The organism is Micromonospora sp. M42 (assembly GCF_000568915.1).
Taxonomy (GTDB): domain Bacteria; phylum Actinomycetota; class Actinomycetes; order Mycobacteriales; family Micromonosporaceae; genus Micromonospora; species Micromonospora chalcea.
Window position 1 is genome coordinate 3113994 of record NZ_KK037233.1, and the last position, 55777, is coordinate 3169770.

At 72.3% G+C, this 55777-nt stretch carries 55 protein-coding genes and 4 tRNA genes; 27 read left to right on the plus strand and 32 right to left on the minus strand.

The features are described 5' to 3' along the window. Positions 1-30: 30 nt before the first annotated feature. Positions 31-768, minus strand: a complete 738-nt coding sequence (locus MCBG_RS14000; RefSeq protein ID WP_043326103.1) for a Clp protease N-terminal domain-containing protein — start codon at positions 766-768, stop codon at positions 31-33. A 67-nt stretch (positions 769-835) separates the two neighbouring features. On the opposite strand from MCBG_RS14000, the gene MCBG_RS14005 reads away from it, so the two are divergent. Continuing rightward, entirely contained in the window at positions 836-2545 is a 1710-nt protein-coding gene (locus tag MCBG_RS14005; RefSeq protein WP_043326105.1) for a Na+/H+ antiporter, read from the plus strand. Between the two features lie 27 nt (positions 2546-2572). Here the strand turns inward: MCBG_RS14005 and MCBG_RS14010 are convergent, their stop codons facing one another. After that, positions 2573-5227, minus strand: coding sequence for a DUF4132 domain-containing protein (locus tag MCBG_RS14010; RefSeq protein WP_043326107.1), 2655 nt, complete (start codon positions 5225-5227; stop codon positions 2573-2575). Beyond that, complete coding sequence (locus tag MCBG_RS14015; RefSeq protein ID WP_051611207.1) at positions 5228-5536, minus strand: hypothetical protein; 309 nt, start codon at positions 5534-5536, stop codon at positions 5228-5230. Between the two features lie 106 nt (positions 5537-5642). On the opposite strand from MCBG_RS14015, the gene MCBG_RS14020 reads away from it, so the two are divergent. Both MCBG_RS14020 and MCBG_RS14025 read left to right on the plus strand, forming a co-directional pair. Continuing rightward, positions 5643-7118 carry a sigma-70 family RNA polymerase sigma factor gene (locus MCBG_RS14020; RefSeq protein ID WP_051611209.1) on the plus strand — a complete coding sequence of 492 codons (1476 nt, stop codon included), beginning with the start codon at positions 5643-5645 and terminating at the stop codon, positions 7116-7118. A gap of 21 nt (positions 7119-7139) precedes the next feature. Further along, a complete protein-coding gene (locus tag MCBG_RS14025) occupies positions 7140-8120 on the plus strand; it encodes a DUF2804 domain-containing protein (RefSeq protein WP_043326111.1) in 981 nt (326 codons plus the stop codon). Here MCBG_RS14025 and MCBG_RS14030 read toward each other — a convergent pair. From MCBG_RS14030 to amcA (MCBG_RS33025), 7 genes are all read right to left on the minus strand, one after another. Beyond that, on the minus strand, positions 8105-9862 hold the full coding sequence (locus tag MCBG_RS14030) for a glycoside hydrolase family 2 protein (protein ID WP_043326113.1): 1758 nt from the start codon (positions 9860-9862) through the stop codon (positions 8105-8107). The genes MCBG_RS14025 and MCBG_RS14030 overlap by 16 nt on opposite strands. Continuing rightward, a complete protein-coding gene (locus MCBG_RS14035) occupies positions 9859-11187 on the minus strand; it encodes an MFS transporter (protein WP_043326115.1) in 1329 nt (442 codons plus the stop codon). Before MCBG_RS14035 ends, MCBG_RS14030 begins: the two co-directional genes overlap by 4 nt. A gap of 138 nt (positions 11188-11325) precedes the next feature. Beyond that, positions 11326-11988: a pentapeptide repeat-containing protein gene (locus MCBG_RS14040; protein ID WP_043326117.1), complete on the minus strand. Its 663-nt coding sequence runs from the start codon at positions 11986-11988 to the stop codon at positions 11326-11328. Positions 11989-12048: 60 nt separating this feature from the next. Next, positions 12049-12231: a multiple cyclophane-containing RiPP AmcA gene (gene amcA / locus MCBG_RS14045; protein WP_043326119.1), complete on the minus strand. Its 183-nt coding sequence runs from the start codon at positions 12229-12231 to the stop codon at positions 12049-12051. Next, on the minus strand, positions 12228-13364 hold the full coding sequence (gene amcB, locus MCBG_RS14050) for a cyclophane-forming radical SAM peptide maturase AmcB (protein WP_043326122.1): 1137 nt from the start codon (positions 13362-13364) through the stop codon (positions 12228-12230). Before amcB ends, amcA (MCBG_RS14045) begins: the two co-directional genes overlap by 4 nt. Beyond that, positions 13361-13708, minus strand: coding sequence for a hypothetical protein (locus tag MCBG_RS14055; RefSeq protein ID WP_043326124.1), 348 nt, complete (start codon positions 13706-13708; stop codon positions 13361-13363). Before MCBG_RS14055 ends, amcB begins: the two co-directional genes overlap by 4 nt. Then, the gene (gene amcA / locus MCBG_RS33025; RefSeq protein ID WP_181373747.1) at positions 13705-13869 is read right to left on the minus strand and encodes a multiple cyclophane-containing RiPP AmcA; all 165 of its coding nucleotides are present in this window, start codon (positions 13867-13869) and stop codon (positions 13705-13707) included. Before amcA (MCBG_RS33025) ends, MCBG_RS14055 begins: the two co-directional genes overlap by 4 nt. Positions 13870-14239: 370 nt before the next feature. Here amcA (MCBG_RS33025) and MCBG_RS14060 point away from each other — a divergent pair, with 370 nt between their 5' ends. Beyond that, a complete protein-coding gene (locus MCBG_RS14060) occupies positions 14240-15466 on the plus strand; it encodes a helix-turn-helix domain-containing protein (protein ID WP_176722749.1) in 1227 nt (408 codons plus the stop codon). A 6-nt stretch (positions 15467-15472) separates the two neighbouring features. On the opposite strand, the gene MCBG_RS14065 is transcribed toward MCBG_RS14060, so the two are convergent. Continuing rightward, entirely contained in the window at positions 15473-16153 is a 681-nt protein-coding gene (locus MCBG_RS14065; protein ID WP_181373748.1) for a YdcF family protein, read from the minus strand. Positions 16154-16846: 693 nt separating this feature from the next. On the opposite strand from MCBG_RS14065, the gene MCBG_RS14070 reads away from it, so the two are divergent. Then, complete coding sequence (locus tag MCBG_RS14070; RefSeq protein ID WP_043330585.1) at positions 16847-17734, plus strand: hypothetical protein; 888 nt, start codon at positions 16847-16849, stop codon at positions 17732-17734. Here the strand turns inward: MCBG_RS14070 and MCBG_RS35210 are convergent. The 3 genes from MCBG_RS35210 to MCBG_RS14085 all read right to left on the minus strand — a co-directional run bounded on the left by MCBG_RS35210 (position 17727) and on the right by MCBG_RS14085 (position 21504). Continuing rightward, entirely contained in the window at positions 17727-18152 is a 426-nt protein-coding gene (locus MCBG_RS35210; protein WP_084789521.1) for a DUF4326 domain-containing protein, read from the minus strand. The genes MCBG_RS14070 and MCBG_RS35210 overlap by 8 nt on opposite strands. Positions 18153-18301: 149 nt before the next feature. Continuing rightward, positions 18302-18377: transfer RNA gene (locus MCBG_RS14080), tRNA-Lys, on the minus strand. A 598-nt stretch (positions 18378-18975) separates the two neighbouring features. Then, positions 18976-21504 carry a VWD domain-containing protein gene (locus MCBG_RS14085; protein WP_223201217.1) on the minus strand — a complete coding sequence of 843 codons (2529 nt, stop codon included), beginning with the start codon at positions 21502-21504 and terminating at the stop codon, positions 18976-18978. A 77-nt stretch (positions 21505-21581) separates the two neighbouring features. Here MCBG_RS14085 and MCBG_RS31190 point away from each other — a divergent pair, with 77 nt between their 5' ends. Continuing rightward, complete coding sequence (locus MCBG_RS31190) at positions 21582-22316, plus strand: class I SAM-dependent methyltransferase (protein ID WP_064446950.1); 735 nt, start codon at positions 21582-21584, stop codon at positions 22314-22316. Positions 22317-22380: 64 nt separating this feature from the next. Here the strand turns inward: MCBG_RS31190 and MCBG_RS14095 are convergent, their stop codons facing one another. The 4 genes from MCBG_RS14095 to MCBG_RS14110 form a co-directional block, all read right to left on the minus strand. Continuing rightward, positions 22381-23214, minus strand: a complete 834-nt coding sequence (locus MCBG_RS14095) for a MerR family transcriptional regulator (RefSeq protein ID WP_043326126.1) — start codon at positions 23212-23214, stop codon at positions 22381-22383. A 47-nt stretch (positions 23215-23261) separates the two neighbouring features. After that, positions 23262-23645: an AAA family ATPase gene (locus MCBG_RS14100; protein WP_043326128.1), complete on the minus strand. Its 384-nt coding sequence runs from the start codon at positions 23643-23645 to the stop codon at positions 23262-23264. A gap of 109 nt (positions 23646-23754) precedes the next feature. Then, positions 23755-24009 carry a hypothetical protein gene (locus MCBG_RS14105; RefSeq protein ID WP_043326130.1) on the minus strand — a complete coding sequence of 85 codons (255 nt, stop codon included), beginning with the start codon at positions 24007-24009 and terminating at the stop codon, positions 23755-23757. 269 nt (positions 24010-24278) lie between these two features. Then, positions 24279-24354, minus strand: a tRNA-Lys gene (locus MCBG_RS14110). A gap of 187 nt (positions 24355-24541) precedes the next feature. On the opposite strand from MCBG_RS14110, the gene MCBG_RS14115 reads away from it, so the two are divergent. Then, positions 24542-25819 (plus strand): L,D-transpeptidase, encoded by a 1278-nt coding sequence (locus tag MCBG_RS14115; RefSeq protein ID WP_043326132.1) that lies wholly within the window; start codon positions 24542-24544, stop codon positions 25817-25819. Between the two features lie 161 nt (positions 25820-25980). Further along, complete coding sequence (locus MCBG_RS14120) at positions 25981-27294, plus strand: L,D-transpeptidase (protein ID WP_043326134.1); 1314 nt, start codon at positions 25981-25983, stop codon at positions 27292-27294. Between the two features lie 48 nt (positions 27295-27342). Here MCBG_RS14120 and MCBG_RS14125 read toward each other — a convergent pair. Further along, positions 27343-27418, minus strand: a tRNA-His gene (locus MCBG_RS14125). Positions 27419-27508: 90 nt separating this feature from the next. Next, positions 27509-28099 (minus strand): oligoribonuclease, encoded by a 591-nt coding sequence (orn, locus tag MCBG_RS14130; protein WP_082931010.1) that lies wholly within the window; start codon positions 28097-28099, stop codon positions 27509-27511. 74 nt (positions 28100-28173) lie between these two features. Here orn and MCBG_RS14135 point away from each other — a divergent pair, with 74 nt between their 5' ends. After that, positions 28174-29469: a glycosyltransferase 87 family protein gene (locus tag MCBG_RS14135; protein WP_043326137.1), complete on the plus strand. Its 1296-nt coding sequence runs from the start codon at positions 28174-28176 to the stop codon at positions 29467-29469. A gap of 100 nt (positions 29470-29569) precedes the next feature. Here MCBG_RS14135 and MCBG_RS14140 read toward each other — a convergent pair whose 3' ends face one another. From MCBG_RS14140 to MCBG_RS14150, 3 genes are all read right to left on the minus strand, one after another. Further along, positions 29570-30421 (minus strand): hypothetical protein, encoded by an 852-nt coding sequence (locus MCBG_RS14140; RefSeq protein ID WP_043326139.1) that lies wholly within the window; start codon positions 30419-30421, stop codon positions 29570-29572. A gap of 140 nt (positions 30422-30561) precedes the next feature. Then, positions 30562-31296: a YcnI family copper-binding membrane protein gene (locus tag MCBG_RS14145; protein ID WP_043326141.1), complete on the minus strand. Its 735-nt coding sequence runs from the start codon at positions 31294-31296 to the stop codon at positions 30562-30564. A 16-nt stretch (positions 31297-31312) separates the two neighbouring features. Beyond that, entirely contained in the window at positions 31313-32980 is a 1668-nt protein-coding gene (locus MCBG_RS14150; protein ID WP_043330589.1) for a copper resistance CopC/CopD family protein, read from the minus strand. Positions 32981-33218: 238 nt separating this feature from the next. On the opposite strand from MCBG_RS14150, the gene MCBG_RS14155 reads away from it, so the two are divergent. The 4 genes from MCBG_RS14155 to MCBG_RS14170 are packed head-to-tail and all read left to right on the plus strand — an operon-like array spanning position 33219 to position 36143. Further along, entirely contained in the window at positions 33219-33791 is a 573-nt protein-coding gene (locus tag MCBG_RS14155; RefSeq protein WP_198033300.1) for a sigma-70 family RNA polymerase sigma factor, read from the plus strand. Positions 33792-33821: 30 nt separating this feature from the next. Further along, positions 33822-34346 carry a MauE/DoxX family redox-associated membrane protein gene (locus MCBG_RS14160; RefSeq protein WP_043326143.1) on the plus strand — a complete coding sequence of 175 codons (525 nt, stop codon included), beginning with the start codon at positions 33822-33824 and terminating at the stop codon, positions 34344-34346. Then, positions 34339-35055, plus strand: coding sequence for a DsbA family protein (locus tag MCBG_RS14165; RefSeq protein WP_043326145.1), 717 nt, complete (start codon positions 34339-34341; stop codon positions 35053-35055). The genes MCBG_RS14160 and MCBG_RS14165 overlap by 8 nt, the downstream gene beginning before the upstream one ends. Further along, positions 35052-36143, plus strand: a complete 1092-nt coding sequence (locus MCBG_RS14170) for a hypothetical protein (RefSeq protein WP_223201218.1) — start codon at positions 35052-35054, stop codon at positions 36141-36143. Before MCBG_RS14165 ends, MCBG_RS14170 begins: the two co-directional genes overlap by 4 nt. Before the next feature lie 215 nt (positions 36144-36358). Here MCBG_RS14170 and MCBG_RS14175 read toward each other — a convergent pair whose 3' ends face one another. Genes MCBG_RS14175 through MCBG_RS14190 form a run of 4 tightly spaced genes read right to left on the minus strand, consistent with a single transcriptional unit; the run spans position 36359 to position 39043 of the window. Then, on the minus strand, positions 36359-37120 hold the full coding sequence (locus MCBG_RS14175; RefSeq protein WP_043326148.1) for an energy-coupling factor ABC transporter ATP-binding protein: 762 nt from the start codon (positions 37118-37120) through the stop codon (positions 36359-36361). Beyond that, positions 37117-37887, minus strand: coding sequence for a cobalt ECF transporter T component CbiQ (gene cbiQ / locus MCBG_RS14180; RefSeq protein ID WP_043326150.1), 771 nt, complete (start codon positions 37885-37887; stop codon positions 37117-37119). The genes MCBG_RS14175 and cbiQ overlap by 4 nt, the downstream gene beginning before the upstream one ends. A 2-nt stretch (positions 37888-37889) precedes the next feature. After that, on the minus strand, positions 37890-38327 hold the full coding sequence (locus MCBG_RS14185) for a PDGLE domain-containing protein (RefSeq protein WP_043326152.1): 438 nt from the start codon (positions 38325-38327) through the stop codon (positions 37890-37892). Then, on the minus strand, positions 38324-39043 hold the full coding sequence (locus MCBG_RS14190) for an energy-coupling factor ABC transporter permease (protein ID WP_043326154.1): 720 nt from the start codon (positions 39041-39043) through the stop codon (positions 38324-38326). Before MCBG_RS14190 ends, MCBG_RS14185 begins: the two co-directional genes overlap by 4 nt. A 123-nt stretch (positions 39044-39166) precedes the next feature. On the opposite strand from MCBG_RS14190, the gene bcp reads away from it, so the two are divergent. The 3 genes from bcp (at position 39167) to MCBG_RS14205 (ending at position 40433) form a co-directional block, all read left to right on the plus strand. Continuing rightward, the gene (gene bcp, locus MCBG_RS14195) at positions 39167-39637 is read left to right on the plus strand and encodes a thioredoxin-dependent thiol peroxidase (RefSeq protein ID WP_043326156.1); all 471 of its coding nucleotides are present in this window, start codon (positions 39167-39169) and stop codon (positions 39635-39637) included. A 108-nt stretch (positions 39638-39745) separates the two neighbouring features. Continuing rightward, positions 39746-39821 (plus strand) — tRNA-Leu (locus MCBG_RS14200). Between the two features lie 84 nt (positions 39822-39905). After that, positions 39906-40433, plus strand: coding sequence for a GNAT family N-acetyltransferase (locus MCBG_RS14205; protein WP_043326157.1), 528 nt, complete (start codon positions 39906-39908; stop codon positions 40431-40433). A 146-nt stretch (positions 40434-40579) separates the two neighbouring features. On the opposite strand, the gene MCBG_RS34925 is transcribed toward MCBG_RS14205, so the two are convergent. Together MCBG_RS34925 and MCBG_RS14215 are read right to left on the minus strand one after the other, a co-directional pair. After that, positions 40580-41578, minus strand: a complete 999-nt coding sequence (locus tag MCBG_RS34925) for an expansin EXLX1 family cellulose-binding protein (protein WP_043326159.1) — start codon at positions 41576-41578, stop codon at positions 40580-40582. Positions 41579-41649: 71 nt separating this feature from the next. Continuing rightward, a complete protein-coding gene (locus MCBG_RS14215; protein WP_043326160.1) occupies positions 41650-41949 on the minus strand; it encodes a hypothetical protein in 300 nt (99 codons plus the stop codon). A 165-nt stretch (positions 41950-42114) separates the two neighbouring features. On the opposite strand from MCBG_RS14215, the gene MCBG_RS14220 reads away from it, so the two are divergent. Further along, positions 42115-43182 (plus strand): LCP family protein, encoded by a 1068-nt coding sequence (locus tag MCBG_RS14220; protein ID WP_043326162.1) that lies wholly within the window; start codon positions 42115-42117, stop codon positions 43180-43182. Between the two features lie 109 nt (positions 43183-43291). After that, complete coding sequence (locus MCBG_RS14225) at positions 43292-44734, plus strand: sugar transferase (protein ID WP_043326163.1); 1443 nt, start codon at positions 43292-43294, stop codon at positions 44732-44734. Here the strand turns inward: MCBG_RS14225 and rfbD are convergent. Together rfbD and rfbB are read right to left on the minus strand one after the other, a co-directional pair. After that, complete coding sequence (gene rfbD / locus MCBG_RS14230; RefSeq protein ID WP_043326165.1) at positions 44703-45581, minus strand: dTDP-4-dehydrorhamnose reductase; 879 nt, start codon at positions 45579-45581, stop codon at positions 44703-44705. The two genes, MCBG_RS14225 and rfbD, sit on opposite strands and share 32 nt — an antisense overlap. After that, on the minus strand, positions 45578-46579 hold the full coding sequence (gene rfbB, locus MCBG_RS14235; protein ID WP_043326167.1) for a dTDP-glucose 4,6-dehydratase: 1002 nt from the start codon (positions 46577-46579) through the stop codon (positions 45578-45580). The genes rfbD and rfbB overlap by 4 nt, the downstream gene beginning before the upstream one ends. Positions 46580-46665: 86 nt before the next feature. Between rfbB and rfbA the strand changes: the two genes are divergently transcribed. The 8 genes from rfbA to MCBG_RS14275 are packed head-to-tail and all read left to right on the plus strand — an operon-like array spanning position 46666 to position 54389. Then, complete coding sequence (gene rfbA / locus MCBG_RS14240; protein ID WP_043326169.1) at positions 46666-47547, plus strand: glucose-1-phosphate thymidylyltransferase RfbA; 882 nt, start codon at positions 46666-46668, stop codon at positions 47545-47547. Beyond that, complete coding sequence (locus tag MCBG_RS14245) at positions 47544-48146, plus strand: dTDP-4-dehydrorhamnose 3,5-epimerase family protein (protein ID WP_043326171.1); 603 nt, start codon at positions 47544-47546, stop codon at positions 48144-48146. Before rfbA ends, MCBG_RS14245 begins: the two co-directional genes overlap by 4 nt. Beyond that, positions 48143-49411, plus strand: coding sequence for a hypothetical protein (locus tag MCBG_RS14250; protein WP_223201219.1), 1269 nt, complete (start codon positions 48143-48145; stop codon positions 49409-49411). The genes MCBG_RS14245 and MCBG_RS14250 overlap by 4 nt, the downstream gene beginning before the upstream one ends. Before the next feature lies 1 nt (position 49412). Then, positions 49413-50264 carry a glycosyltransferase gene (locus MCBG_RS14255; RefSeq protein WP_043326173.1) on the plus strand — a complete coding sequence of 284 codons (852 nt, stop codon included), beginning with the start codon at positions 49413-49415 and terminating at the stop codon, positions 50262-50264. Next, positions 50261-51337 (plus strand): glycosyltransferase family 4 protein, encoded by a 1077-nt coding sequence (locus MCBG_RS14260; protein WP_043326175.1) that lies wholly within the window; start codon positions 50261-50263, stop codon positions 51335-51337. Before MCBG_RS14255 ends, MCBG_RS14260 begins: the two co-directional genes overlap by 4 nt. Next, positions 51334-52251, plus strand: coding sequence for a glycosyltransferase family 2 protein (locus MCBG_RS14265; protein ID WP_043326177.1), 918 nt, complete (start codon positions 51334-51336; stop codon positions 52249-52251). The genes MCBG_RS14260 and MCBG_RS14265 overlap by 4 nt, the downstream gene beginning before the upstream one ends. Next, positions 52251-53081 carry a glycosyltransferase family 2 protein gene (locus MCBG_RS14270; protein WP_043326179.1) on the plus strand — a complete coding sequence of 277 codons (831 nt, stop codon included), beginning with the start codon at positions 52251-52253 and terminating at the stop codon, positions 53079-53081. Before MCBG_RS14265 ends, MCBG_RS14270 begins: the two co-directional genes overlap by 1 nt. 15 nt (positions 53082-53096) lie before the next feature. Beyond that, a complete protein-coding gene (locus tag MCBG_RS14275; RefSeq protein ID WP_084789523.1) occupies positions 53097-54389 on the plus strand; it encodes an acyltransferase family protein in 1293 nt (430 codons plus the stop codon). Here the strand turns inward: MCBG_RS14275 and MCBG_RS14280 are convergent. Then, positions 54305-54856: a hypothetical protein gene (locus tag MCBG_RS14280; protein WP_198033301.1), complete on the minus strand. Its 552-nt coding sequence runs from the start codon at positions 54854-54856 to the stop codon at positions 54305-54307. The two genes, MCBG_RS14275 and MCBG_RS14280, sit on opposite strands and share 85 nt — an antisense overlap. Positions 54857-55050: 194 nt before the next feature. Here MCBG_RS14280 and MCBG_RS14285 point away from each other — a divergent pair, with 194 nt between their 5' ends. Next, positions 55051-55395, plus strand: a complete 345-nt coding sequence (locus MCBG_RS14285; RefSeq protein WP_157560784.1) for a hypothetical protein — start codon at positions 55051-55053, stop codon at positions 55393-55395. The last annotated feature ends 382 nt before the right edge of the window (positions 55396-55777 follow it).

A 55777-nucleotide genomic window follows, 5' to 3' on the forward strand; every position in this document is an offset into this window, starting at 1 on the left:
GCGCCCCCGTGGCGCGTGCACGGCCCGGTGTCAGGCCCCTTTTCGGGTGATCTCGGCCAGCGCCGCCTCGAACGCCGACTCCAGCGCGTCCTTGCGCAGCCCGAGTCCGGTCAGCACACCGTCGCCGCCCTCCTCCTCCAGCAGGGCGAGCAGGATGTGCTCCGTACCGATGTAGTTGTGTCCCATCCGCAGCGCCTCCCGGAACGTCAGCTCCAGGACCTTCTTGGCCCGCGCGTCGTAGGGGATCAGGTCCGGGACCTGGCCGGCCTTCGCCGGCAGCGTCGCGGTGACGACCTCCCGCAGCCGCTCCAGGGGTACGCCCTGCGCCACGATCGCGGCGGCGGCCAGCCCTTCCGGCTCGGCGAGCAGCCCGAGCGCGACGTGTCCCGGGGTGATCTCGGCGTTGCCGGCCGCCCGCGCCTCCTCCTGCGAGGCCAGCACGACGTTGCGGGCGCGCGGGGTGAACCGGCCGAACCCGGAGTTCGGGTCGAGCGCGGCGGCGGTCTCCGCCTTGGCCGCGGAACGCTTCTGGGCGGCCTGCTTGCTCACGCCCATACTGCGGCCGATCTCCGTCCACGACGCGCCGGAGCGGCGCGCCTGGTCGACGAAGTGCCCGATCAGGTGATCGGCGACGTCGCCCAGGTGGTCGGCGACGAGGACGGCGTCGGCCAGTTGGTCGAGCGCGTCGGTGTGTGCCTTCTTGATGCCGTCGATGAGGTCGTCGAGGCGTACCGGGTGGGTCATCTTGTGCGGTTCCGTCTCCTCCATGCGTCAACCATAGGTTGACGATGCGGATGCGTCAACCCTCGGTTGACGACCCCTTTCCCATCGCGCGATGATCTCGATCCCGGTAGTGTCGACCGGGGTGAGCACCCATTCGACACTGCTGTTCGTGCTCGCCGCCGTCGCGGTCGTCATCGCCGTACGGTGGGTGGCCTCCCGCACCGGCCTGCCCGCCGCCGCGCTCCTGCCGCTCATCGGCATCGCGTACGCGCTGCTCCCCGGCCCCAACATCGGCCTCGATCCCGACCTCGTGCTCATGGTCGTGCTGCCGCCGCTGCTCTACAGCGCCGCGCTCGACTCGTCCCTGCTGGACATCCGGCGCAACCTGCGGATCGTGGTCAGCCTCTCGGTGCTGCTGGTGCTCCTCACCGGACTGCTCGTCGGCGTCGGGTTCCACCTGTTCGTCGCCGGCGCGACCCTGGCCGCCGGCATCGCGGTCGGCGCCGCCGTCGCCCCGCCCGACCCGGTCGCCGCCCTGGCCGTGGGCCGCCGGGTCAACCTGCCGCCGAAGATGGTCACGATCATCCAGGGCGAAGGGCTGCTGAACGACGCCACCGCGCTGACCATGCTCAGCGTCGCGGTGGCCGCCGCCGTGGGCGGCGAGTTCTCGTTCCACGCAGCGGTCGGGCAGTTCGTGCTCGCGGCGGCCGGCGGAATCGCCGTGGGTGTCGTCGTCGCCCGGGCCAAACGGCTGGTCCGGCCGCTCACCGCGGACCCGCTGCTGTCCAACGCCATCTCGCTCGCGACACCGTTCGTGGCGTACCTGCTCGGCGAGGCGCTGCACGTCTCCGGCGTACTCGCAGTGGTGGTCGCCGGCCTGATCGTCGGCCACCAGACGCCGCAGTTCGGGTCCGGGGCGGCCCGCCTCCAGACCAACGCCGTGTGGCGGCTCGTCGACTTCCTGCTCGAAGGCTTCGTCTTCCTGCTCATCGGCCAGCAACTCCCCGCCGTCGTGCGGGGCCTGCGCCAGTACGAGACGTCCACCATCGTCGTCGCCGTCGCCGTGTCCGTCGGCGTGGTCCTGCTCCTGCGCCCGGCCTGGCTGATCCTGACCCAGTGGCTCCCCCGGTCGCTGCACACCCGGCTGGGCGGCGTCGCCGAACAGGACGACACCGACCCGCCCGGCGCGGCGCGGCGGGCCGGGCGAGCCGACCGCAACGCCCGCGGACTGACCGCACGCGAGGTGGTGGCGCTGAGCTGGTCCGGCACCCGGGGCGTGATCAGTCTGGCCGCCATCTTCACGCTGCCGCTCACCACCAACAGCGGAGACCCGTTCCCCGACCGCGACCTGCTGCTGTTCTGCACCTTCGTGGTGGTCCTGGTGACGCTGGTCGGGCAGGGCCTGACGTTCGCGCCGCTCGTGCGGATGCTCGGCCTGCGCGCCGACGAGGCAGACCAGGCCCGGGTACGCAACGAGGCCCGCTCCGCTGCCGCCGAGGCCGCCCTGGCCCGCCTCGACACCGTCGCCGCCGAGGAACCGGACACGCGGGTGGCGGTCGACACCACACGCGCCCAGTTGCTGACCCGGCTGGCCCGCTACCGGGGGCGGCTCGATCTGCTCCAGCAGAGCGGATCGTCGGAGCTGCCCACCTCACCCGAGTACGAGACGGCGCTGCGGGTCCACCGGACCGCGCTGGAGGCACAGCGCGAGGAGTTGCTGCGGTGGCGCGACTCCGGCCGGCTGCCGGACGAGGGACTGCGCGTGCTGGAACGCGAACTCGACCACGAGGAACTGCTGCTGCCGAAGCGGGCGCCGAGCTGACTCCGGGCCCGGCGCCCGCCGGCCGCCTCACAGCTGGCGCAGGATCACCGGATCCTTGATCTTCTTGTCGGCGGCCAGCAGCAACGCCTTGCTGATGATCTCGCCGAGCCGGCTGTCACCCTCGAACGGCAGGAACAACTCCGGCTCCTTCGCCTTCGCCGAGTCCGGGATGACGCACAGGTACCGCTCGTCCGGCGCGATCAGGATGTTGCCCGAGCCGCAGTGGATGCGGTACGTGTGCAGGTCGCCGCGTACCTCCAGGAACCTGTCGGTGAGCGTGCAGCGACCGGCGATCGCCAGCCGGGGGATCAGCTCCGCCAGCACGTCCCGGCGCGTCCGGCCGGTCGGGTTCAGCTCGCCGAAGCTGTTCTGCGCCCAGTAGTCGCGATACCGGCCCTCCGGCCCACCGTCGTACCAGTTCGGGTCGGCGCCCACCCCGGCCGCGGCCACGAACAGGTCGACGTCGCGCATCACCTCGCTCAGCACGACCGGCGGAACCTGCGCCAGCGGAACCGGCAGGCGCTCGCCCCGGATGAAGAACAGCTGGTCGGTTCCCATCGTGTCGAACACGAGGTCGTCGTCCCGGTGCTCGATCCCGGCGACACCCAGTTCGGCGCGCAGCCCCCAGTCCGGGAGGGCCAGCCAGGGCAGGTTGTAGGACGCCCCGTCGTTGCGGTGCTGGACGTACGACCAGCCACGCCGGGACAGCAGCGCGTTGAGCCGGTGCTGACGCACGATGTGCGCGGCGAACCGGTTGGAGTACACGCCAGTGGCCCGCTCCGCGTCGGTGAGCAGATACTGCTCCCGGTGCGCCTGCTTGAACGGCTGGGTGATCGCGTGCCGGGTGAGGAAGTCCCGCCACGGCCCCACCGCGTCGGGGTCGAGCACCGGATGCCACAACCGGACCGTCGCGTCGTCGGCCGGCTCGAACACGGTGTCGTCCGCTGTGCGCAGCGCCTCACCGGCCCAGCAGCAGGCGACGCCGTCGACCGTCCAGACGAGCCGCCGGGCCAGCGTACGGGCCAGCGGATGGTCCAGGAGCCGTTCGCGCCACTGCTCGACGGTCCACGAACGGTCGCGCCGCAGCAGCCCTTCCAGCCGGTCGCGGGTGGCGACGAGCGTCGCGGCGACGTCGGCGACAGTCGCCTTCAGCTCCTTCACCTCGTCGCCGTGCTCCCTGCGCACCTGCGCCGGAGGCGTCCTGACCACCTTGCCGTCCGCGTTGCGCCACATCACTACGGCGTCGACACCGCGCACCTCCAGCTCGTACGAGCAGTCGCCCAGCTTGTCCGCGAGCGGCAGCCCGAAGCCGGGCAGGGCCATCTCCTCGACGTCCTCCCGGCTGACACCGAGCGCCTCGGCGTGCCGGGTCAACCCCTTCTCCACCAGGCGCAGGGTGCTCTTGTAGGTCAGCCGCGAGGACAGTCGCGCCAGCTGGGCGAGCGCGGCCGGGTGATCGGTGTCGACGAGCGCCGCGACCGCGGCGTTCGCCAGCTTCGGGCTCGCCGGGCCGTGGCCGGAGATCTTGCGGGCGGCCCGTTCCGCGATCTGGCCGAGGCTGCGCAGGGTCTCTTCGGACGGCGGGCACATCGTCCGCATCCAGAGCAGGCCCCACAGCAGCCTGACGTTGTAGCGGTCGATCATCCGTGGTGGCATGTCCTTGATGTGGCCGGCGCAGCACGTGGTCATGCGCAGTGGCAGGCTGCGGGACTGCCCGACGAGCGGGAGCCAGTCGTCGAGCCGGGCGGTGAACTCGTCGACGCCCACCGCGTCGAGCAGCGACCGGGCCTGCTTGCGCCAGGCGGCCGTCGGCTTCGCCTTGTCCGCCTCGACCGGGCAGTGCGCCAGCAGCGCCTCCCACGCGGACCGGCGATCCGCCGGCATCGCCTCGATGTCCGCGACGGCGCGGTCGGCCCACTGCTCACCGACGTTGGGGATCGGCCACATCCGGTCGGCCTCGTCGCTGATGTAGCTCAGCGAGCGCTCGATCCCGGTCCGACGCCAGGTCGCCAGCGCCGCCGGGTTCACCCGCCCGGCCGCGGCCTCCGCCTGGATGGCCTCCCAGGTGAACCGCGTGAGATGGGAGCTCCAGTAGTTGAATCCCAGCCAGGCCTGAGTGCTCAGCCGGCCGAGCCAGGCCGAGCCGTCGAGGCCGCCGCCGGAACACACGGCACGGATCAGCTTGGCCCACCCGTCCTTGCCCGAGCCCGGCACGGCCAGCGCGTCGAACACCACCTGCCGTACCGGCGCCGGTTGTGCGGCCAGGAGTTCCTTCGTGCGGCGCCACGCCACGCCCCGGGCCCGGTCCCACGGCTCCTCGTGCTGGTACGGCAGGTTCGGCAGGCTGTCGATCAGGGTGGAGGCGGCGACGACACGCCTGTCGTGATCCGCGTCGTCGCCGGTCAGGTCGGCCACGGCGGCGGCGACCGACTCGACCTTCCGGGTGGCCTCCGGCAGCAGCTCGACCAACGGCGCAGCGAGATAGTAGGGCCCGTGCGAATCTTTGAGCGCGGCGAGCAGCGACGGAACCGCTCCCGCCGGTGCCCAGCCGCACACCGTCACCACCCGGTCGACGAATTCCTGCTTGCCGGTCTCGTTGAGGTTCTGGGCGCTCGGGCCCCACCACCTCTTGGCGGTGGCGGCCACATCGCGCAGGGCCGACTCGGGGTCGTACGTGTCCACTCAGCCACCCACCAGCGGGACGAGCTTGAGGAAGGTGACGCGCGATCCCGCGTGCAGGCGGACCTTCTCGTCCAGGTCGGTGACCTGGTGGTCGTCCACGAGCACCACGAAGGCGTTGCGGCCGAACGCGTCGAGTGTCATCCGCGTCCGCTCCTCGGGATCGGCGTCCGCGCCGGACTCGGCGATCTCGAGGGAAACCCGACGGCGGATCAACTCGGCGAGGGGCAGCGTCTCCTCGAAGACCTCAATGGTCCACGCGGGCCCGCCCGGAGCTCCGACCACCTCGTCGGTGACTGTGATCAATGGCATGGCGGAGAAGGTAACGCTTCCCTCCGACACCTCAGCATTTTGTGTGACCTGACCGCGTACCGGACAGTCTCCACGGTGTACGAGATCATTCCGTGAAGGCGAGGTCGTGAGCGTGTCCTATCCCGCGTACCCGAACAGGGCCGACATGTCGGCGGTGGTGGACGCGGCTCGCCGCGGCGACCGGGCGGCGACGGACGAGGTGGTCTCGCACTGTCTGCCGCTGGTCTACAACATCGTGGGCCGGGCGCTGAACCGGTCGGCCGACGTCGACGACGTGGTGCAGAACACGATGCTGAGCGTCGTACGCGGCCTGCCGGGCGTCCGCGAGCCGCGGCTGTTCCGGTCGTGGCTGGTCGCCGTCACCATGAACGAGATCCGCACCCACACGCAGCGCCGGCCCACCACACCGGCGCCGCCGGAGGACATCGACAACGTGATCGACCCGCGCGCGGACTTCGAGGACCTGACCCTGACCCAGCTCCGCCTCGCCGACCAGCGCCGCGAGGTCGTGCTGGCCACGCGCTGGCTGGACGACGACCACCGCCACCTGCTGTCCCTGTGGTGGCTGGTCGAGGCCGGTCACCTCACCCGCGCCGACCTGGTCGACGCCCTGCGCCTGGAGCCACATCACGTGACCGTGCGGGTGTCCCGGATGAAGGCGCAACTGGACACCGCCCGGCTGGTGGTGCGAGCCCTCACCGCGCGGCCCGGCTGCGCCGGCCTGCGCGACACCGCGTCGGGCTGGAACGGTCAGCCGGCGCCGCTGTGGCGCAAGCGGTTCGCGCGGCATCTCCGGGACTGCGCGCACTGCCCGGACGCGACGAACGACCTGGTGCCCGCCGAACGGCTGCTCGCCGGCCTGGCGCTCACGCCGCCCCCGGCCACACTCGCCTCGGACGTCACGCAGAAGCTGCACGCCGTCGCCTCCGTGTCGCCCGTCGCCCCGGCCGGTACGCACGCCGTGGCGGCCGGAGCGCGGTCCGGGCTCTCGTTGTCCAAGACCCTGGTCGGTGTCGCCGCGGCCGTTGCCGTGCTCGGCGGGGGTGGTCTGATCCTTGCCAACTACCCGGACGGGCCTGGTCGGCAGCCGGCGGCCGCGACTATCGTGCAGCCCTCGACCGAGACGACCGCACCCGCACTCACACCCTCCCCGACCGCCGCCCTCCCGAGCCCCACCCCGAGCAGGGCGGCGAAGCCCAGCAAGTCGCCAAAGCCGACCCCGTCGCCGGTCAAGTCCACCGCCACGTCGAACGGCTTGTCAGCAGCGGAACGGCGGCTGCTGGTGCTGCTCAACGAGCGGCGTCGCGCGCTCGGGCTGACCGAGGTCAAGCTGGGCGCGGCGCAACACCGGGAGGCGGAGTCCTGCGTACGGCGGAACCTGAACGCGAGCGGGTTGCAGCACTGCGGGCACGAGGTGCTGTTCGCGTCGTCGGGCAACTCCTCGCCGGAGCAGATGATCGAGGCGTGGTTCAACAGTCCGGGCCACAAGACGGCGCTGACGTACGCCAGCTCCCGCTTCGCCGGACCGGCGATCGTGTTCAACGGCAGTCGCCAGGTCGCCGCCATCAACATCGACTACTGAGGCGGTCGCTACGCTCCCCCGATGACGCACGAGAAGGAGATCGTCGAGCCGGTCGACCTGTGCCTTCCGGACGGGCGGCTCAACCCCGCCGCGGTCGGCTGGACCCGCCGGCCGCTGCACCGGGCGAACCTGCGCGGCTGGGGTAGAGCCAAGCGCTGGGAGTACTGGGGGATAGTGACGCCGACCCACATCGTCGGCCTCGTCGCGTCGTCGCTGGACTACGCCGGGGTGCACGGCGTCTACGTGCTCGACCGCGCCACGAAGGTCGAGACCGGCACGGACGTCGTGGTCCCGTTCGCCCGTGGCGTCGTCATGCCGCCGGTTAGCGGCGCGGGCGCCGTGTGCGCACGCGGAGGCGGCCTGTCGATCGACATCGATCAGACCATCGAGGGCAGCACGATCCGCGCCACCGCACCAGGCATCGAGATCGACCTCGTGGTGCCGCTCCCGCCCGGCCACGAGTCGCTCGGCGTCGTGGTCCCGTGGAGCACGCGCCGGTTCCAGTACACGGTCAAGGACGTCGGGCGCCCGGTGCGCGGCTCGCTACGGGTCGACGGCACGACGCACGTCGTGGACGAGCGGGACTCGTTCGCCGTGCTCGACCACGGCCGGGGCAAGTGGCCGTACGCGATCAGATGGAACTGGGCGGCGGGCAGCGGATCGGACGTGTCGATCCAGCTCGGCGGCAAGTGGACCGACGGCACCGGCTCGACCGAGAACGCACTGTTCGTCGGCGGCCGGCTGCACAAGCTCGGCGCCGAACTGCGCTGGAGCTACGACCGCCGCGACTGGCTGCGGCCGTGGCGGATCAGCGGTGATCGCGTCGCTGTGGAGTTCCACCCGTTCCACGAGAAGGTCTCCCGCACCAACCTCGGCGTCGTAGCCAGCGAGACCCACCAGTGCTTCGGGCACTTCTCCGGCTGGGCCCAGGCGGACGACGGCGAACGGGTGGCCCTGGACGGCCTGGTCGGCTGGGCGGAGGAAGCTCAGAACCGCTGGTGACGCAGCCGCTCGTTGACCTGCCGGACCACGTCCTCGGGAAGCTTGACCACGCGCCGGTCGTACGTGAGCAGACCGTTCAGCTCGTCCTCCACGTCGGACAGCTGGGTGTAGACGGTCGCGCTCAGACCGGCCCGGATCGCGGGCACGATCTGCTCGGTGTGCAGCCGCGTGAACGCCTCCGCCAGGTCCTCGGCGCTCCGGTACCGCCGGTAACCGAAATCCTTGCGGCTGAAGGCGTGCCCGTCGACGCGCAGGTTGTAGCCGCCGTACTCGGACAGCACCAGCGCCCGGCGGTCGCCGCGTCGCCGCGGCACCCGGAAGCGGCGGAAGTAGACGTGCAGGCTGCGCAGGTCGCCGCCGCCCTGGTCGTGCCAGCCGCTGGCGTGGTCGACAGTACGGGTGCTGTCGAGTTCGGCGACCTCGCGGGCGATCCGGGCCGCGTCGAACTGCCCCCAGCCCTCGTTGAAGGGCACCCACACGGCGAGGCTCACCACGTTGCGCAGGTGCTCGACGGTGTCGCGCAGCTCGGCCCGGAACCGGTCCCGTCCACCGGCGTCGGCACGGCCGAACCAGCGCCGCCACCGGCCCCGGTCGGGCAGCCGCAGCGGCGTCACCGCCGGCGCGGTGACGACCAGCGGGTGGTAACTGCTGCCGCCGTTGACCATGTCCTGCCAGACCAGCATCCCCAGCCGGTCGCAGTGGTGATACCAGCGCAGCGGCTCGATCTTGATGTGCTTGCGCAGCATGGTGAACCCGAGCCGCTTCATCGTGGCGATGTCGGCGATCATCGCCTCGTCGGAGGGCGCCGTGTACATGCCGTCCGACCAGTAGCCCTGATCGAGGATGCCGGCGTGGAAGTACGGCCGCCCGTTGAGCAGCAGCCGGGGCACGCCGTCCCCGTCCGGTCCGACACCGAACGAACGCATGCCGAAGTAGCTGCGTACCCGGTCCGCGCCCAACTCGGCGATCACGTCGTAGAGGAACGGATCCTCGGGGCTCCACTGCCGTACCTCGGGGATCGGGATGCGAACGGCCACGCCGACGGGTGCGGTGGCCTCGGCCACCGCGACCCCGTCGGCCAGGATCCGGATGCCGGCGTCGCCGGCATCCGCCGTCGCGTGCACCGTCACCTCGACGCACCGCTCGTCGAGGAGCGGGGTCAGGGTGAGGTGCCGCAGGTGTACGGCGGGCACGCTCTCGGCCCACACCGTCTGCCAGATCCCGGACTGGGCGGTGTACCAGATGCCGCCGCGGCGCAGCCGCTGCTTGCCCCGGGCGTGGTGGCCGGTGTCGCTGTCGTCCTGGACCGCCACGACCAGGACGTTGGCGTCCTCGCCGAGCGCGTCGGTGATGTCGCAGGTGAACGGCAGATACCCGCCGGTGTGGTCGCCGACCGCAACCCCGTTCAGGTAGACCTGGCAGGTCTGGTCGACCGCGCCGAAGTGCAGCAGCAGCCGCGAGCCGGCCGCGTGGAAGCCCACCGGGAGGGTCAGCGGTCGGCGGTACCAGAGCGTCTCGCCCGGCTGGAGCTGCCGCCCGACGCCGGAGAGCGTGGACTCCGGGGAGAACGGCACGAGGATTTGGCCGTCGTAGCGTTCCGGCTCGGTGGACGAACCGGTGATCGCGTACTCCCACCGGCCGTTGAGGTTGAGATAGCTGTCCCGGGCGAACTGCGGGCGGGGGTATTCGGGCAGGACCCGCTCCGGGTCGAGCGTGGAGCCCCACGGGGTCAGCAGCGTCATGCCCGGGCCTCCCGCTCCCGCCGCCGCAGCGCCACGGCCGGCACCGCGATGAGGACCAGCACTGCGAGCGCCATGAGGAAGATGCCCGGCGTCGGAACCTGCTTCACCACGCCGAGATCCTCGTAGACCTCGCCGGCGCCGGTGATCACGGCGGCGCCGAGGTACGGGCCGACGAGCATCGGAACGAGGATGGCGAAGACCATCCGCAGCCCTTGGACATGGCCGGCCCGATCCGGTGGCGAGTAGTCGCGCACGATGGCGCCGATCGGGGCGAGGACGAGCATGAAGCCCGACATCATCACGACCCCGGCGGCGATCACGGGAACCATGCCGCGGGCGAAGAACATCAGCGCCAGGCCGGCGCCGTACAGCACTACCGCCGGCAGGAGGAAGCGCACCTTGCCGACGCGGTCGATGAGCCGCCCGCCGACCACGCTGACCGCCGACGCCGTGACGAGGACGACGGCCAGGACGATCGCGTACCCCTCGATCCGCAGGTACCGCTGCAGGTAGATGATCAGATACGGCAGGAACACCTGCGTGGAGATCCCCCAGATCGACCAGGCCGCCAGGGCGAGGTAGAGCCCCGGGTTGGCGCGGACGGCGGCCGGGCGCAAACCGTGGACGACGGCGCGCAGGTAGCCGCCCTCGTGCCGGACGAGTGACGGGCTGTCCTCGACCAGGAACCAGGCCAGCAGACCGGCCACGGCCATGATCGCGCCGATGACCACGAAGAACAGCCGCCAGTTCCCGGCGCGGGCCAGCCCGTCGAACCCGCCGAAGATCACCAGCATCGAGACCAGCGGCATGATGGCGAGCACCGACTCGACCCGGCCGCGGTTGGCCGGCTCGGTCACGTCGGTGACCCACGCCTGGAACGCCGCGTCGTTTGCGCCCGAGCCGAGGAAGGACATCAGGCAGTCGAGGGTGATGACCGCGATCGCCGTGACCAGCACGACGTTCGCGACGGGCGCGATGTCCTCCACGAAACCCACTGTCAAGAAGCCGAAGGCGGCGGTGGAGACGCCCCACAGCAGGTAGCCGCCCGCGATGAACGACCGGCGCCGCCCGGTCCGGTCGGAGAGGGCCCCGAGCAGCAGGGTGGCGACAGTGGCGGTCACGGCGCTGGCGGCGACCATCGTGGCGATCGCGTTGGGATCGTCGGTGATCGTGTCGTACACGAACAGGTTCAAATAGATGTTCTCGATGGTCCAGGCCATCTGCCCGACGAGCCCGAGCACGATCAGCGCAGTCCAGGTGCGGGGGCGCAGCCCGACCGGACCGGCCGAGGTAGCCGGGGTGAGCACGCTCCGGGTGGCGGACACGACGGCCTCCTTCGACGGGTCAGAATATGATCCGTCCCGCCCGGCCGTCGATGGGTCCGGGGTCGGCGAGGCTGCCGCGTCCGAGCAGGCACGACGAAAAGACCCCGGTACGGAGTCGCCGGACCATGGCCTTCGTCATCAGTCTTTGCGGACGGCGAGGTTGAGGGCAGCGACGGTCAGCTGAGTGAGGTCAGGAAGTTGATCCTCGCCGAGCGTGACACCGCGCAGGTTGTCCAGCGCCGTCTTCAGCCCGTGAAGGCGACTGCCCCGCAGATCGGCACCGTCGAGGTGACAGGAATCCAGTTCCAGGCCTGCAAGGTCACATGACCGCAGTGCGGTGCGCGGTAGACGGCAGGACGACCACGCGCCGTTCGTGAGAGTGCAGTCGGTGAAGGCGACCGAGCCGGCGGCGGCGACGCGCTGGAGGGTGGCGTAGTCGAAGCGGCAGCCGTCGAACAGGACGTCCTTGAGGCGTACGTCGGTGAGTCTGGTGCCGGTGAACCGGGAGCCGGTGATCGCACACCGTTCGATGGTGATGCCGGTCAGGGTCGCTCCGGAGAAGTCGGTGCGGGTGATCTCGCAGCCGTAGAGGCTGCCGGCTTCCCAGGTGCTCTCGCTCAGGTCCACACCGGTGATCAGGCTGCTGCGGATACTGGCGTCCTCAAGGTGCGAGCCGCGCCACGCCGAGCCCTCGACGAGGGCCTCGGTGAGGCCGTTCACCAGGTCCGTCGTGGTGTCGAGGTCGTCCGGTTCGAGGTCCGGCAGCAGGAGCTTCACGTCGCCGATCGTGGTGGTGCGCATGTGTCCTCAACCTGTGTGGGCGCGGGGTGGGCACGTCACCCCGCGCGCCCCGTGGCGGGGCTACTTCTTCTTGTTCCAGTTGTCCCAGCCGGGTCGACTGTCGAACTTACCCTTGTTGGCCCAGGTGGGGCGGTTGTCGAACTTCCCCGCGTCGATCGACGTTACCGACCGCTGCGGGTCGACGCCGAGGCGGGCGAGTTGCTCGGGTGCGGCGTGAACGAGGACCGCGAGAGCGTTGATCATGGTGCTCCTCCTTGAGGGGTGAGGTAGTCCGCGGCGGCGCGGACGAGGGCCTGTCGGGTGGTTCGGCAATAGGTGGTCTCGCGGGCGGTGAACGTGGCGTGCTCGAAGTAGCGGTTGCCGGCCTGGGCGCCCCGGCAGAAGTCGTAGAAGGCGCAGTGGTCGGCGCAGTCGTTGAGGGCCGTGACGAACTCGGCGACGTAGTCCAGTTCGCCGGCGCCGGCAAGCATGGCGGTGATCGGCTGTTGGAGGACGTTGCCGGCAATGAAATCGCCGTATCGCGGCTCGGTGATGCCGAGCAGCTCCGGTGACAGCAGCACCACTTGCCCATCCCAGGAGACGGTCGGGATCGGCTCGTACGGGGCGTGGTCGACGTGGCCGGAACGGGTGGCGGCGAGATAGTCGGCCAGCCGGTCCACGTCGCGGATCCGCAGCGGGCTGCCGCCGACGCGACGTGCGATGAGGCGCTGCCAGAACCGGTACGCGTCATCCTCCGGGACCGGTGCGCGGTCAGCGCCCTCCTGCTCTTCGATGTTGAAGCCCACCGACTCGCAACCAGGCAGGCCGGTGAAGAAGTCGACGAGGGCTCCCGCGTGGTCGATGGTTTCCGGGGTGACCACACAGATCACCGAGTACCTCAGCCCCATGTCGGCCAGCATGTGCATGCCGCGCAGGGTGCGAGCGTCCGTCGGGTTGCCGGCCCGATCGAGGCGGTTACGGTTCAACGCGCCCGGTCCGTCGATGCTGACCCCGACCTCGAACCCGTAAGCGGTGAACAGCTCGCACCACTGGCGGTTGATCAGCGTCGCATTCGTCTGGATCTCGTGACGCACCATCCCCGCACGCCGCAGCTCCTCGAACGGGGCCAACAGGTCCCGGAACAGCCCGGTGGGTGTGGCGGTGGGTTCACCCCCGTGCCACACGACGCTCACCGGATGACTGCTGTTCTGCTGGGCTATCGACTCGGCGCAGGCCTGCGCGACCACGCCGCTCATCAGGCGCAGGGATCTCCGGTCGGGCAGGTAGCAGTAGGTGCAGTCGAGGTTGCAGAAGCTCGTCGGCTGCACGACCAGGGTGTGGAAGCTGCCGGCGACCGCCGGTTGGCCGGTGGCGTTGATGAGGCCGAGGCCGTTCACGAGGTGGCCTCCTCGTCGATGCTGGCCGTGGTGGTGCTGACCCGATAGGCGGGAGCGTGGCGGGCCGGCCAGCCGAGGAACCGGTCGAACATGTCGGCGGCGCTGCCCGTGACGCTCGGGTTGAGCCGGTGCAGGTCGTCGATCGCGTCGTGCAGGCAGCCGGCCAGGTAGAGGAACAGGCTCACCGGCACTTCTCGGTACTCGGCCAGGAGCGCGAGCTTCGCCGCGCCGCAGGGCCACGGCTGCCCGCATCGGCGGCACAGCCACAGCGGGCGCGTCGGCAGATGTTCCACCTCGGCGGGTACGAGCCGGTTCACCGCGGGACGACGCTGCGGCCCGGTCACCGGCGACCGCCCTCGCGGGCCTGCTGCTCGAACAGCCGACGCCACACGAAGGTGAGCAGCGGCGGATCAGCCGGCCGCACCCGACCCGGCGAGGCCGTCCACCTGGGCTCGGGGCGCCGGGACTGGCCGGCCATGGCATTACGCGAGACGTACACCGTCATGCCGCCACCCCCGTCAGTGACGATGAGCGGCGGGCTCGCCGGGGGAAGGGCGAGCCCGCCGCCGCACCACGGCGGCTGGGAGCAGACCGCCGATCACCCACCCGCGCAGCCCTCATGGCGGTACGCAGGCGGGGACAGCGTCGAGACAGTTCGCTCCCGGACGGGCCGAGCCAGCGGCCCAAGCCGTGGTGTGGTGCGCCGCTCATCGATCCCTCCATCTGCAGCTCCCTGTCAGTCATCCCTGACATCGGCATCGACACGCGCCGGTGATCTGGGGTGAACTGAACGTAGGGGCGGCCGGTACGGAGGACCGGGAAAATCCGTACCGGGTCCGGCGGCCTTCAGCGGGCAGGGTGATGGTGTGCGAGGGATGACGGACGACATGACGATCGGCCAGCGCGTCGCCTTCTACCGGCGTCGACGCGGGCTCTCCCAAGAGGTACTGGCCGGTCTGGTCGGCAAGACCCAGGAGTGGTTACGCAAGGTCGAGACGAACCGGGCCGACCTGGACCGGCTGTCGGTCATCCGCGCGATCGCCAAGGCCCTCGACGTGTCCCTCGGCGACCTCATCGGTGCGCCGAGCCTGTTCGAGTGGTCGGACGACTCAGGTCGCGAAACCATCCCCGCCTTGCGAGCCGCACTCCACGACTACCGTCACCTCGCGCCGGCGCTTGCCAGCACGGTGGACGTCGAGGCACCCGCCCTGCGCGAGATCGAGAACGACGTCGCCGAGATCTGGACCGCCTACCAGCACTCGCGGTACGGCACCCTCGCCCGCCGACTGCCCTACCTCATCCACGACTGCCTCACCGCCACCGAGGCGTACGACGGCGACGACGGCCAGCGCGCGCATGCGATGACCGCCTACGCGCACCAGCTCGCCGCGTTGTTCCTTACCAAGCTCGGCGAGGGCGACCTCGCGTGGACCGCTGCCAGCCGAGGGCTGGCCGCCGCCAACGTTAGCCAGGATCACGTCGTCATCGGCTCACTCAGCCGCTCCGCCGCACACTCGCTGGCATCCATCGGGGAGTACGCCCAAGCCCTGGGCCTCGCCGCCACGGCGGCGCGGTTCCTGGAACCCCGGCTCGCCAAGCCGACTCCGCAGCTGCTGTCGGTCTACGGCAGCCTGCACCTCGTCTGCGCGCTGGCCGCCGCCCGAGACGACGATCGCGCCTCGGCCGACACCCACATCACCGAGGCCGACGCCGCCGCGAGACGGCTCGGCGCCGACGGCAACCACGTGTGGACCGCGTTCGGCCCGACCAACGTGTCGATCCACAAAACGACCGTGGCGATGGAACTCGGCGACGTGCAACGCGCCATCGCCATCGGCGCCCCACTCGACACCAGCACCGTGCCCGTCGAGCGACAGGTTCGGCACGCCATCGAAACCGCCCGAGCCCTTGCCCGGTGGAACCGCATCGACGACGCGCTCGCCGCGCTCCTGGACGCCGAGGTCATCGGCCCCGACCAGGTGCGCTACCACTCGCTCTCCCGCGACCTTGTCCGGGACATCCTCACCCGCCCCCGGCCACCTCGACTGGCCGTCGAACTCAGCGACCGGATGGGCGTCCGGTCGGGAGGACCGCGCTGGTAGCTGGGCTCAGATCAGCCGGCTCGTGTAGCCAGCCGCTACCAGGCGCTCGAAGGCCTCCCGTACCTCGTCCGGCATCTCCTGGGGGATCGCGAACCCGCGCTCGGCGTACACCTCGATCCGCTGCGTGTCGCCGACCAGCATGTCCACCACCCGCCGCGGGTCGCCGATGCTGCGCACGTAGTCGTCCAGGTCGAGCGGGTTCGACGCGCACACCACATCGACCTCGGGCCACATCAGCCTGCAGGTGGCGTAGGCCCGACGCTGCTGGTACGGCCGAGACATGATCAGCACCGACTTCACCGGGATCCGGTGTTCGGTCAGGAGCCGACGCGAGTACTCCAGGTTCTGCGCGGTGTTCGTGGCACGTGGCTCCACGAGAATCGCTTCCCCGGGTACACCCTGCTCGATGGCGTACTCGCGGTAGTGCACTGCTTCTCCACGCGGAAAACGCTCGACGGTCGTCGGGGCGTTCGCGCCCGTGAACACGATCCTCGGGAACAGTCCCTCGTGAAACAAGCGCGTCGCGATGACAGCCACGCCGAGGTCATGACTCCCCAACCCGATTCCCACGTCGCACGGGCGCAACTCGTGACGCATGTCGTGGTAGCGCCACAGCGTCTCCACGTCCGCTCGGATCGCGTCACGGATCGCCTCGGAAGGTGCCGCCGCATGCCGGTTCATCAGCACCTACCAGTCCGGTCCGCGCTGGGTTCCCTCATGCCGCCAGCGTAGGGGTAGCAGGGCAGCACCACGCCGCTGAGTCCAGCACCACGCCGCTGGCCACGTCACAATCAGGTACGACAGGATCCGCCACCGCCTCGGGGACAACCGCCTCGCGGCATGCTGGTCACCCATTCCCTGGTGATCCCTCCGAGCCTCGGCGGTTCGACATCCTGTTTCCCAAAGCCCCAACAGAGAGTGATCGATGCTCTGACCGGGAGATCGGAGGCCAGGGACCGCCGCGACCGGAGACAGCGCCCGTCGTGGGCCGTTGGGCGAGGCGTCGGCGGGCCGTGCGAGCGCCCCACATACCCAAACCGTGGTTTTGGGACCGATTTTGGAGATCACTGTTCAGTGAATCAGCCGAATAGCCGAGAACGAAGAAACGAAGCGGTCAAACCGGGCCACCAAAAGTCGATCTCCATGGAGAGCGCCGCACCGCCAGCACCGATCGCCAGAAACGCCTGACACGCGCCTTCCCGGCTCAGCGACGAAGCGCCACACACTGAGAAAGTGGTTACCGAAAGTGACGGATTCACGCGAGCCCTCCGCGCCAGCGTTCGGCTGATCAGCCACCCCTCGCCGCGGCCGCCTAGCGCCAGCCCTCCAGATGTGAGACTTTCTATGTAACTGAATGTGCCTGTGCAGCTGCATTTAGCGATGTGGGTGGTTCCGTTGGAACAGCTTCCATTGTGGGGACCGAGCACCGACGAAGAGCCGAGACCGAAACCAGTCCTGGCACGACCAACGAAACTCCGCCTTCTGATCACAGTGAAAGCGGCACCCAACCCCTCCGCGCAGTACGGGGAGACTGTCTGCGTCGGGGCACTCGGCATAGACCCACCCTGGACGGGCTGGATTCGCCTCTACCCAATCCACTACCGGCACCTCGATGACGACGGCAAGTTCCACAAGTACGACATCATCCACGTCGAGGCACTCCCAGCCAGGCAGGACCAGCGGCGCGAGAGCTGGAAGCCGATCGTGGACACCATCACCACCGAACGGCATATCGCCAATCGGCAGTCGCGTCGGAACCTTCTCGATCCACTCGTCGAAGACTCCATGTGCCGACTCAACAGACAGGCCCGCGACGACCCGAGCGCACGATCGATCGCTCTCATTCGCGCGGCCGACATCTCGGCGCTTAAGGTCAAGCGACACCCCGGCTGGTCGGCGGAGGATCGCAGGAAGATCACTGGCTACCTCAACCAGCTCGACCTACTGGAACCGGCCAAGCGCAGCCCGCTTCAAGCACCGCGCTTCACCGGCGCCTACCGCTACCGCTGCGCGGACCGTCATTGCCGCGGTCACCAGCAGACACTCTGGGACTGGGAGTTCGTCGCCCTACAGCGTCGCCTGAGCAAGCTCACCGACGCGGAGGCCGAGGAGCAGCTGAGAGACAAGTTCCTCACCCAGCTCTGCGCCGCCGACCGCGACGTCGCCTTCTACGTAGGCAACCAAGCGGCACGACCGCAGTCCTTCAGCATCGGCGGCGTCTACGCACCAAGACGGCCCACCGCCCGGTACCGGCTGCACGTCAACTAATGAGGTCGGCCAGCACGTCGGCATGGCACGCATCCTCGACCCGACACCAGCACGCCAACTGCTTCCCCGCGAGTTCCCGACGCGCCCGCTCAACAAGGGCCGGCTGCCCCACAAGCCACTGCCGATAGAGGCGTAACGCCTCCGCCCGATCATGCTTCCGCAGGCTAAACGGATTGGCCCAAGGAGAACGCCGCAACCCGAACCCCTGCCGCCCCACGTACACGGCACCCGGTGGTACCACCGGGTGATAGAGGTCCCCCTGCACACGAACCCGAGGCTGTCCCCCCACGCCGCCAGCGTAATCGGCGACGACCGGCCCCGCGTGGATGCTCGAAGGAAGCGCGTCGACGCCCGGACTGGCGAATGCCCCAATGACCACGAAGGCCCGATGCAGGCTGGCCACCTCAGAGATGACCATGAGGGCAGTCGTCCACGGAACAACCACATGTCCCAGCAACCCCGGCCCGGTCCAACGGCTCCCGAGCACCCACCGAGCGACCACCCACCACCCACGTACACGAAAAGGCCCCGAACCGGTGTGAACCACCAGTTCAGAGCCTTGATCGTTGGTGCGCCGCCAGGGACTCGAACCCCGAACCCGCGGATTAAGAGTCCGCTGCTCTGCCAGTTGAGCTAGCGGCGCTCGCTGACAACGGGACGAGACGTTAGCACGCCCGCCCAGCACCCCCGAAATCCAGGGTCGGCCTCACCGCACCGCCAGCGTGACCTGCCCGGTCGCGGCCCCCGACGGGTCCACCATCAGGGTGTACGCCCCGGAGGCCGGCAACACGGTCGGCCCGAGTTCACCGGCCCCGTTGATCACGCAGCCGCTGCCGACGGTGCTGCCGTCGGGCGCGCGCAGCGCCAGCACGCCGCACTGGTCCGGCAGGTCGGAGGCGGTCGCGCTCACCGTCACCGACGTGCCGGCGACGGCGGTGAACCGGTAGCCGATGACCGCGCCGGGCCGTTCCACGACGGCGACGACAGGTGGCCCGCCGGGCGTGATCGCCGCCTCGCGGTCCCGGCTGGTGACCAGCCGCAGCGTGGTCGTGCCGGTGCCGCGTTCGGTCGGGTCGACCACCACCGTGTACGTCCCGTCGGCGGGCAGCACCGTGCCGTCGACCTCGCCGGTCCCGTTGATCACGCAGCCGCTGCGCAGCAGCCGCCCCTCGGCGTCCCGCAGTTCCAGCGGCGAGCACTGGTCGGTGAGCGTGCTCGTCGGCACCTCCACGTAGACGCGCTCACCGGCGCGCCCGGTGAACCGGTAACGGGCCCGCGCGCCGGGCTGCTCGACGGTGGCGGTGACCGCCGGGCCGTTCGGTTGCAGCGTGCCGTCGCTGTCCCGCGCCGCGTACACCCGCACGGCGGCTCGGCCGGTGTCGCCGGGCGCGGCGACGACCCGCAGCGCGTACGTGCCGGTGGCGGTGAGGTCGACGCGGTCGACGTACCCGTTGCCCTTGATGTGGTAGCGCTGGCGATCTCCCGGCCCCCCGGCTCGGTGAGCACGTACGGCGAGCAGCGGTCGCCGATCCGGGCGCGGTGGCGTCGACGAAGACGGCGTCCCCGGCTCGCGCGGTGAACGTCAGCGGCGCGCCGCCGGGGGTGAGCGAGGCGGCGGCGACGGGTACGGCGGTGATCGGGGTGGCGGCCGGCGGGGCGACCCGTTCGGTGCTCGCGCCGGCGACGGCGAACTCGGGGCGCCCGCTGACCGCGACGTCGAAGACGCACTCGGCGAGCTGGGCGGGCGCGGTGACGCCGGCCCAGCGGCACACCTGTTCGGCCGCCGCGCGCCGGGCCGGGTCGAGGTCGGCGACGGTGACCTCTCGTTCCGGGAACGCGCGGTCGGTGAACGTGCCGGTGTTCTGCCCGTCGTCGTAGTACAGCAGCGAGCGGTCCGCGGCGATCCGCCAGCTGTCCGCGTACGCGGGATAGAGCTTGCCGAAAGGCACCGGCTGGGCCAACGGCGCCCCGGAGGCGGGCGCGATGTCGTCGGCCGGGTCGCCGTCGAAGTCGCCGAGCAGTCCGCGTACCTTTCCGGCCCGGGTCTCGGCCAGCCGCACCAGGATCCGGTAGCCGTACCGGCCGATCTGGTCCACCGCCGCCGCGGACCCGTCCGGCCACGTCACGTCGTACCCGTCGGTGGGGCCGGTGTCCGACGGGCGGCGGGTGAGCGTGCCGCCGCCGGCCAGGTCGGTGCGGTCCGGGGGTACGGCGAGCGGCGCGCCGTCGACGTGTACCCGCGTGCCGCCGTCGGTGAGGGTCAGCGCGACGCGGTGCGCGCCGACCCGGAACGCGACAGCCGAGTTGACCGAGGCGGTCCGCGTGCCCGCCATCGGGGCCTGCCGCACCTGCACCTCCAGCGGGTCGCCACCGGTGGAGGCGACCAGCGTGAACTCGCCGACTGCCTGGAAGTCGTAGGCGACCCGGTCGAACGTGACCAGGTGCGGGTCGCCGTTGCTGCCGCCGCAGTCGGCGCCGTCCTCGCAGAGCTTCACCGGCCCCTTCGGCGGCGGCGTCTTCTTGGCCGGCTTCTTGCACTCGTCGAGGCTCTTCGGCAGCGTCTTCCCGTCGTACTCGGTGCGCGGCGGCAACCCCTTCGCCGCCCGGTAGCGGTTCTCCGCGAGCGTCGCCTTCACCTCGGCGGTAGGGATGCCGGTGCCGCCGCACTCGCCCTGCGGCACCGCGTTGCGGGAGATGTCGTCGGCGTGGTTCAGCTCGTGGTACAGCGCGGCGCAGGGGTCGCGGGCCACTCCGTCGCCGTACGGGTCGGTGGAGGTCGGGTTCCAGGTGACGGTCGAGGAGCCCTTGCCGTCGGCGCTGTCCGGCGTCTCGAACGCGCCGGAGCCGCCGGTGGTCGGGATGATCCGCACCCGGGGGCTCTTCTTGTCGCGCAGCCTCGGCAGCAGGCCGGACGGGTCGCCGCCCGGTAGCGCGAACCCGGCCAGGCAGCCGTCGACAGCCGCCTGGAAGTCGACGCCGCTGACCGGCACCCCGGCGGTCGGGTCGACGCCGTAGTCGGCGCGCGCCGCCCGGGCACCGCCGCCGACGTACGCGCCGACGGCGACCAGCAGCAGCGCCACGGCGGCGGCGGTCGGCCGGCGTCGTCGGCGTACCAGCAGCAGCACGACCAGCGCGACGACGAGCAGCGCGAGGACTCCCCCACCGACGAGCCAGAGCCAGCGTCGGCCGGGACCGCCGTCGTCGGACACGGTGAACGTGCTGGTCCGCAGCACCGTCGCGCCCGCGCACAGGTCCGCCGCGCCGGCCACCGGCAGCGTCACGTAGCCCGCTGTCACCTCGTACCGGCCGGGTGCGCCGACCGGCCAGAGCGTGTCCAGCCCGCCGCCGTCCGGCGTGGCGGCCACCGAGCGGAGGACCACCTCGCCGTCGCGCAGCCGTACCCCGGTCGAGGTCACTGTGGCGGTCGCGCCCGGCTCCACCGTGGTCAGTCCGGCGGTGGCGGCGGCGCCGATCCCGTCGTCGTGGAAGCTGCGGGCGAGCGTCGGCGTGACGTCGCGCCCGTCCCGGCGTACCCCGGTGATCTGCACGGTGCCGACGGCGCTGGTGGCGAGCGCGCAGGCCGCGCCGGTGGCGTTCGTGACGGTGAGGTCGAGGCGGACCTGGTCCCCGGCGCGGTAGTCGGTCTGACCGGGCCGCAGCGCCAGGCCGAGGCCGCCGTCGGCGGGCGCCGCGGCGGCGCTCGCCGCCCCGGTCGCCAGAGCGGTCACGAGTACGCCGAGCGCCGCAGCCAGCCGCAGGGTCCACCTCATGGTGCGGACTGTAGAAGCGGGTGGGCCGGTTTCCGCGCGGTCTGTCGGGGACCGGTCGGAGCCGTATCCTGCTGGTGATGAAGCTCTTCGGTACGGTCGCCGACCTGTACGAGCGCGCGCGGCCCGGCTATCCGCCGGAGATCGCCGAGTCGATCCTCGCCTACCACGGCGGTACCCCGGCCTCAGTGGTCGAGGTCGGCGCGGGCACCGGGAAGGGCACCGACGTGCTGGCCCGCCTCGGCGCGCCGCTGACCTGTGTGGAGCCGGACGCGCGGATGGCGGCCCGGCTGGCCGAGCGGTTCCCGGACGCCCGCGTCGAGGCGACGACGTTCGAGCGGTGGTCGCCGCCGGCCGGCGGGGTGGACGTGCTCGCCTGCGCGATGGCCTGGCACTGGCTGGACGCCGCCACCCGCAACGCCCTGGCCCGACGCGCCCTGGCACCCGGCGGCACGCTCGCCGTCTTCGGGCACCGCTACGACTACGCCGACGCCGGCCAGCAGGCCGCCGTCCGGGCCGCACTGCGATCCGTCGACCCCACCGTCCGGAAGCGGCCCGTCGACTGGTTCCACCGGGACATCCTCGACAGCGGGCAGTTCGACGACGTACGCCGCGAGGTGTTCCGGCGGGAACTGCCGCTGGACAAGGAGCGGTACCTGGCGCTGATGCGCACGTTCGGGCCGTACCTGTCCCGCACCCCCGAGCAGCAGCAGCGCGGGATCGCCGCCCTGGACCGGCTGGTGGACGACTTCGGCGGCACCGTCGTGCTCGACCTGCGGACCACGCTGGTGCTGGGCCGCGCCGATGCTCGGTGACCTGGTGATGGCCCGCGGCAGTTGCTGAACCTCAAGCGGCTCGCCGAGTCCGCAGCTCATTCGGTCACGCCGGTCGTCGTTCGACCGGCGCGCTGCTCACCACGCCGTCGGGGCGGACCTCCTGACGAAGACGCGCCAGGTTGACGAACCGGTCGCCGTCGACCGGGGCGGCGTCGAGCAGGCGCAGGACCACTGTGCAGTACTTGGCCATGGTGTTGCGGCCCGGCATGAAGATGGACAGCTCGTCGTGGGCCTCAGGCGTCTGCACCATCAGGCCGGCGGGCAGGGACGGCAGCGTCTCCGGGGTGCCCGCCACCGCGACCTTGACCGTCCAGAACGGCCCGGCGCCGTCGAGTACGCGCCGGTCCTGTTCCGGAGTCTCCAGCGCCAGCGTCCGCCACGGCTCGCCCAGGCAGGTGAGGCCCGCCTGCCGCACGGCGGTGACCAGTTCGGCCGCCGCCGCCTGGATGATCTCCTCGGCCCGGTCCCACTCCTGCGCGTCCCGGCCCAGTGGCGTGCCCGGCACGAGCCGCGCCACCACAGTCGTGGCCGGCACGTGCCGCAGCCGCGGCTCCGGCTGCGCCTCGAAGACGGCGCGGGCGGCAGCGATCGCGTCCGCCTGCGCCTGACGTTCCCGGCGGACCTCGTCGCTGTGCCGATCGAGCAGGGCGAGCGCCTGGTCCGGTTCGTCGAGGGCACGCCGGACGAGCTTCACGCTCATTCCGGTGTCCCGCAGCAGCGTGATCAGCATTGCGCGTTCGACCTGCTCGAAGGCGTACGAGCGGTGGCCGGTCCGGTCGTCGACCTCGGCGGGCACGAGCAGCCCTTCGGCGTGGTAGAAGCGCAGCGCCTGCGGCGACAGGTGACACATCTGGCTGAACTCGCTGATCGACAACATGATCCCAGCCTGCCCCCTTCAGTAACCGCAAGGGCAAGCGCCGCCGCCTAATGCTGGGGCAGCCCGGCGGCGGCCGCGATCGTCTCGACCGCCTGCTCCAAGCCGGTGCTCTCCGACCGCCCCCGGTGGCCGTCCCGCAGCGAGGTCAGCATGTCGCGGTAGCGGCCGGTGTACAGGATGCCCTCCAGGACCACGTGGTAGCCGTGGTCGAGCGCGAACCGGACGGTCTGCTCGATCAGGGCGGGCGCGACGCCGCCGGGCGTGTCCCGTTCGCGCAGGACGACGCGGCGCAGGTAGTCCTGTTCGACGAGGGCACATCCCCGGCCGTGCCGGTGTCGTAGCTCACGGGCGATGCTGCTCTTGCCCGAGCCGGAGTTGCCCCTGATGCAGACGAGGACCGTGTCCGGGCTCCCGGTGGTCTCAGCGGGCACGGCGCCTCCCTGGCTTCGGCTGCCGCGGTCGGATGCCGACGGCGGCGGTCGCCCGCCGGCGCTGCCCCTGGCAGTCCGACGGGCGACCCGGCCCGGGCGCTCCGGGCTACTAGGCCCGGGTGATCACCAGGAACGCGTACCCGATCACCTTCGTGCCGTCCCAGTTGTACATGGGGCGGCACGCCTGCGGCTTCGTCCACGACGACTGGTACTTGGGCCGGGCTTCGTTGCAGGCCTTCAGGGTCGGGTAGGTCGGGCTCGAGTAGTCCGCGTACGCGGGCACGCCCAGACCGAGCACCAGGGCGCCCGCGACCGAGGTGGCGGCGACGAGGCTGCGGATCCGCGGCCGTCGGAAGGCTTTCACGTCTTCTCCCATTCTCATCATCGTCGCCCGACCGTCCATCGTGGTCGCACGACCATGATCAGCTTAGGTCGGCGGCACAAGGCGCCCCCACGGGCCGGTTCCACCCCGCCACCAGGCTGGCCGCGTTCGGTGGAACGTCATGGGTGCCTCCCGGCCCGTTTGACACCGATGGTGTTTCACCTGCGGACGATCGCCCCGCGGCCCCGGCGGGCGGCGTTCGCGAAAAAGGCCCCGAACGGCGTGGAACGCCTGCTCAGGGCCTTGCTCGTTGGTGCGCCGCCAGGGACTCGAACCCCGAACCCGCGGATTAAGAGTCCGCTGCTCTGCCAGTTGAGCTAGCGGCGCTCGCTGACAACGGGAAGAAGATTAGCACGCCCGCGGAGCCGGGTTCCAATCCGATACCGGGGTCCCCCCTTCGGTCGAGCTTAACCGGCGAAAGCGACTAAAACGGTCAGACTGTTCAGCGCCGGGGCGGGTCAGATGGCGTCGATACGGCACGATGTCCGCCAGGCATGTGAGGACAGGGGTGGGCATGGGCAGGTTCTCGCGGGCCGGGGCGACGGTGGGCGCCCTGGTCCTCACGGCGTCGCTGGCACTGACCGGGTGCGGCGGCGGCGACGAGGGGAAGAAGCCGGCGTTCGAGCCCGGCCAGCAGCAGGTCGGCGGCGTCTCGGCCTCGGCGCCCGCCGACCCGAGCGCCGCCCCGACCGGCGGCGCCCCCGCGGCGGCGCTGACTGTCAGCCCGGCCGACGGCGCGGCGAGCCGGCCGGTCAGCACCGAGATCAGCGCCCGCATCCCGGGCGGCGGCACCGTGTCGAAGGTGGTGCTCGCCACCGCCGACGGCACCGCCGTCGCCGGACGGATGCGACGGGACGGGTCCAGCTGGGTGCCGTCGGCCGCGCTGAAGTACGGCACGAAGTACACCGCCACCGTCACCGGCGCCGGCAACGACGGCCAGACGTACGAGGGCACCAGCACGTTCACCACGATGGCCAAGCCGAAGTCGATGATCGGCTCCGGGCTCTACCTGTTCAGCGACAAGACGTACGGCGTGGCCATGCCGGTGGTCGCCGAGTTCTCCCCGGGCATCCCGAAGAAGGACCGGGCCGCGGTGCAGAAGCGGATGTTCGTGCAGACGGACCCGCCGCAGCCCGGCGCCTGGCACTGGGTCGACAACGGCACGCAGGCGTACTACCGCGCTCCGGAGTACTGGAAGACCGGCACCACGATCACCGTACGGCTGGCGCTGGCCGGGATCCCGCTGAGCAACGGCCGCTACGGCAACATCGACCGGAGCGCCACCGCGAAGATCGGCCGCGCGTTCGAGATGACCGTCGACAACGCGACGAAGCGGATGACGGTCTCCGAGAACGGCACGGTGATCCGTACGCTGCCGGTGAGCCTGGGCAAGAAGAGCACCCCCTCCTCCAGCGGCACGATGGTGGTGATGGAGAAGAAGGAGTCCACCGTCTTCGACACCCGCAGCGAGCCGGACCCGGCCAACCGGTACGTCACCAAGATCGACTTCGCCCAGCGGATCACCTGGGGCGGCGAGTACATCCACGCCGCGCCCTGGTCCGAGGGCGTGCAGGGGCGCCGGAACGTCTCGCACGGCTGCGTCAACGTGTCGATGGCCGACGGGCGGTGGCTGTTCGGCAAGACGCTCGTCGGTGATCCGATCACGGTGAAGGGCACCGAGCGGCGCCTCGCGCCGGGTAACGGCTGGACTGCCTGGAGCTTGAGCTGGTCGGAGTTCGTCGCCGGCAGCGCGCTGCCGGTGCCGGAGGGCGGGCAGCCCGCCCCGTTCTGACCGGCGTACCGTGGTCGGACACGCCACCTCCGACGAAGCGCCGGGCGGCCGTGGAATCGTTACATCCCGGCGGGGTGTTCCGGTTCACGCCCGGCAACGCGTAAGCGCTCCGGCGCGTCTGACCTGAGACGACGCCGAACGGCATCACTTGTGAGGGAATCATGCGAGCTGGCCAGGACGAACCGATCAGGGGCGGGAGCGCCCCGCGCGTCGGCCGCCGCCGCGCGCTGGCGGCCGGGGTGCTCGCCGCCGCGTTGGCCCTGACCTCCGCCTGCACCGGCGGCGGTGGCGGCAAGCCGTCGAGCTGGCAGGGCGGCGGCGACGGTGGCGAGAAGGCCCCGAAGGCCGCCGCCACGATCAGCGAGCCCGCCGCCGACGCCAAGGACGTGCCCGCCTCCACCGCCATCGTCTTCACCACGACCGAGGCGCAGGAGACGACAGTCGAGGTGAAGGACTCCACCGGCAAGGCCGTCGACGGCGCGGTCGCCGCGGACGGCAAGAGCTGGCTGCCGGCCGGCGCCCTGGAGTACGGGCAGACGTACACCGCGACCGTGACGGCGACCGGCGACGACGGCAAGCCCGCGACCGCCACCAGCACGTTCACCACCATGGCGAAGCCGGCCAAGCAGGTCCGGGTCACCAGCTTCCTCGGCGACAACCAGGTCGTCGGCGTGGCCATGCCGCTGATCGTGAAGTTCGGCCGGGCCATCCCGGAGGACTACCGCGACGACGTCCAGCGCCGGATGACGGTCACCGCCAAGCCGGCCCAGGAGGGCATCTGGCACTGGGTGAGCCCGACCGAGGTGCGCTACCGGCCGAAGACGTTCTGGAAGCCGAACAGCACCGTCAGCTACAAGGTGCAGGCGGGCGGGCTGCCGCTCGGCGGCGGCTGGTACGGCCGGTCCGACCTCACCGTCGACGTCAAGATCGGTCCGTCGTTCGTGATGACGGTCGACAACCGCACCAAACGGATGACTGTGACCCGCGACGGCAAGGTGGTCAAGACCATCCCGGTGAGCCTGGGCAAGAAGAGCACCCCCTCGTCCAGCGGCACGATGGTGGTGATGGAGAAGCTCCGGCACACGGTCTTCGACACCATGGAGGAGCTGGGCCCGGAGGAGGGCTACCGCACCGAGATCGACTACGCCCAGCGGCTCACCTGGGGCGGCGAGTTCATCCACGCCGCGCCCTGGTCCGAGGGCGTGCAGGGCCGGTCGAACGTGTCGCACGGCTGCGTCAACGTCTCGATGAAGGAAGGCAACTGGCTGTTCGCCAACACCCGGATCGGTGACCCGATCACGGTGAAGGGCACCGAGCGCAAGCTCCAGAACGGCAACGGCTGGACCGACTGGAACATGAGCTGGGAGGAGTACGTCAAGGGCAGCGCCCTGCCGTACGAGCCGCCGGCCGCCGACACCCCGGACCCCGACACCACGCCGGACGCCGGTACGCCCAGCGTCGAGCCGACCCCCTGACCTCGCGCACACCACGAAGCCCCCTCCGGAAGGAGGGGGCTTCGTCATTGGGGTGACTGATGGGAATTGAACCCACGACAACCGGGACCACAACCCGGTGCTCTGCCAACTGAGCTACAGCCACCATGCTCGCCGCTTGCGGTTGCCCGGGCGGTGCGCGGACTAATAATAGCCACACTCCGGCCGACCCCGTCCACCGGGTTCGGCGCGGGCGTCAGAGCTGGGCGGCGATCGCCTTCGCGGCCTCGACGTCCGGGCCCGGCAGCGGCACGAACACGGTCCGCCGGTAGTACTCCAGCTCGCGGATGCTCTCCCGGATGTCGGCGAGCGCCCGGTGGGCCAGGCCCTTCTGCGGCTGCCCGAAGTACACCCGCGGGTACCAGCGCCGGCACAGCTCCTTGATCGACGACACGTCGATCATCCGGTAGTGCAGGTGGGCGTCGAGCCGGGTCATGTCGCGGGCCAGGAAGCCCCGGTCGGTGGCGATCGAGTTGCCGCACAGCGGCGCGGTACGCGGGTCCTTCACGTAGCTGGTCACGTAGTCGAGCACCATGTCCTCGGCCTCGGCCAGGGTGACCGTGGAGCGGCGTACCTCCTCGGTGAGCCCGGACTTGGCGTGCATGCTGCGCACGATCTCCGGCATGCCGTCGAGCACCTCGTCGTCGGCGTGGATCACCACGTCGACGCCGTCACCGAGCACGTTGAGATCGGGATCGGTGACCAGCGCCGCGACCTCGATCAGCGCGTCCCGCCGCAGGTCCAGCCCGGTCATCTCACAGTCGATCCAGACGAGAAGATCAGCCACCGGAACAGACTACGCGCCGCCGACCCGCCCGCGCCTCGGCACGGTGGCCGACGTGGACCGCTAGGGTTTCCTGCGTGCCAGCCGAACCCGCCGCCCCACCCGCCGTCGCCCGCGGCGACGTGGGCGCGCGTACGGTCCGGCGGGTCGTAGCGGTGCTGGCGCTGGTCGCGATCCTGCCGGCGCTCTACCTGCCCAACCTGCGCCACGACTACTACGACCAGAAGATCTACATGTCGGCGATGGACTGGTGGGCGGCCGGGCATCCGCTCTACGACTACGTCCAGCCGGACCGGGTGCAGGGCGCGCTCTACTTCACCTATCCGCCGTTCGCGGCGCTGCTGCTGCTGCCGTTCGGCTATCTGCGGCTCGGCGTCGCGATCGCCACGTTCGTGGTGCTGACAGTGGCCGCCGTGGTGGTGACGACCCGCTGGCTGGTGCTGCCGGTGCTGCGGCGGCACGACCTGCCGCGCGGGTTCGGGCTGACGGTCGCCGTGCTGCTGGTGCTGGCGGTGGAGAGCACCCGGGAGACGCTCACGCTCGGGCAGATCAACATGCTGCTGGTGGTGCTGATCCTGGCCGACCTGCTGTTCGCCGTACCCCAGGGGCGACGCTGGGCCGGCGTGGGCGTGGGACTGGCCGCGGCGCTCAAGCTCTTCCCCGGCATCTTCGTCCTCTACCTGCTGGTCGCCCGCAAGTGGCGGGCGGCGGCGGTGGCGGCGGCGACCGCGGCGGCGGCCACGTTGCTGGCGGCGGCGGTCGCGCCCGGTGACTCGTGGCGGTTCTGGACCCACGAGCTGTGGGCCACCGACCGGGTGGGCCGCACCGACTACACCGGCAACCAGTCGCTGTTCGGGCTGCTCAGCCGCCTGTCCGCGTCGGCCGAGGCGGACCGGCTGCTGTGGCTGCTGCTCGCGCTGGCGGTGGCCGCGTTCGGCCTGTGGCGCGCGGCGCGGGCGGCGCGCGCCGGGGACGCGCTGGTGGGGCTCACAGTGACCGGCCTGGTGGGCGGGCTGGTCAGCCCGATCACCTGGATCCACCACCTCTACTGGTTCATCCCCGCCGTGGTGGTGCTCGTCGACGCGGCGCTGGACGCCGATCCGGCGACGCCCGCCGGGGCGCGCCGTCGCGGCGGGCTGTTCGCGCTGGCCGCCGTGGTCGGCCTGCCGATCGTGTACGGCCTGGTGACGTTCCAGGACTGGGGCACCGCCATCGTGCACACGGACGATCCGGTCGACTTCGTCGTCCGCAACGTGTACGTGCTGCTCAGCCTGCTGTTGCTGGTGGTGCTCCCGATCCGCCACCACCGGGACGAACCTCAGATAACACGGACTGAACGGACACACCTCGCAACAAATGGCGATCAGCGCTAATCTGGTCTCAACTACCTCAGATTTCTCCCAGGTAGCACCGATCCCCCGGTGAGGACGGCCCTCCGCGTCGGCAGCGCGGAGGGCCGTTCGGTTCTTCCGGTCAGTCCTGGTCGTCCGGGCACCGGCCGGGCGGCGGGGCGATCGCCGCGCGGGTCCGCCCGTGGGCGCCCGAGCCCACCGCCACCAGATGCCGTTCGGGCCGCGACGCCGGACCCGGCTGCCGGCCCAGCCCGCTCAGCGAGGTGACGCCGAGGCGCCCGGCCAGCACCGGCACCTGGTCCGGCTCGACCACGAAGACCACCTCACGCGGCCGCAGCGGCCGCAGCAGCACCACCACGGCGAGGACCACCAGCAGCGTCCCGCCGGTCAGCAGCGCCCACGCCAGCCCGGGGAACCAGCCGGCCCGCAGCTCGCCCCGCATCCGCAGGTCGAGCCCGTCGGCGCCGTCCACGCGCATCACGACCAGGCTCAACGACCGGCCACCCAGCTCGGGCGGGCTCCACTCCAGCGAGCCGATGCCCTCGCGTACCCAGAAGGGCTGGGCCAGCGGCACGGCGACGCCGTCGCCGGCGGTGGCCGGGTCGAGATCGACCGGAAGCGGGCCCCGGGTGACAGCGACGCGGCGCACGGTGCTGTGCGGGACGTCGGCCAGCCACCGCCGCACCTCGTCGGCCGGGGCGAGGCCGAGGAAGACCGGGCCGTGGTCGTCCCGCGCGGTGAGGTGCAGCCGGGCCTGCCCGGTTCGCGCCACCGGCAGGTCGGTGCGCAGCAGCGCGTCCACGTCGGTCACCAGCACCGCGCGGGCGGGCGTGCGGACCGGCTCGAACCGGGCGCCGAAACCGCCGTCCGGGTCGGCATGCCCGGCCGCGAGCCAGAGGCCGGCGCCGGCCAGCAGGGCCGGAACCCCCAGCGCCAGCAGCACCATGCCGGCGATCGTGCGTGCGAAACGCATTCGCGTCGTCCCTCTCGGTAGCCAACTACCCGCCAGACCTTACCGACGCGGGTCGGCCGATCGCCGGATATCGGCGGCACCCGGCCGGGACGGCGACCGGCCCGGCGGATCGTTCCGCCGGGCCGGTGCGTCGCTCACGTTCAGGACTTCGCCGCGGGCTCCCGCCGGGTACGCGCGAACGCCAGACCGCCGAGGACCAGGCCGGCCAGTCCGGCGACCAGACCGGCCACCCCGAGGGCGGTCGCCGCGCCGGAGCCGGCGTCGTCGTCATCGTCGTCGGCCGCCGCGGCGGCCGGCGCGCTCGCGCCCGGCGAGGCGGGCGCGTTCTCGGCGGCGGCCAGCTTGAGCACCGGCGCCGGGTTCTCCGGCTCCTCCGCGCCCGGCGTCGGCTCCTCGATCCACCGGGAGACGTTGCCGTCGGAGTACGTCTGGAGCACCTTGAACACCATCGTGTCGACCTGCGGCAGCGGGCCCATCGACACCGGGAACTCCTGGAACTCGCCCGGCTTCACGCCGCCGTTCGGCGCCGCGGTGAAGGTGAGCTTCGACACCGCCTCGGTGAGCTGGCTGCCGTGCACCTCGATCGGCGGGTCGACCTTGCGCTTCTCCACCGCCACCGTCCAGCCCGGCACCGGCATCGTGGACACCGAACCGACGGGTGCGTTCTCCGGCAGGTTCACCTCGACCTTGACCGTCGACGCCGTGTCGCTCTCGTTCGGCACCCGGAAGGCGAACCGGCCGTAGCCGCCCTGCTTGCCCTCGGCCGGGTTGATCGTGACGTGCGCCGAGGCCGGCCCGGCCAGGCCGAGCACGGTCGTGGCGACGGCGGTCAGGGTCAGCGCGGCGACGGTCGCGGAGCGCCGGAGACGGATCATCAGTGGGACCTTCCCGTTACTTGATCGGCACGGTGGCGGTCACCGTGGCCTGGTCGATGTCGGACGTGCGGACGGTGATGCGCAACTGCCAGTCACCACGGGCCGGCAGGTTGACCTCCCCGGTGGCGTGGTTGTCGCTCAACGGCAGCAGCGGGACCGTGATCGGCTCGATCCCGGCCGACGGCAGGGCGGCGGTGACCTTCCACTCCTGCACCGGCTGCGGCCGGTTGTCCGGGGTGTAGGCGTACAGGTGCATCGAGTTGTTGCCGGTCTCGGCCGGGTCCAGCTCGACCTGCAGCGAGTAGATCGGGCTGCTCAGCGTGGTGGAGAAGTAGCCGGGCGAGGCGCCCGGCGCGTCCGCGACGGCGGTCCGCGCCGGTGTGGTCTGCACGAGCGTCGCCGACACGCCCAGCACCACCGCCGTGATCACCAGCTCGGCCACCACCGCCCGCCGCATCGAGCCCGGCCGTCCGGCGGCGACCCGCCGCCGCACCAGCGCCCGGGAGTACGCGGCCACGCCGATCACCAGCGCGAACAGCGCGATCTTGGCGAGCAGCAGCTGCCCGTACGTGGTGTCGATCAGGGCCTGGAGGCTGGCCACCTCGATCAGCCCCTGCACGGTGCCGGCCAGCAGCAGCGCGGCCACCGCGAGCGCCGCCCAGCGGGACCAGATCGGCAGGATCGCGTCCAGCTCGCGCTCGTCGGCCCGGCGCAGCAGGAACACCGCGAGCATCACCAGGCCGCCGAGCCAGACCGCCATGGCGCCCAGGTGCACCGCGTCCACCACCACCGACACGGCCGGGGCCGGCGAGGCCGCCGCGTGCCCGGCGAGCGGCCAGGTGAACAGCGCGGCGCCGCCGAGAACGGCGAGGATGATCCCGTCGGTGCGGCCGACCGGGCCGGCGAACAGCGGCCGGAGCAGGAACGCCGCCGCGGCGAGCAGGCCCAGCCGGACCAGGTGGGTCGTGCCGTACGCGCTGCCGAGCACGTCGCCGAGCCCGGAGCCGGTCACGTCGAACAGGCCGCCGCCGTTGACGTAGGGCACCTGGAGCCAGATCTCGGCCAGCGTCGCCACCGCCAGCACGCCCAGCCCGGTCCAGGCCAGCCGGGCCGGGCCGCGGCGGGACAGCCGGCGCGGCCAGAGCGCGGCCAGCACCAGCGCCGGGCCGACGAGCAGCAGCAACCCGGCGTAGCCGGCGTACTTCGCCACCTTCACCGCGGTCTCGGTCACCGGGTTCGCCCGGTTGTCGGTGCCGCTGTCCGTCGGCGGCTCGGACGGCGCGCCGACGGAGTAGGTGAAGGCGCCGGAGACCGGGTGACTGTCCGCCGAGATGACCCGGTAACTCACGAGATAGGTGCCGCGCCCCGCGCCGGGGTCCACCGGGATGGTGACCTCGGCGCCCTGGAACGTCGGCTCGCCCCGGTCGGCCCGCGAGCCGTCGGGGGCGATCACGCGGACCTTCCCGGGCACCTTGCGGACGCTCTCGCTGAAGGTGATCACCACCTGCGCGGGCGCGTCGGGCACCACGGCGGAGGCGGCCGGGCTGCTGCTCACCAGCACCGCGTGGGCGCTGGCCGGGGTGGCCGGGACGAGCAGCAGGGCGACCAGCAGGAGCAGCAGCCCGGCGACGGCCCCGGATCGGGCGGCGACGGCCCGGGACGGGCGGCGTACGGCAGCAGTCATGACCGCCATGGTTCCCGAACCGGAGCCGATCCGGCGAGCCGGTCCCGGGCGGGCGTGACCGAGCGCCCACCCGGCGCGGCGGCGCGCGCCACGCCGGGCCTGCTCGGAGGTCATGGGAGGGTAGTCGGACGGCGGCGGGAAAAAGTTCCCGGCGTGTGCGGGACCACGGAATGGGCCGAAGGACCCTGTCCCCTCCAGGTACGCCGCGTAACCTCGGGTGACGTGATCCCCGGCTCGCGTGACACCGCCGACGACCGCCCCGAGGCGGCCCGCCGAGGCTGTCCGGGACACGGCCACCGGCTGGGCGCTCGCCGCCCGCGACGGGGACCGCGACGCGCAGGCCGCCCTCGTCCGGGCCACCCAGGCCGAGGTGTGGCGCTTCGCCGCCGCGCTCGTCGACCCGGACAGCGCGGACGACCTGACCCAGGAGACGTACCTGCGGGCGTTCCGGGCGCTGCCCGGCTTCGAGGGGCGCTCCAGCGTGCGTACCTGGCTGCTCGGCATCGCCCGCCGGGCCTGCGCCGACCACCTGCGCACAGTGGTACGCCGCCGGCGGCTCGACGCGCGGCTCGCCGCCCAGGCCGCCACCGACCGCCCCTACCCGGACCCGGCCGGTCAGCTCGGCGCCACCGACCTGGTCCGCCGGCTACCGGCCGAGCGGCGCTCCGCGTTCGTGCTCACCCAGTTGCTCGGCCTGTCCTACGCCGAGGCCGCCGACGTGGAGGGGGTGCCGGTGGGCACCATCCGCTCCCGGGTGGCCCGCGCCCGGGACGAACTGGTCGGCGCCGTCGGCGACACGATGACCGGATAGCGGGAACCTTTCGTGACGCTCGGACGACGAATGACTGTGACCCCCTCCCCCTCCCCGGCCGGCCGCTGGCAGACCCTGCGCCCCTGGCTCGGCGTCGCCGCCCGCCTCGGACTGGCCGCCGTCTGGCTGATCGCCGGCGGCACCAAGGTCGGCGATCTCGCCGCCTCCGGCCGGGCCGTCAACGCCTACCAGGTGATGCCGTACGAGCTGGCCACCGTGATCGGCGCGGCGCTGCCCTTCGTCGAGCTGGCCCTGGGTCTGCTGCTTCTCGCCGGGCTGGCCACCCGGGTCAGCGCCGGGATCTCGGCGGTGCTGCTCGTGGTCTTCATCGCCGGCATCGCCTCGGCCTGGGCGCGCGGCCTGGCCATCGACTGCGGGTGCTTCGGCAGCGGCGGCCAGCTCGCCGCCGGCGAGACACCCAGTTACCTCCCGGAGATCCTCCGGGACCTGGGGTTCCTGGCGCTCGCCGGGTTCCTGCTGATCTGGCCCCGCACGCCGTTCTCGGTGGACGGCTGGCTGGCCGGCGACGACACCGTGGAGGACACCGATGAGTAGCCGCAAGGGCCGCAGGGACGCGGCGCGGGTGGTACGCGAGCAGATCGCCCGGGAGAAGCGCCGCAAGCGCACGCTCTGGACCACGATCGCCGCCGTGCTGGTGCTGGTCATCGCCGGTGGCATCGGCTGGGCCGTCTACTCCAGCCAGAAGTCGGACGACTTCACCGCGCCGCCCGGCGCGAACGACGCCGGCACCGGCATCGTCCAGGGCACCGGGCCGGTCACCATCGACCTGTACGAGGACTACCTCTGCCCGGCCTGCAAGCAGTTCCAGCAGATCAACGGCGAGACGCTCAACCAGCTCGTCACCGAGGGCAAGGCCAAGCTGGTGTTCCACCCGGTCGCCTTCCTCAACCGCTTCTCCACCACCGAGTACTCCACCCGCTCCTCGGCCGCCTCCGGCTGCGCCGCGCAGGGCGGCAAGTTCCGCGAGTTCACCGACCAGCTCTTCGCCAAGCAGCCGCCGGAGGGCGGCGCCGGGCTCAGCAACGACGAGCTGGTCGACATCGGCGCGGGCGTCGGGCTGAACCGGGACGAGTTCGCGTCCTGCGTCTCCGACGGCACGTACCGGTCGTGGACCGAGCACGTCACCGACGAGGCGAGCAAGGCCGGCGTGACCGGGACCCCGACCATCAAGATCAACGGAAGTGAGCTGCGGGACCGCAGCCCCGAGGGAATCAGGGCAGCGGTGGAGGCGGCCGGGAAGTGATCCCCGCACCCCTGCGCCGGGCCGCGCTGGTGTTCACCGGCGCGGCCGTCGCCCTGCTCACGTTCGCCGCGCCGGCCGCCGCGCACGGCGCGGACGCGCCCGACGGCACCGACTACCGCGCCACGATCACCGGCGTCGAGCCCGACCGCCCCGGGCTCACCGCCCGCATGGTGGAGGCCGGCGCGCGGCTGGAGCTGACGAACGACACCGGCGCCGACGTCACGGTGATGGGCTACTCCGGCGAGCCGTACCTGCGCGTCGGCCCGGGCGGCGTGTACGAGAACGTCCACTCCCCCGCCACGTACCTGAACCGGACGCTGGCCGGCGAGACCCGGCTGCCGGCCGAGGCGAACCCGGCCGCCGCGCCGGACTGGCGGCGGATCGACGACGGGCCCACCGCCCGCTGGCACGACCAGCGCACGCTGTGGCGGGAGGAGGCTCCGCCGGCCGCCGTCGCCGCCGACCCGGACCGGGAACATCGGGTACGCGACTGGACGGTGCCGCTGCGCGCCGGTGACACCACCGGAGCCGTACGCGGCACACTGGACTGGGTGCCGCCGCCCGACCCGTACCCCTGGTGGGTGGCCGCCACGCTCGGCTTCCTGGTGATCGGCGCGGCCGGGCTCGCGCCGGGCGGCACTACCGCCGGGGTACGCGCGCTGCGCGGAGTGGGCGCACTGCTCGCCCTGGGCGGCGCGGCGACAGTGGCGCTCACCGTCGCCCGGGCGTTCGACACCGGCACCCCGGGCCTCGGCGGAATGCTCGCCGAACTGTTCACCGGGCAGGTGTGGACGCTGCTCACCGGCCTCGGCGCGCTCGCCGCGGGCGGGTACGCGCTGGCCCGCCGCCCGGCCGCCGACTTCGTGCTGGCGCTGGCCGGCGCATGCCTGACGGTGTTCGCCGGGGTGACGAACCTCGCCGCGCTGTCCCGCGCGATCCCCCCGGCCGCCGGCCCGCCGGTCCTGGTGCGGGTGCTGGTGGTGGTCGGCCTGGCGACGGGAGCCGGCGCGGTCGCGGCGGGCCTGTTGCGCCTGCGCACCGCAGCAAGAGCAGCCCGCCCCACCCCCCACCCAACCCCCACGCCCTGACCATCTGCGAGCGCCGGGCAGCCCAAGTGGAACACCACGGGTGTCAAACCCCCCTCGACACACCCATCACGTTCCACTCCCGCCGCACTCACCCCCCGGGCGGCGCGATCTTGCAGTTGCCGCCCCGGGCGCGCGGCTTTTGCCCGGAATGCCCGGGCGGAAAGTGCAAGATCGCGGCGGAGGGGGGAGGGAGGGAGGGAGGGGCTAGGGCGGGGTCAGGACGGGCGGGGGGCGAAGCCGTAGGGGAGCTCCAGGCGGTGGGCCGTCAACAGCGCCTCGTCGGACAGGAGGTCCGCGGTCGGGGCGTCGGCGACGATCCGGCCGCCGTCCAGGATCACCGAGCGGGGACACAGCTCGGCCGCGTACGGCAGGTCGTGCGTGACCATGAGCAGCGTCACCGGCAGGGCGCGCAGGATCTCCGCCAGCTCCCGGCGGGCGGCCGGGTCGAGGTTCGACGACGGCTCGTCCAGCACCAGGATCTCCGGGCGCATGGCCAGCACAGTGGCCACCGCCACCCGGCGTCGCTGCCCGAACGACAGGTGGTGCGGGGCGCGGTCCCGGTGCTCGCTCATCCCGACCGCCGCGAGCGCCTCGTCGACCCGGGCGGCCAGCTCGGCGCCGCGCAGGCCCAGGTTGGCCGGGCCGAACGCCACGTCCTCGGCGACCGTGGGCAGGAACAGCTGGTCGTCCGGGTCCTGGAAGACGATGCCGACGCGGCGGCGTACCTCGGCCAGCGTGTCCCGGTCCCGGGTGACGGTGAGGCCGCCGACGCTCACCGTGCCCTCGGTCGGGGTGAGGATGCCGTTGAGGTGCAGCACGAGCGTGGTCTTGCCGGCGCCGTTTGGTCCGAGCAGCGCCACCCGATCGCCGCGCGGCACGGTCAGGTCCACGCCGTGCAGGGCGACGTGACCGTCCGGGTACGCGTACCGGACGCCGTCGACGTCGAGGGAGGGCGGCTGCTGCACGTACCCGATCATTGCAGGACGAGCGCGACGGCGGCGATGGTGGCCGCGATCGCCGGCACCGTCGCGGCGACCGCCCACTGGCCGGCGGTGGCCGCGCCGGCCCCCTGCCACACCGCCGGCATCCGGCCGGTGTAGCCGCGGGAGAGCATCGCCAGGTAGACCCGCTCGCCGCGCTCGAACGCGCGCAGGAACAGCGCGCCGACGCCGGCCGCGAAGCCGCGCAACTGCCACAGGAACCGCGGGTCGTCGCCGCGCGACACCCGCGCCACCCGCATCCGGCGGGCCTCGCCGACCAGCACCTCCAGGTAGCGCAGCATGAACGTGGCGATCTGGGTGAGGATCTGCGGGCACCGCAGCCGGTCCAGGCCGAGCAGCAGGTCACGCGTCGTCGTGGTCGCCGCCAGCAGGAGCGACGCGAGTACGCCGAGCGTGCCCTTGGCGAGGATGTTGAACGCGCCGTGCAGCCCGTCCACGGACAGGGCGAGCCCGGCCACCTCGACCCGCTCCCCCGCCCCGAGGAACGGCAGCGCGAACGCGAACAGCACGAACGGCAGCTCGATCAGCGCCCGGCTGAGCAGCCAGCGCGGGCCGACCCGGGCCAGCGCGGCCACCACCGCGACCAGGAGCGCGTACCCGCCGAAGGCCCAGTACGCCTCCCGGGGCGTGGCCACCACCGCCACGGTGAACAGCACCATCGCGGCGATCTTCACCTCCGGCGGGAGGCGGTGCACCGGCGAGCCGGACTCGCGGTAGAGCACGTGCGCGTGCCCGGCGCCCATGGTCAGCGTGTGCCGGTGGACGGGGTCGCTGCCTCGTCCGCCGGGTCGGCGCTCGCGGTGTCCGGGGCGGGCGCGGCGGGGCCGGCGGACGTGGCGGGCGTGGCGGGGCCGCGGCGGCGGGCCAGCCAGAACAGGCCGGCGCCGAACGCGAAGGTGAGCAGCACGCCGAGCACGCCGGACAGGCCGGTGGAGACGAAGTCGTTGCCGATTCCGCGTACGCCGTAGTCGGCCAGCGGGCTGTCCGCCAGCTCGTGGTCCTTCGCCTCCTGGGCCGGGCAGCTGCCGCCGGTGATCTCGTCGTCGGCGTTCACCGTGCAGCCCTTGAGCAGCGAAGAGTCGAGCCCGTCCGGGTGCGAGGAGGCGTAGTTGCTGACCACGCCCGCCAGCAGCAGCGCCACCAGCAGGCCGCCGAGAAGGAACGGCCACTGACGCTTGCTCATCGGGCACCTCCGGCGACCGGGACGGCGGGAGCCGGCGTGACCGGCTTGAGGGCGCGCAGCGCGTACACCAGGTCGGGCCGGACCTTCGCGACGGTGACCACGGTGGTCGCGGTGATCAGGCCCTCGCCGATGCCGATCAGCAGGTGGGCAAAGGCCATGGTGCCGGCCAGCCCGGTGAGGTTGCCGCCGAGGTCGGTGGTGCCGCCCAGCCAGTACTGCAGGACGAAGCCCTGGGACGCGACCACCACGCTGACCAGCGCGGACACGAACGCGGTCACCGCCAGGCCGGCCGGGGTACGCGGCAGCACACGCAGCAGGAGCGCGATCAGCAGGTACGCGGCGGCGGTGCCGAGCAGCGCCATGTTGGTGATGTTGAGGCCGAGCATCGCCACGCCGCCGTCGCCGAAGACCAGCGCCTGCACGATGAGCACCACGGCCACGCAGAGCGCGCCGACCCAGGGGCCGACGAGCATCGCCGCGAGCGCGCCCCCGAGCAGGTGGCCGCTGACCCCGGCGGTGAAGATCGGGAAGTTGAGCATCTGCACGGCGAAGATGAACGCCGCCACCAGCCCGGCCATCGGGGCCAGCCGGTCGTCGAGGTCGGCTCGTCCCCGCATCACGCAGAACGCGAGCGCGGCGAGGGCGAGAGCCGCGAAGATCGCGGCGACCGGACCGTTGATGATCCCGTTGGAGATGTGCATCGCCAGGGTGTCCACGCGCTCAGCGTATTTCCAGGAAGGCACTGTTGCCAATATCTGGCAACAACCTCATGATGGCCGTCACCGCGTCCGCGCGTCGCCGTCCGCCGAGCGCACCGGCCCGGCGGTATCGTCACCGCCATGACCGACCGCCTCAAGCCCGGCGACCCCGCCCCCGAATTCACCCTCCCCACCGACGACGGCGGGACACTCTCCCTGGCCGACCTGCGCGGCCGCAAGGTCATCCTGTACGCGTACCCGGCCGCCATGACGCCCGGCTGCACCAAGCAGGCATGTGACTTCCGGGACTCCCTCGCCTCCCTGCAGGCCGCCGGCTACGAGGTGGTGGGCATCTCGCCGGACAAGCCGGCCAAGCTGGCGAAGTTCCGCGAGCGCGACGCGATCACGTTCCCGCTGGTCTCCGACGCGGACAAGGCGGTGCTGACCGCGTACGGCGCGTTCGGCGAGAAGCAGATGTACGGCCGCACGGTCACCGGCGTGATCCGCTCGACGTTCGTCGTGGACGAGGACGGCAAGATCGAGCAGGCGTTCTACAACGTGCGGGCCACCGGCCACGTCGCCAAGCTGCGCCGGGATCTCGGGCTCGACTGAGGTCGGCGCGCGGTGCGGCTCGTCACGGCCGCGCCGCAGTGGTGACCCCGAATGTGGTCTACGATCCGGAGGCTGTGACACCGGTCCGCGGGCGGTGGTCACGATGAAGGGGCCGTAGCCCAACGGCAGAGGCATGCGGTTTAGGTCCGCACCAGTGCGGGTTCGAATCCCGCCGGCCCTACCAGTCGCCGGTGCCACGCGCACCGGCGACTGTCGGGAAGGTCACGAACGCGGGTCCGCACCGCGTCGCCACGAGCAGGATTACGGCGTGGACCTGCGTTTCTCCCTCGACCCCGACCTGACCCCCGAGCTGCGCGAACAGATCATCGCGCTCTGGGTGGACGTGACGAACGCCGGCGGCGCCGTCGGCTTCGTCGCCCCCGTGACCGCCGACGAGGTACGCCCGCTCGCCACCTCCACGCTCGACGAGGTCGCGGACGGGCCGGACCGGCTACTCGTCGGCCACGAGGGCGAAAAGCTGGTCGCGGTGCTGGTCATCGCCGACAACCGGTTCCACCTCAAGACGCACTGGCGGGTGCTCAAGCGCGTCATGGTGCACCCCGACACGCAGGGGCGCGGCCACGGCGCGGCGCTGATGCGCGAGGCCGAGCGGATCGCCCGAGGGCTGGGCCTGGCGGCGCTGCACGTGACGGTCCGCGACGGGCTGGGGCTGGACCGCTTCTACAAGCGCCTCGGCTACCGCGAGATCGGCCGCCTCCCCGCCGCGCTGCGCCTGTCCGCCACCGACGCCCGCGACGAGATCCTCATGTGGCTGGACCTCCCCACCTCAACCTGACCCCCTCCCCACCTCGCCCCGCCCCGCCTCCCCCCGCCCCGCCTCGCTGATCTTGCACTCATGGCCCCGGCAGATCGGGCATTCACGACACGCACGGCTCCCCAAGTGCAAGATCAGCGAGGGCGGGGGCGAGGGGCGGGCGTGGGCTAGGCGCAGCTTGTGGGGGTGGGTGGGGTGGCGGCTGCCTGCACGACGGGGTCCGCGAGGGCTGACGTGGGGGCCGCGGGGGTGGGGGTGGATGCGGTCGGGGTCGGGGTGGACGGGGGCGGGGAGGTGGGGCGGGGCTTCTTCGGGGTGGGCGTGGTGGCGGCGGGCTTCGCGCCGTACATCCGGACCGCGCTGCGCTGCACCTGGCCCGGGAGCATCCGGACGCCGGTGGCGGTCGCGCGGTTGCCGTACACGTCGGTGACCCGGATCGTGTACGGGCCGGGGCCGGCGCCGGAATCGATCAGCCAGTAGTTGTAGTCCTGCCGCTGGGCCGCCCGCCACGATCCGTTCTGCCGGACCTCGACCGAGCGCAGCGGGTTGCCGTGGTCACCGACCAGGACGGCGAACCACCACTGCGACGAGCCCTCCTTCATGCGGAAGGTGAGCGGCCCGGGCAGCGGCGGGTTCACCACGGCCCGGTAGCTGACCTTCACCACGCCCTGCACCGGGTCGGCGATCCGGGCGAACGCTTCCGCGGACAGGTCGAGGTGGCCGGGGGCGCACTCCGGGCACTGGTCCATGACGAGCACCCGGACCGTGCCGCGCGGACCGGTGACGTCGAGGAACCCGCCGCAGGAGGCGCCGGCCGCGTACTCGCCCGGGCCGAGCGCGACGTACATCCGGTTGGCCGGGGCGGCGGGACGGGAGCAGTTGCCGCCGGCGCCCGCGGAGTCGTAGAAGGTGGCCTTGCCGCTGCGGGTCGTCCCACCGACGGGCGGAGCGGTGCCGAGTGGACCCGCCGCCAGGACCGGGACGCCGGCGGGTGGAGGCGGGGCCGCGCAGGCGGGGGCGGCGCCGCCGCGTACCGCGAGGGCGACAGCGACCGCCGCCGCGACGGTGACCAGACCGGCGGCGGCGAGCCGGCGACGGCGCGTGGCCGCACGGCTGGCGGGCGCGTGGTCGTCGGTCGGCGGGTGGGGTACGGTGCCGTCGGTCACGCCGGTCGATGCTGCCGGACCGGCGTGCCGCCGGACAAGCGAGCTAAGCGAAAGCTAAACCGGCGCGGCGGCTAGTACGGCCGGACCGCGCGGGCGGTGGCGACGATGCCGGCCAGCTCGTCGGCGAGGTCGGGGCGTCCGCGCAGCGAGTCCTCCAGGCGGACGCGCCACACTCCGGTCTCGACCGGGATCCGTTCGTCGCCGGACCAACGGACCCGGTCGCGGGTCTCGTCGAGGGCCGCCCATGTGGCGGGGCCGAGCAGATCGCCGAGTACACGGTAGAGCCAGCGGAACAGTTCCTCGTCGTGGATCGACGCGCCGATGACGCGGGCCGCGTCCCACGCCACCCGGGGCTGGTGGATAACCTGCATCTCGACTCCTCGGTCGACCTGGCTGCCCCACCATCATCGATCCGTGACGCTCCTCACGGCAAGGCCCGGCACGCCGGTCGTGCGGCTCGCCGACCGGTGCCGAGGCCCACCGCCTGCCGTCCGAGGGTCCCCCCGCGGCGCAGCGCGAATCAGTAGCATCGCAGCATGTCAGATCGCCATCAGCTCGCCGATTCCGACGCCCGCTCCGGGGTCTCCGATGTGGAGGCGGGCGAGCCGGTGCGGGAGAAGGCGCCGCGCCGTCGCCGGGGCCGCCGGATCGCCCTGATCGTGCTGCTCGTGATGGTGCTGCTCGCCGGCGGGGGCGCGCTGGCCGGCGGCCTGTACTACCGCTCCGTCGACAAGTCGATCGAACGGGTCGACGCCTTCGAGGGCGTACCGGAGGAGTCGCGCCCGCAGGTCGAGGTCAAGGGCGCCATGAACATCATGATCCTGGGCAGCGACTCCCGCGACCCGGAGAGCACCGGCGGTTCGCGCAGCGACACGATCATCCTGGCCCACCTGCCGAAGGACCGGTCGAGCGCCCAGCTCATCTCGATCCCGCGGGACACCTGGACGGCCGTCCCGAAGTCGAAGGAGGGTCGCGGCGGTCGCGACGCGAAGATCAATGCCGCGTACGCCTGGGGCGGTGTGCCGCTGATGGTGCAGACGGTGGAGAAGTTCAGCGGCGTACGGGTGGACAACGTGGCGATGGTGGACTTCGCCGGCTTCAAGGAGATCATCGACGCGCTGGGCGGTGTCGAGATCGACGTGGAGAAGGGGTTCACCACGAACTACTCGCTGATCGGCACGCGGACGTTCAAGAAGGGCCGCCAGACCATGGACGGCGCCGCCGCGCTCGACTACGCGCGGGAACGGCACGCCTTCCCCGACGGCGACTTCGCCCGCATCCGGCACCAGCAGCAGGTGATCAAGGCCATTCTGGACAAGGCCGCCTCGGGCGGGGTGATGACCAACCCGGCGAAGCTCAACTCGTTCGTCCGCGCCACGTCGAACTCGGTGGCCGTCGACAAATCACTGTCTCTGGTGGACCTCGCGATGGAGATGCGTGGCCTGCGCAGCGGCAATCTGACGTTCTTCACCTGCCCGGTGAAGGGGACCGGCCGGGTCGGCAGCGAGAGCGTCGTGTTCCCGGATCCGGCGCGCGCGAAGACGCTGTTCGACGCGGTCCGCCGCGACTCGGTCCCGGAGATTCTCGCCGTCAGCGGAAAGTAGGACGTCGATCTGCCATGCCGGTGGTGGCGGCGCGGCGGGGCCGCTCGTATCCTGCGATCGTCGTCGGTCTCCGCATCCGGGCCGGCGGCGTCACGGGGGAGGATCGACAATGCCACGCCTTCCGGCGTTCGAGCATCCGGCCGCGCCGTCGAACGATCCGCCGATGAACAGCGGCCTGGACACGACAACGGTCCTGCCCTACGCCGGGTCGCGGGCGTCGACGCGTACCCGATGGGTGCGCGCGTGGATGGTGACCGCGCCCATCGACGTGGCGGCGCTGCTCGCGCCGCTGCTGCTGACCCAGAACTACTGGCGCGGCACGCTGGCCAACGCGGCCCTGACGGTGGGCTTCTTCGCGGCGGGCGGACTGTACCGGCCGCGCCGGCACATCAGCATCCTGGACGAGCTGCCGAGCCTCGGCGGGCGGCTGCTGGCCTCCGGCGCGGTGGTGGCGATCATCGCGGCGCTGCGGCACGACTCGGTGCCGCACGTGAGCGGCTTCGTCCAGGGCGTCGCGTTCTCCGCCGGCCTGGTGATCGTCGGGCGCGCGCTGAACAGCCGGCTCGTCCTGCTGGCCCGTAAGCGCCGGTGGGTGGAGCGCAACACCATCGTCATCGGCGGCGGTCCGATCGGCGGGGAGCTGGCCCGGCTGCTGCGCCGCCACCCGCAGTACGGGCTGCGGTTCGTCGGCGCGGTGGACGCCCCGTCGAGGCCCCGCATGGGGGCGTTGCCGCTGATCGGCACGATCGACGACCTGGAGAAGCTCACCGACATGCTGGAGTGCGAGGTCCTGGTCATCGCCGACCCGGACTGCTCCGAGTCGGAGCTGATGGAGTCGCTGCTGCGTCCGGCCAGCTCGCGGTGTGACCTGTGGGCGGTGCCCCGGCTGTGGGGCTCGCGGTCGCAGGGCGGCTACCCCGACCACATCGGCGCCATTCCGATCGTCAAGATCGGCGACACCACGCTCACCGGCCCCCGGTGGCGGCTCAAGCGGGCCTCGGACGTGGTCTTCGCGGTGACCGCGCTGGTGGTGCTGAGCCCGCTGCTGCTGCTCTGCGCCCTCGCCACGTTCCTCGACGGCGGCCGGGGCGTGTTCTTCCGGCAGGAGCGCATCGGCCGGTTCGGCAAGCCGTTCCACGTCATCAAGTTCCGGTCGATGCGCCCGGAGGACGAGCACGAGTCGCAGACGACCTGGTCCATCGCCCACGATCAGCGGGTCGGGCCGATCGGGCGGTTCATGCGGCGCACCTCGCTGGACGAGCTGCCGCAACTGTGGAACATCCTGCGCGGTGAGATGAGCGTGGTGGGGCCCCGCCCGGAGCGGCCGTACTTCGTGGAGAAGTTCTCGGTGGAGTACCCGACCTACGCGATGCGGCACCGCGTACCGGTCGGGCTCACCGGGCTGGCGCAGGTCAGCGGCCTGCGCGGGGACACGCCGATCTCGGACCGGGCGCGGTTCGACAACTACTACGTCGAGAACTGGTCGCTCTGGCTCGACATCAAGATCGTGCTGCGTACCGTCAGCGAGGTGTTCCGGGGCGGTGGAGGCTGAGCGCCTCGGCCAGGTCGGCGTACCAGTCCCCCGGCGGCGGCAGCTTCGCCGCGGCCCACCGGCCGTGCGCGAGCACGCTGTAGCGGGGACGCCGCGCCGGGCGCGGGAAACTGTCGCTGGTGGTGGGCCGGATCCGGTCCGGGTCCAGGCCGCGCAGGGCGAACACGGCGCGGGCCAGGCCGTACCAGGTGGTCTCGCCGGCGGCGGTGCCGTGGTACGTCCCGGGCGCCGCGTCGCCGGCCAGCGCCGCGTCGGCGAGCGCCACGAGCCGCTCCGCGAGACGGTACGACCAGGTGGGCTGCCCGCGCTGGTCGTCCACCACGTCGAGCCGGTCGCGTTCGGCGGCCAGCCGCAGCATCGTGGTGACGAAGTTGCGGCCGTGGGTGGCGTAGAGCCAGGCGGTACGCACCACGTACCCGGTCTCGGGCAGCAGCCGGGCCACCGCAAGCTCGCCCGCGAGCTTGCCGCGCCCGTACGCGTTGACCGGGCCGGTCGGGGCGTCCTCCGGGTACGGCTCGACCGCGTCCCCGGCGAACACGTAGTCGGTGGAGACGTGCACCAGGCGCGCGCCGGACCCGGCGCAGGCGTGGGCCAGGTGGGCGACCGCGTCGCCGTTGACAGCCGTGGCGTCCGCCTCGCGGATCTCCGCGCCGTCCACGTCGGTCCACGCTGCGGCGTTGAGCACCACGTCGTGCCCGCTCACCGCGTCCCGGACGGCGTGGGCGTCGGTGACGTCGAGGCCGGCGCGGGTGGCGGCGGTGACCGACAGGTCCGGCCGGGTCCGCAGCACGGCGAGCAGGTCCCGCCCCAGCATGCCGCCCGCGCCGGTGACGAGCACCCGGGTCACCGGTGGCCGGCCGTCTTCAGCGGTTCCCACCAGGCCCGGTTGTCCCGGTACCAGCGCACGGTCTCGGCCAGCCCCCGGTCGAGATCGATGGTCGGGGCGTACCCCAGCTCGTCGCTGATCTTGCTGATGTCCAGCGAGTAGCGGCGGTCGTGGCCCTTGCGGTCGGTGACCGGGACGACCCGGTCCCAGCCGGCGTCGCAGGCGGCCAGGAGCCGCTCGGTGAGCTGCCGGTTGGTCAGCTCGGTGCCGCCGCCGATGTGGTAGACCTCGCCGGCCCGCCCCTTCTCCTGAACCATCGCCACGCCCCGGCAGTGGTCGTGCACGTGCAGCCAGTCCCGCACGTTGCCGCCGTCGCCGTAGAGCGGCACGGTGCCGCCGTCGAGCAGGTTCGTCACGAACAGCGGGACGACCTTCTCCGGGTACTGGTACGGCCCGTAGTTGTTGGAGCAGCGCGTCACCACCACGTCCAGGCCGTGGGTGCGGTGGTAGGCCAGCGCCAGCAGGTCGGACCCGGCCTTCGAGGCGGAGTACGGCGAGTTCGGTGACAGCGGCCAGTCCTCCGTCCAGGAGCCGGAGTCGATCGAGCCGTACACCTCGTCGGTGGAGACGTGCACGAACCGGCCGGCGCCGTGACGCAGCGCGGCGTCCAGCAGCGTCTGGGTGCCGAGCACGTTCGTGGTGACGAACGGCGCCGCGCCGGTGATCGAGCGGTCCACGTGCGACTCAGCGGCGAAGTGGACGATCACGTCGTGGCCGGGCACCACCTCGTCGACGAGCGCCGCGTCGCAGATGTCGCCCTGCACGAAGCGCAGGCGCGGGTCGTCGCGTACCGGGGCCAGGTTCGCCAGGTTGCCGGAGTAGGTGAGCTTGTCCAGCACGGTGAGCGCCGTGGGCGCCGTCGCGGGCACCCCGGCCGCGTCGCCGCCGGGCACGCCCAGCAGCATCCGCACGTACTCCGACCCGATGAAGCCGGCGCCGCCGGTGACGAGGATCCTCACGGGTGGAGGAGTCTACGCCGTACCCGCAGCGCAGGCGGGACGTCGACGGGCCACGGTGGTGACGGCGTCACGGGTAGTCTCCGCGAGTGCGTGGAATCCTTCTCGCCGGCGGCACCGGGTCCCGGTTGTGGCCGATCACCCGGGCCGTCTCCAAGCAGCTGATGCCGGTGTTCGACAAGCCGATGGTCTACTACCCGCTCTCCACTCTGGTGATGGCCGGCGTGCGGGAGATCCTGGTGGTGACCACTCCGGAGGACCGCGCCCAGTTCGAGCGGCTGCTCGGCGACGGCAGCCAGTGGGGGCTGCGGCTGGCGTACGCCGAACAGCCCCGTCCGGAGGGCATCGCGCAGGCGCTGGTGCTCGGCGCGGACTTCATCGGCGACGAGTCGGTGGCGCTGATCCTCGGCGACAACATCTTCCACGGCGTCGGGCTCGGCCGGCAGCTCGCCCAGCACGGCGAACCGGCGGGCGGCCGGGTCTTCGCGTACCCGGTGGCGAACCCGCAGGCGTACGGCGTGGTCGAGTTCGACGCCGACGGCCGGGTGCTCTCGATCGAGGAGAAGCCGGCCCGTCCCCGGTCCCGGTACGCGGTGCCCGGCCTCTACTTCTACGACAACCGGGCGGTCGACATCGCCCGCAAGCTGACGCCGAGCGCGCGCGGCGAGCTGGAGATCACGGCGGTCAACGAGACGTACCGGGCGTGGGGCGAGCTGACCGTGACGGTCCTCGACCGGGGCACGGCGTGGCTGGACACCGGCACGTTCACCTCGATGATGCAGGCCGCGGAGTTCGTCCGGGTGATCGAGGAGCGCCAGGGCATGAAGATCGGCTGCGTCGAGGAGGTGGTCTGGCGGTCCGGGCTGATCGACGACGAGCGGCTGCGCGTGCTCGCCCATCCGCTGACCCGCAGCGGCTACGGCGAATACCTGCTGGGCCTGCTGGCCGAGCGGAGCGGGACCGAAGGATGAAGATCCGGCCGCTGAGTATCGAGGGGGCGTGGGAGATCACGCCCCGGCAGCACGGCGACTCCCGCGGGTTGTTCATGGAGTGGTACCGGTTCGACCGGCTCGCCGAGGTGGTCGGGCGTCCGCTGCGGCTGGCCCAGGGCAACCTGTCCGTCTCCGCGCGGGGCGTGGTCCGCGGCATCCACTTCGCCGACGTCCCGCCCGGCCAGGCCAAGTACGTGACCTGCGTACGCGGGGCCGTGGTCGACCTGGTGGTGGACATCCGGGTGGGCTCGCCGACGTTCGGCCGGTGGGAGGCGGTGCGGCTGGACGACGTCGACCGGCGAGCCGTCTATCTCAGCGAGGGCCTGGGGCACGGTTTCTGCGCGCTGACCGACGACGCCACGCTCAGCTATCTCTGCTCCACCACCTACAACCCGGGCGCCGAGCACACGGTGCACCCTCTCGACCCGGACCTGGCGATCGACTGGCCGGCCGAGGCACCGGTGCTGTCGGCCCGCGACGCCGCCGCGCCGAGCCTGGCCCACGCGCGTACGGCCGGGCTCCTGCCCGACTACCGCCGTACCCGCACCTGTGCCGCACCGTTCGGGGGCGACGAGTGACAGGCGGTTCGCTGGTCGACGCCGCGCAGTCCTCGTCGGACCCCGGCACGACGCCTCCGCCCGGGCGCCGGGCGGCCGGTCTGCTGCGGCGGCTCGTCGCGCCCGAGCGCCTCTATCTCGGCGCGCTGGGACTGACCGGCCTGGCGGCGGTCATGTCGGTGGCGCTGCCCGCGGCGGAGCGCGGCGAACTGTCGGCAAACATGGTGAGCGCGACGCTCGGCGCGGCCGTCGGCGGGCTGTCGCTCGACACCTTCCTCATCTCGCGTCCGGCCGGCTGGGTGCAGTCCCGGGGACGGACGTACGTGATCGCGATCCTCGGCGTCGCCGTACTCCTCTCCGGTGTCGCCGCCGCGCTGCTCACCGCGGCGGCGGGCGTCGGCGCCTATCTGGTCGGCGTCGGGTCCGCGGTGGGTCTGACCGTGTTCAACACGGTCTCGTCGCTCGCCCTGCGGCAGCGCAGCTTCCGGCTGGTCTACGCGATGCGCGCGGCGAGCGGCGCGGTCCTGGTCGCCGGGTACGCCGCCCTCTACGCCGCCGGCCGGCTCGACGGCGGCGTGTGGAGCATGGTGTGGCTCGCGGTGCAGTGGCTCAGCGCCTTCGCCGTGTGCGGCCTGGTCCTGGTCCGGCTGCGGCGGGCCGGCGCGGCCCCGGCGCCCACCTCGACCGGCGCGGACCTCCGGGCCGACCTGCTCGCGGCCGGGAGCCTGCACCTGGGCATCTTCGCGCAGATGATGACGCTGCGGTTCAACCAGGTCCTGGTGGCCCGGTTCGCCGGGGCCGGTCCGCTCGGCGTCTACGCGCTGGCGGTCGCCGCCCTGGAGTTCGCGCAGGCCGGAGCCGTGGTGCGGGCACAGCGCATCCTCGCCGACCGGGACGGTGGGAACGGCCCGGACCCGACGCGGGCGGTGGTGACGGCGGCCCTGCCGATCGCCCTGGCCGCGATCGTCGGGCTCGGCGTGCTGGGCTTCCTGGCGCCGGAGTACCGGCACGCCTGGCTCCTCGGGCTGCTGCTCCTGCCGGGCTCGCTGGCCACGGCGGCCGGAAAGAGCTGGAGCGCCCTGCTGCTGAAGCGGCGGGGTGAGAGGGCGACCACTGTGGTCGCCGTGGTCACGTCGGCGGTCGCGGTTCCGGCATACCTCGGCGTCATCCCGTGGGCCGGTGTGGTCGGGGCGGCGGTCGCCTCCTCGCTCGCCTACGCCGTACACGCGTTCGCGTCGAGAGCGAGCCTGCGCCGGGCGCAGCCGCCGAATCCTGGGATGGTGTGAGTTGGACGTCTCGATCGTGGTTCTCGCCTGGGAGGACTTCCACCGCACCCGCGACTGCGTGCTGTCCCTGCCCGCCGAGGCCGAGATCGTCGTGGTGGACAACGGCAGCTCGGCGGAGATCCGCCAGGCGCTGAGCGGGTTCTGCGCCCAGCAGGGCGTCACCTACGTCCAGTCCGGCTCGAACCTGGGGTACGCCCGCGGCATGAACCTCGGCGTACGGCACACCAGCAGGGCGAACGTCATCCTCTCCAACAACGACATCGTCGTGCACGGTGACGCGGTGGCCCGGCTGCTGACAGCTCTGGAGGACCCGGAGGTGGGCGCCGCCTTCCCCGCTGTGGTGACGCCGGAGGGCGTGCCGCAGACCGAGGGCGGCCGGTTCCTGACCATGGGGGTCGGGCTGGGCCACGCCACCGGGCTGAGCCTCGTGGTGCCGCGCCTGCGGATCGTCGCGCCCCCGGAGCAGGCGGACTGGCTGACCGGGCCGTTCGTCGCGCTGCGGCGCAGCACCTTCGACGCCATCGGCGGAGTCGACGAGACGTCGTTCTTCTACTCCGAGGACATGCGGCTGTGCTGGGCGGTACGCCGGCAGGGCAAACGGCTGGCGTACGTGGCGGACGCCGTGATCATGCACGAGGACGACGCGACGGCGAAGCGCCGCTGGTCGGCGGAGGAGATCTCCGAGCGGCGTACCCGGGAGTTCATCCGGGCCAGCCGGGACCTGGGCGGCCGCCGTGGTCGCGTGGCGGCCACCGCGTACGTCTGCGGCATCCTGCTGCGGGCGGCGGTGGGCCGCGACTCCGTGCGCCGCGCGATCGCGCGCGGGGCCGTCGCGGGGCTGCGTGCGTCGTGAAGGTGCTCTTCGTCTGCACGACCGGTGGCTCCGGGCGGCGGCAGTTGGGCGGCGCGGAACGGATGCTCGCCGAGCTGGTGCCGGCGCACGCCCGTACCGGCGTCGACGTGGTGGCCGCCACCTCGGACGACGAGGTGGGCCGGTCGCTGCGCGAGGCCGGGGTGCCGTGGGTCGGGCTCGGCGCGACCAGCCGGATCGACCTCGGCTACGCGCGTCAGATCCGCCGTCTCGTCCGCGAGGTGAAGCCGGACGTGGTCTGCGCCCACCTGCTGTCCGCCGCGATGCACGCGCGGGCCGCGCTCAGCCTGGACCGCACCCCGCTCGTGGTCACCCTGCACAACAGCCTCTGGCAGTACCGGGACACCGCCGGGTCGTGGCAGCAGAAGGCCGCCACCCAGTCCAACATCACGCTGGACCTGGCGATGCGCCGCCTCCGACCGCACGCGACGGTGGCGGTGTCCGAGTTCGAGGCCACCGAGCTGCGTGAGCGGGGCCGCGTCCGGAACGTCCACCTGATCCCCAACCCGCTGCCGGCCGACTGGCCCGCCCCGAAACCCGCCGACGCGCCGGCGTCCGGCCGCCGTCCAGTGGTCGGCTACCTGGGCCGGCTGGAACGGGAGAAGGGCGCGGACGTGCTGGCCGAGACCGCCGCGCACCTGCCGGAGATGGACGTCCGGGTCGCCGGGGCCGGCTCGCTGCCGATCGCGGCCCGGCCGAACCTGGAACTCGTCGGCCGGGTCGTCGCGGCGGACTTCCTCCGCGGGATCGACTGCCTCCTGGTGCCGTCCCGGGTCGAGTCGTTCGGGCTCAGCGCGTTGGAGGCGCTGTCCCTGGGCGTACCGGTGGTGCACACCGGGGCCGGCGGGCTGGCCGAGGTCACCCGGCACGCCACCGGCACGCTCGCCGTCCGGGCCGACCCCAGCCCCGCCGCGCTGGCCGGCGCCGTCCGCCGGGCGCTGGCCCAGGCCGGGCCCGCCGAGGAGCGGCGGGGCGTGGCCGAGTGGTACGCCCAGGAGTACGCCTTCGACCGGTGCGTGACGCGCTGGCAGAGCCTGTACCGGTCGCTGCGGTGACCGCCGTGGAACTGACTGTCGTCACGGTGCTCTACCGGTCCGCCGGCATGCTCGCCGAGACGCTGCCCACCTGGGTACGCAGCGCCGAAGGGCTGCCGGTGCGGTTCGTCTTCGCCGACAACTGGCCCGAGGACGGCTGCGCGGAGATCATCGCGGGTTGCCTCGACCAGGACCGGTACCGGTACCTTCCCGACTCGTCCAACCCGGGGTTCGCGGCCGGCTGCAACCGGGCCGTCGCGGCCACCACCACCGGCCACGTGCTGCTGCTGAATCCGGACGTCTGGTTGCCCGACGGCGCGCTGGCCCGCATCTGCGCCGCCGTCGCGGAGGACCCCGGCACCCCGGTCGCGGTCGGCCTGGCCATGCACGGCGGCGAGTACGTGGGCATCGACCTGAACCCGGTCTCGCTGTTCATCGACCGGTCCGCCACGACGGCACGGGCGCCACTCGGGCCGTCCGGCGGCGCGGCGGTCTTCCCCACCGAGCTGTACCGCAGGTTCGGCGGGTTCTACGAGCACCTGTTCGCCTGGGGTGAGGACGCCGACCTCGCCCTGCGGCTCCACGCCTCGGGGGTTCGTACCCGCCCGCTGGATCTGATGCTGCCGCACGCCGGTGGGCACAGCGTCGACGGCGACGACCGGCTCCAGGGATTCCGGGCCTTCCTCCTGGCCCGCAACCGGCTCCTGGTCGCGGCGCGCACCCTCACCTGGCCGCTGCTGCTCGTCGCGCTGCCGGTCCTCGCGCTGGCGCACGTCGCGCTCGCCGCCCGGCGGGTCCGCCAGGGCCTGCTGCGGCCGTTCCTGCGCGGCGTGGGACACGGCCTGCGGCAGGGGCCGGCCGCCCGCCGGCAGTGGACCGGCAAGCGGTTCGGCTTCGCGACCCTGCTCAGCTATCTGACAGTTCGGAGAGCGTGATGACGGGACACCCGTGGAGTGTCGTGACTGTCACCTACAACTCGGCGGACACGCTGCGCCGCTGCTGGCGCGGCGAGAAGCCGTACGAGTGGATCGTGGTGGACAACGCGTCGTCCGACGACTCGGCGGCGGTGGCCCGGGAACTGGGCGCGCGGGTCGTCCGGCTGCCGGAGAACGTGGGCTTCTCCCGGGCCAACAACGTCGCGCTGCACGAGGCCGCCGGCAGGTACGTCCTCTTCGCGAACCCGGACCTGGAGGTCCGCCCGGACGGGCTGGAGGCGCTCGCGCGGCACCTGGACGCGCACGGCGGACTGGTGGCGCCCCAACTGCTCTCCACCGACGGGACCCCGCAACCAAACGGGCGTGGCTTCCCGTACGCCACCGCGAAGCTCGGCAACCGGAAGCTGTGGCCGCTGTCCCGCCTGCACGAGTCGTACCGGATGGTGGCCGAGCCGGGCGAGGTCCGCTACGTCGCCTGGCTGATGGGGGCGGCGGTCGCCGGACGCACCGGGGACCTCGTCGAGCTGGGCGGATGGAACGAGCGTTTCTTCCTCTACTACGAGGACCACGAGCTGGGCCTGCGGGCGTGGCAGCGCGGTTTCCCGGTCGCCCTGCTCGGTGACGTGCGGTGGACCCACCACTGGGCGCGGGCGACGAACTCGGTGCGGTGGTCACCGGCGCACACGCTGGAGTTGCGCAGCGCCCGGATCTTCTTCGGCATGTTCCCCGAGTTCCTGGTCGGCCTGCCGCCGGCTGCCCGCCGGCACCACCGGGCGGCCGGGCTGATCGGTTCACGGGTGCCCGCGCCCCGCCCGCCGGTGGCCGGCTGAGCCGGGTCGGTCCGCGTGTCTCCTCTCCTGAAGGCCGCCGTCCGGCGTGCGCTCGTGTCGCAGCCGCTGGCGAGCGCGTACCACGGGCGGGCCAACGGTTTCGGCGCGCTGCGGCTCGTCTTCGCGCTGGCCGTCGTGCTGTCCCACACCGCCGCCCTCGGGTTCGGGCGTCCGCTGCTGCACCGGGTCGACCTGGGCGCCCTGGCGGTGGCGGGCTTCTTCACGATCTCCGGTTTCCTCGTCGTCGGCTCGGCGCGACGCAACTCGGTGCCCCGCTTCCTGTGGCACCGGGCGCTGCGGATCTGGCCCGGGCTGTGGGTCTGCCTGCTGTTCACCGGCCTGGTCGTGGCGCCCCTGCTGTACCTCGACCGGCACGGCACGCTCGACGGGCTGTGGCGCAGCCCGGGCGGCGTGCTCGACTACCTGCGACTGAACTGGTGGGGCGGGCTGCGGCAGTTCGGCATCGCCGACCTGCTGCGCGGTGACACGCCGTACTGGCACTGGCAGGGCGGGAACACGATCAACGGGTCGTTGTGGACGCTCGCCTACGAGATCTACTGCTATCTGGCGGTGGCCGTCCTGGCCGCGCTGACCGTCCTGCGCCGGCAGCTCCGCTGGGTCACGCTGCTCGCCGTGGTCGCGGTGTTCGGCGTCCTCTGCTGGAACCACCTCCAGCCCGGTGCGGCGCTCTGGACCAGCGGGGCGGTCGGTCCGCTGCCGATGCTCGGCGCGCTGCAGAAGACCTACCTGCTCTGGTTCGGGTTCATGTTCCTGGCCGGCGGGGCCGCCGAGCTGTACCGCGACCGGCTGCCGATGAACGACCTGCTCGGCGTGCTCGCGCTCGGGACGGTCGGCTGGCTCGCCGTGCGGGGCGACTTCGTCGGCCCGGGGGTGTACGCCGTCGACGGCTCGTTCTTCGCACCGGCGCTGCTCGCCTACGCGTACGCCGTCCTCTGGCTCGCCGTACGGCTGCCGCGCGTGCTGCACCGCGTCGGCCGCGACAACGACTACTCGTACGGTGTCTACATCTACTCGTTCGTGGTGCAGCAGGTGCTCGCCAAGTTCGGCCTGCCGGCTCTCGGCGTGGCCGGGTTCTTCCTGGTCAGCGCCGTGCTCAGCCTCGGGCTGGCGATGCTCTCCTGGCATCTGGTGGAGAAGCCGGCGCTGCGGGGAAAGGACTGGACGCCGCCCGCGCTGCGCGAGCCGCCGGACGATCCGCCGGGTCAGGACGGTCCCGACGTGCCTGCGCTGCCCGGGCGCGCGGCGGGCGCCGAGCCGGATCCGGCCGCCGCGCCGGCCGCTGGCTGACGGGGGCGGGCGGCGGCTTGCGCGCCAGGTTGCCGGCGACGCGGCACCGGTAGCGCCCGCGCCGACAGGGACGGGTTGTCGGCGGCGCCCAGCGCGACCGCCAGGAGCAGCACGGCCACGGCGCCCAGCCACAGCCACACGTCGAAGAAGAAGATCTGGGCCGCGAACCCGACCAGCAGGAGGCGGGCCGGCAGCGACCGGAGGCGCCGGTACAGCAGCACCAGCAGCGCCAGCAGGCAGGCCAGCCCGATCAGGCCGAAGTTGTACCAGAACGTCAGGTAGGTGTTGTCGAAGACCTGGGCCTGGCCGTCGCCGATGCCGACGTTCTCCAGGAACCGCACGTTTGCCTCCGGCCCGTTGCCGAAGACGACTGTGGACCAGTCGCGGGTGATGCCGTCCCAGACCACGCTCATGCGCGTGAAGCGGGCGTCGGCGCTGGCCGGGTCGGAGATCCGTGATCCCGCCACGTCGACGGAGTCCACGGCGCTCGCGGTGGGCGCCGCCGGGACCGGCGCGCCGGGCTCCGGCGGTAGGGAACTCGCCGCCGGAGGCGCCGGAGCGGCAGGGCTCGGCGCGGCCGGGCTCGGCGCGGCCGGACTCGGCGCGGCCGGACTCGGCGCGGCCGGGCTCGGCGCGCCGGGCTCGGCGCGGCCGGCTCGGCGTGGCAGCGGGCGACTCGGGGGCCGGCGCCGCCGAACTCGCCGCCGGAGCGGCCGGGCTCGGGGTGGGTGCGGCGGCGGTGGTGTCGGGCCGCAGGGCCGGCGGGTTGACCGCCACGAGCGTGAAGGTGACGGCGGCGACGGCGGCAGCGACGCCCAAGCCGCGCCAGCTGACCTTCCGCCACTGGAAGAACAGCCAGAGCCCGAGCGCGAGAACCGTGCCCACCCAGGCGCTGCGGGTGCCGGAGAGCACCAGGCCGACGAGGTTGGCGGTGACCGGCACGTACCAGAACCGGCCCCGGAGCGTCAGCGCGACGAGCACCATGGCCATGGCGAACGTGCCGTAGATGATGGGGTGCCCGGACAGGCCCACCGCCCGGGTCGCGTCGAACGCCGAGGTGTAGGTCCAGTCGTACGCGAACTGGTCGAAGATCGGCCAGCTCCGGGAAGCGGTCTGGTACTTGGCGAACACTGCCACGGCGACGCTGAACCAGGTGAGCGCCTCCGCGATCCGCCGGACGGTCCGCCGGTCGTGCCGTGCCTCCTCGGCGAGGTGCCAGGCCAGCACGCCGAAGCACAGCAGGGGCGCGACGCCGACCGCGATCGGCTTCACCCCGTGCCAGTGGACCAGCCCCGCGAGCACCGCGCACGCCGGGAGCAGGAGCGCCGCCGCGAGCGCCTTCGGCGGCCACCCGTCGCGTTCGGCGCGCAGCACCCGCCCCCAGACGG

Coding starts and splice junctions, on each gene's coding strand:
- MCBG_RS31190 (WP_064446950.1), top strand. CDS start 21,582: ATGAAGCTCTTCGGTACGGTCGCCGACCTGTACGAGCGCGCGCGGCCC.
- MCBG_RS14070 (WP_043330585.1), top strand. CDS start 16,847: ATGTGGGTGGTTCCGTTGGAACAGCTTCCATTGTGGGGACCGAGCACC.
- cbiQ (WP_043326150.1), bottom strand. CDS start 37,887: ATGGGCGCCGGGCACGCGCACGTGCTCTACCGCGAGTCCGGCTCGCCG.
- MCBG_RS14095 (WP_043326126.1), bottom strand. CDS start 23,214: ATGTTGTCGATCAGCGAGTTCAGCCAGATGTGTCACCTGTCGCCGCAG.
- MCBG_RS14060 (WP_176722749.1), top strand. CDS start 14,240: ATGACGGACGACATGACGATCGGCCAGCGCGTCGCCTTCTACCGGCGT.
- MCBG_RS14040 (WP_043326117.1), bottom strand. CDS start 11,988: ATGCGCACCACCACGATCGGCGACGTGAAGCTCCTGCTGCCGGACCTC.
- MCBG_RS14025 (WP_043326111.1), top strand. CDS start 7,140: ATGACGCACGAGAAGGAGATCGTCGAGCCGGTCGACCTGTGCCTTCCG.
- MCBG_RS14085 (WP_223201217.1), bottom strand. CDS start 21,504: ATGAGGTGGACCCTGCGGCTGGCTGCGGCGCTCGGCGTACTCGTGACC.
- MCBG_RS14015 (WP_051611207.1), bottom strand. CDS start 5,536: ATGCCATTGATCACAGTCACCGACGAGGTGGTCGGAGCTCCGGGCGGG.
- MCBG_RS35210 (WP_084789521.1), bottom strand. CDS start 18,152: ATGGTCATCTCTGAGGTGGCCAGCCTGCATCGGGCCTTCGTGGTCATT.
- MCBG_RS14005 (WP_043326105.1), top strand. CDS start 836: ATGATCTCGATCCCGGTAGTGTCGACCGGGGTGAGCACCCATTCGACA.
- MCBG_RS14150 (WP_043330589.1), bottom strand. CDS start 32,980: ATGACTGCTGCCGTACGCCGCCCGTCCCGGGCCGTCGCCGCCCGATCC.
- MCBG_RS14115 (WP_043326132.1), top strand. CDS start 24,542: ATGGGCAGGTTCTCGCGGGCCGGGGCGACGGTGGGCGCCCTGGTCCTC.
- MCBG_RS14215 (WP_043326160.1), bottom strand. CDS start 41,949: ATGCAGGTTATCCACCAGCCCCGGGTGGCGTGGGACGCGGCCCGCGTC.
- MCBG_RS14120 (WP_043326134.1), top strand. CDS start 25,981: ATGCGAGCTGGCCAGGACGAACCGATCAGGGGCGGGAGCGCCCCGCGC.
- MCBG_RS14225 (WP_043326163.1), top strand. CDS start 43,292: ATGCCACGCCTTCCGGCGTTCGAGCATCCGGCCGCGCCGTCGAACGAT.
- MCBG_RS14140 (WP_043326139.1), bottom strand. CDS start 30,421: ATGCGTTTCGCACGCACGATCGCCGGCATGGTGCTGCTGGCGCTGGGG.
- MCBG_RS14220 (WP_043326162.1), top strand. CDS start 42,115: ATGTCAGATCGCCATCAGCTCGCCGATTCCGACGCCCGCTCCGGGGTC.
- MCBG_RS14160 (WP_043326143.1), top strand. CDS start 33,822: ATGACTGTGACCCCCTCCCCCTCCCCGGCCGGCCGCTGGCAGACCCTG.
- bcp (WP_043326156.1), top strand. CDS start 39,167: ATGACCGACCGCCTCAAGCCCGGCGACCCCGCCCCCGAATTCACCCTC.
- MCBG_RS14030 (WP_043326113.1), bottom strand. CDS start 9,862: ATGACGCTGCTGACCCCGTGGGGCTCCACGCTCGACCCGGAGCGGGTC.
- MCBG_RS14000 (WP_043326103.1), bottom strand. CDS start 768: ATGGAGGAGACGGAACCGCACAAGATGACCCACCCGGTACGCCTCGAC.
- MCBG_RS14270 (WP_043326179.1), top strand. CDS start 52,251: ATGACGGGACACCCGTGGAGTGTCGTGACTGTCACCTACAACTCGGCG.
- MCBG_RS14245 (WP_043326171.1), top strand. CDS start 47,544: ATGAAGATCCGGCCGCTGAGTATCGAGGGGGCGTGGGAGATCACGCCC.
- MCBG_RS14185 (WP_043326152.1), bottom strand. CDS start 38,327: ATGAGCAAGCGTCAGTGGCCGTTCCTTCTCGGCGGCCTGCTGGTGGCG.
- MCBG_RS14165 (WP_043326145.1), top strand. CDS start 34,339: ATGAGTAGCCGCAAGGGCCGCAGGGACGCGGCGCGGGTGGTACGCGAG.
- MCBG_RS14175 (WP_043326148.1), bottom strand. CDS start 37,120: ATGATCGGGTACGTGCAGCAGCCGCCCTCCCTCGACGTCGACGGCGTC.
- MCBG_RS14145 (WP_043326141.1), bottom strand. CDS start 31,296: ATGATCCGTCTCCGGCGCTCCGCGACCGTCGCCGCGCTGACCCTGACC.
- amcA (WP_181373747.1), bottom strand. CDS start 13,869: ATGACGGTGTACGTCTCGCGTAATGCCATGGCCGGCCAGTCCCGGCGC.
- amcA (WP_043326119.1), bottom strand. CDS start 12,231: ATGATCAACGCTCTCGCGGTCCTCGTTCACGCCGCACCCGAGCAACTC.